The sequence below is a fragment of the Bradyrhizobium sp. CCBAU 25360 genome, from assembly GCF_028128695.1.
Classification (GTDB): Bacteria; Pseudomonadota; Alphaproteobacteria; order Rhizobiales; family Xanthobacteraceae; genus Bradyrhizobium; species Bradyrhizobium ottawaense.
This window is the reverse complement of sequence record NZ_LBJA01000026.1, coordinates 1-48,151: the sequence shown is the minus strand read 5'-3', so window position 1 is coordinate 48,151 and position 48,151 is coordinate 1. Positions and strand designations below refer to the sequence as shown.

Annotated in this window: 54 protein-coding genes and 1 tRNA gene; 23 read left to right on the top strand and 32 right to left on the bottom strand. The window is 65.4% G+C overall.

The features are described from left to right. Positions 1 to 1,223: 1,223 nt before the first annotated feature. The 8 genes from XH81_RS05535 to mnmA all read right to left on the bottom strand — a co-directional run bounded on the left by XH81_RS05535 (position 1,224) and on the right by mnmA (position 5,219). Positions 1,224 to 1,502 (bottom strand): DUF2934 domain-containing protein, encoded by a 279-nt coding sequence (locus XH81_RS05535; RefSeq protein ID WP_038970857.1) that lies wholly within the window; start codon positions 1,500 to 1,502, stop codon positions 1,224 to 1,226. Positions 1,503 to 1,821: 319 nt separating this feature from the next. Continuing rightward, positions 1,822 to 2,007: a hypothetical protein gene (locus XH81_RS05530; protein ID WP_038948493.1), complete on the bottom strand. Its 186-nt coding sequence runs from the start codon at positions 2,005 to 2,007 to the stop codon at positions 1,822 to 1,824. Beyond that, a complete protein-coding gene (locus tag XH81_RS05525) occupies positions 2,004 to 2,165 on the bottom strand; it encodes a DUF2934 domain-containing protein (protein ID WP_018318410.1) in 162 nt (53 codons plus the stop codon). Before XH81_RS05525 ends, XH81_RS05530 begins: the two co-directional genes overlap by 4 nt. A gap of 129 nt (positions 2,166 to 2,294) precedes the next feature. Then, a complete protein-coding gene (locus XH81_RS05520) occupies positions 2,295 to 2,627 on the bottom strand; it encodes a hypothetical protein (protein WP_028140203.1) in 333 nt (110 codons plus the stop codon). Positions 2,628 to 2,644: 17 nt separating this feature from the next. Beyond that, positions 2,645 to 2,721 (bottom strand) — tRNA-Met (locus XH81_RS05515). Positions 2,722 to 2,977: 256 nt separating this feature from the next. Further along, complete coding sequence (locus tag XH81_RS05510; protein WP_028140204.1) at positions 2,978 to 3,334, bottom strand: hypothetical protein; 357 nt, start codon at positions 3,332 to 3,334, stop codon at positions 2,978 to 2,980. A 44-nt stretch (positions 3,335 to 3,378) separates the two neighbouring features. Next, positions 3,379 to 4,017, bottom strand: a complete 639-nt coding sequence (locus XH81_RS05505; protein WP_028140205.1) for a class I SAM-dependent methyltransferase — start codon at positions 4,015 to 4,017, stop codon at positions 3,379 to 3,381. Positions 4,018 to 4,037: 20 nt separating this feature from the next. Further along, positions 4,038 to 5,219, bottom strand: coding sequence for a tRNA 2-thiouridine(34) synthase MnmA (gene mnmA / locus XH81_RS05500; RefSeq protein ID WP_028140206.1), 1,182 nt, complete (start codon positions 5,217 to 5,219; stop codon positions 4,038 to 4,040). Between the two features lie 343 nt (positions 5,220 to 5,562). On the opposite strand from mnmA, the gene XH81_RS05495 reads away from it, so the two are divergent. The 10 genes from XH81_RS05495 to XH81_RS05450 all read left to right on the top strand — a co-directional run bounded on the left by XH81_RS05495 (position 5,563) and on the right by XH81_RS05450 (position 16,869). Further along, on the top strand, positions 5,563 to 7,200 hold the full coding sequence (locus XH81_RS05495; RefSeq protein ID WP_028140207.1) for a flagellar hook-length control protein FliK: 1,638 nt from the start codon (positions 5,563 to 5,565) through the stop codon (positions 7,198 to 7,200). Between the two features lie 12 nt (positions 7,201 to 7,212). Beyond that, the gene (locus XH81_RS05490) at positions 7,213 to 7,920 is read left to right on the top strand and encodes a flagellar hook assembly protein FlgD (RefSeq protein WP_028140208.1); all 708 of its coding nucleotides are present in this window, start codon (positions 7,213 to 7,215) and stop codon (positions 7,918 to 7,920) included. A gap of 393 nt (positions 7,921 to 8,313) precedes the next feature. Further along, positions 8,314 to 8,589 (top strand): CtrA inhibitor SciP, encoded by a 276-nt coding sequence (gene sciP / locus XH81_RS05485; RefSeq protein ID WP_002714638.1) that lies wholly within the window; start codon positions 8,314 to 8,316, stop codon positions 8,587 to 8,589. Positions 8,590 to 8,781: 192 nt separating this feature from the next. Then, the gene (fliF, locus tag XH81_RS05480; protein ID WP_095426625.1) at positions 8,782 to 10,392 is read left to right on the top strand and encodes a flagellar basal-body MS-ring/collar protein FliF; all 1,611 of its coding nucleotides are present in this window, start codon (positions 8,782 to 8,784) and stop codon (positions 10,390 to 10,392) included. Between the two features lie 47 nt (positions 10,393 to 10,439). Beyond that, a complete protein-coding gene (gene fliG / locus XH81_RS05475; RefSeq protein WP_028140210.1) occupies positions 10,440 to 11,531 on the top strand; it encodes a flagellar motor switch protein FliG in 1,092 nt (363 codons plus the stop codon). After that, the gene (locus XH81_RS05470; protein WP_018318402.1) at positions 11,531 to 12,154 is read left to right on the top strand and encodes a FliH/SctL family protein; all 624 of its coding nucleotides are present in this window, start codon (positions 11,531 to 11,533) and stop codon (positions 12,152 to 12,154) included. Before fliG ends, XH81_RS05470 begins: the two co-directional genes overlap by 1 nt. Before the next feature lie 3 nt (positions 12,155 to 12,157). Continuing rightward, positions 12,158 to 12,508 carry a flagellar motor switch protein FliN gene (gene fliN / locus XH81_RS05465; RefSeq protein ID WP_018318401.1) on the top strand — a complete coding sequence of 117 codons (351 nt, stop codon included), beginning with the start codon at positions 12,158 to 12,160 and terminating at the stop codon, positions 12,506 to 12,508. Between the two features lie 33 nt (positions 12,509 to 12,541). Continuing rightward, on the top strand, positions 12,542 to 13,927 hold the full coding sequence (gene flbD / locus XH81_RS05460; protein WP_271596074.1) for a sigma-54-dependent transcriptional regulator FlbD: 1,386 nt from the start codon (positions 12,542 to 12,544) through the stop codon (positions 13,925 to 13,927). Between the two features lie 258 nt (positions 13,928 to 14,185). Continuing rightward, positions 14,186 to 15,436: a vanadium-dependent haloperoxidase gene (locus XH81_RS05455; protein WP_271596073.1), complete on the top strand. Its 1,251-nt coding sequence runs from the start codon at positions 14,186 to 14,188 to the stop codon at positions 15,434 to 15,436. 284 nt (positions 15,437 to 15,720) lie between these two features. Next, positions 15,721 to 16,869 (top strand): M20 family metallopeptidase, encoded by a 1,149-nt coding sequence (locus tag XH81_RS05450; protein ID WP_271596072.1) that lies wholly within the window; start codon positions 15,721 to 15,723, stop codon positions 16,867 to 16,869. A 119-nt stretch (positions 16,870 to 16,988) separates the two neighbouring features. On the opposite strand, the gene XH81_RS05445 is transcribed toward XH81_RS05450, so the two are convergent. From XH81_RS05445 to XH81_RS05390, 12 genes are all read right to left on the bottom strand, one after another. Then, a complete protein-coding gene (locus tag XH81_RS05445; protein WP_018318398.1) occupies positions 16,989 to 17,147 on the bottom strand; it encodes a hypothetical protein in 159 nt (52 codons plus the stop codon). Positions 17,148 to 17,241: 94 nt separating this feature from the next. After that, on the bottom strand, positions 17,242 to 17,823 hold the full coding sequence (locus tag XH81_RS05440; protein ID WP_038970844.1) for a flavin reductase family protein: 582 nt from the start codon (positions 17,821 to 17,823) through the stop codon (positions 17,242 to 17,244). Positions 17,824 to 17,855: 32 nt separating this feature from the next. Further along, positions 17,856 to 18,683, bottom strand: a complete 828-nt coding sequence (locus XH81_RS05435; protein ID WP_028140215.1) for an ATP-binding cassette domain-containing protein — start codon at positions 18,681 to 18,683, stop codon at positions 17,856 to 17,858. Between the two features lie 20 nt (positions 18,684 to 18,703). Further along, a complete protein-coding gene (gene ssuC / locus XH81_RS05430) occupies positions 18,704 to 19,510 on the bottom strand; it encodes an aliphatic sulfonate ABC transporter permease SsuC (RefSeq protein ID WP_038970845.1) in 807 nt (268 codons plus the stop codon). Beyond that, positions 19,507 to 20,673, bottom strand: a complete 1,167-nt coding sequence (ssuD, locus tag XH81_RS05425) for an FMNH2-dependent alkanesulfonate monooxygenase (protein ID WP_038948482.1) — start codon at positions 20,671 to 20,673, stop codon at positions 19,507 to 19,509. Before ssuD ends, ssuC begins: the two co-directional genes overlap by 4 nt. An 8-nt stretch (positions 20,674 to 20,681) precedes the next feature. Beyond that, the gene (locus XH81_RS05420; RefSeq protein WP_271596071.1) at positions 20,682 to 21,635 is read right to left on the bottom strand and encodes a sulfonate ABC transporter substrate-binding protein; all 954 of its coding nucleotides are present in this window, start codon (positions 21,633 to 21,635) and stop codon (positions 20,682 to 20,684) included. Between the two features lie 38 nt (positions 21,636 to 21,673). Next, entirely contained in the window at positions 21,674 to 22,624 is a 951-nt protein-coding gene (locus XH81_RS05415) for a sulfonate ABC transporter substrate-binding protein (RefSeq protein ID WP_028140219.1), read from the bottom strand. Between the two features lie 207 nt (positions 22,625 to 22,831). Beyond that, positions 22,832 to 23,995, bottom strand: a complete 1,164-nt coding sequence (locus XH81_RS05410) for a cytochrome P450 (RefSeq protein WP_028140220.1) — start codon at positions 23,993 to 23,995, stop codon at positions 22,832 to 22,834. Positions 23,996 to 24,083: 88 nt separating this feature from the next. Next, positions 24,084 to 24,971 (bottom strand): L,D-transpeptidase, encoded by an 888-nt coding sequence (locus XH81_RS05405; protein WP_028140221.1) that lies wholly within the window; start codon positions 24,969 to 24,971, stop codon positions 24,084 to 24,086. Positions 24,972 to 25,120: 149 nt separating this feature from the next. Beyond that, on the bottom strand, positions 25,121 to 25,909 hold the full coding sequence (locus XH81_RS05400; protein WP_271596070.1) for a helix-turn-helix transcriptional regulator: 789 nt from the start codon (positions 25,907 to 25,909) through the stop codon (positions 25,121 to 25,123). Between the two features lie 118 nt (positions 25,910 to 26,027). Further along, the gene (locus XH81_RS05395; protein WP_271596069.1) at positions 26,028 to 26,381 is read right to left on the bottom strand and encodes a DUF2200 domain-containing protein; all 354 of its coding nucleotides are present in this window, start codon (positions 26,379 to 26,381) and stop codon (positions 26,028 to 26,030) included. A gap of 9 nt (positions 26,382 to 26,390) precedes the next feature. Next, positions 26,391 to 27,596, bottom strand: coding sequence for an LLM class flavin-dependent oxidoreductase (locus XH81_RS05390; RefSeq protein WP_028140224.1), 1,206 nt, complete (start codon positions 27,594 to 27,596; stop codon positions 26,391 to 26,393). 238 nt (positions 27,597 to 27,834) lie between these two features. On the opposite strand from XH81_RS05390, the gene napE reads away from it, so the two are divergent. The 5 genes from napE to XH81_RS05365 are packed head-to-tail and all read left to right on the top strand — an operon-like array spanning position 27,835 to position 31,991. After that, positions 27,835 to 28,023: a periplasmic nitrate reductase, NapE protein gene (gene napE, locus XH81_RS05385; RefSeq protein ID WP_028140225.1), complete on the top strand. Its 189-nt coding sequence runs from the start codon at positions 27,835 to 27,837 to the stop codon at positions 28,021 to 28,023. A gap of 19 nt (positions 28,024 to 28,042) precedes the next feature. Continuing rightward, entirely contained in the window at positions 28,043 to 28,357 is a 315-nt protein-coding gene (locus tag XH81_RS05380) for a chaperone NapD (RefSeq protein ID WP_028140226.1), read from the top strand. 17 nt (positions 28,358 to 28,374) lie between these two features. Continuing rightward, on the top strand, positions 28,375 to 30,879 hold the full coding sequence (gene napA, locus XH81_RS05375; protein WP_028140227.1) for a nitrate reductase catalytic subunit NapA: 2,505 nt from the start codon (positions 28,375 to 28,377) through the stop codon (positions 30,877 to 30,879). 3 nt (positions 30,880 to 30,882) lie between these two features. After that, positions 30,883 to 31,353, top strand: coding sequence for a nitrate reductase cytochrome c-type subunit (locus XH81_RS05370; protein WP_028140228.1), 471 nt, complete (start codon positions 30,883 to 30,885; stop codon positions 31,351 to 31,353). Continuing rightward, complete coding sequence (locus tag XH81_RS05365) at positions 31,350 to 31,991, top strand: NapC/NirT family cytochrome c (protein ID WP_028140229.1); 642 nt, start codon at positions 31,350 to 31,352, stop codon at positions 31,989 to 31,991. The genes XH81_RS05370 and XH81_RS05365 overlap by 4 nt, the downstream gene beginning before the upstream one ends. Positions 31,992 to 32,064: 73 nt before the next feature. On the opposite strand, the gene XH81_RS05360 is transcribed toward XH81_RS05365, so the two are convergent. The 8 genes from XH81_RS05360 to XH81_RS05325 are packed head-to-tail and all read right to left on the bottom strand — an operon-like array spanning position 32,065 to position 38,845. After that, positions 32,065 to 32,676: a DUF2478 domain-containing protein gene (locus tag XH81_RS05360; protein WP_157158408.1), complete on the bottom strand. Its 612-nt coding sequence runs from the start codon at positions 32,674 to 32,676 to the stop codon at positions 32,065 to 32,067. A 5-nt stretch (positions 32,677 to 32,681) separates the two neighbouring features. Then, complete coding sequence (locus tag XH81_RS05355; protein WP_063615300.1) at positions 32,682 to 33,398, bottom strand: NapC/NirT family cytochrome c; 717 nt, start codon at positions 33,396 to 33,398, stop codon at positions 32,682 to 32,684. 7 nt (positions 33,399 to 33,405) lie between these two features. After that, positions 33,406 to 33,873 (bottom strand): nitrate reductase cytochrome c-type subunit, encoded by a 468-nt coding sequence (locus tag XH81_RS05350; protein WP_038948471.1) that lies wholly within the window; start codon positions 33,871 to 33,873, stop codon positions 33,406 to 33,408. Next, positions 33,870 to 34,814: a quinol dehydrogenase ferredoxin subunit NapH gene (napH, locus tag XH81_RS05345; protein ID WP_049801836.1), complete on the bottom strand. Its 945-nt coding sequence runs from the start codon at positions 34,812 to 34,814 to the stop codon at positions 33,870 to 33,872. Before napH ends, XH81_RS05350 begins: the two co-directional genes overlap by 4 nt. Further along, complete coding sequence (gene napG / locus XH81_RS05340) at positions 34,811 to 35,575, bottom strand: ferredoxin-type protein NapG (protein WP_049801837.1); 765 nt, start codon at positions 35,573 to 35,575, stop codon at positions 34,811 to 34,813. The genes napH and napG overlap by 4 nt, the downstream gene beginning before the upstream one ends. An 18-nt stretch (positions 35,576 to 35,593) precedes the next feature. Next, entirely contained in the window at positions 35,594 to 38,143 is a 2,550-nt protein-coding gene (gene napA / locus XH81_RS05335) for a nitrate reductase catalytic subunit NapA (protein WP_038948467.1), read from the bottom strand. Positions 38,144 to 38,169: 26 nt separating this feature from the next. After that, complete coding sequence (locus tag XH81_RS05330; protein WP_049801838.1) at positions 38,170 to 38,505, bottom strand: chaperone NapD; 336 nt, start codon at positions 38,503 to 38,505, stop codon at positions 38,170 to 38,172. Further along, the gene (locus XH81_RS05325; protein ID WP_049801839.1) at positions 38,498 to 38,845 is read right to left on the bottom strand and encodes a 4Fe-4S dicluster domain-containing protein; all 348 of its coding nucleotides are present in this window, start codon (positions 38,843 to 38,845) and stop codon (positions 38,498 to 38,500) included. The genes XH81_RS05330 and XH81_RS05325 overlap by 8 nt, the downstream gene beginning before the upstream one ends. Before the next feature lie 413 nt (positions 38,846 to 39,258). On the opposite strand from XH81_RS05325, the gene XH81_RS05320 reads away from it, so the two are divergent. Then, positions 39,259 to 40,374 (top strand): ATP-dependent DNA helicase, encoded by a 1,116-nt coding sequence (locus XH81_RS05320; protein ID WP_028140233.1) that lies wholly within the window; start codon positions 39,259 to 39,261, stop codon positions 40,372 to 40,374. A 208-nt stretch (positions 40,375 to 40,582) separates the two neighbouring features. Here XH81_RS05320 and XH81_RS05315 read toward each other — a convergent pair whose 3' ends face one another. After that, complete coding sequence (locus tag XH81_RS05315) at positions 40,583 to 42,265, bottom strand: tetratricopeptide repeat protein (RefSeq protein ID WP_028140234.1); 1,683 nt, start codon at positions 42,263 to 42,265, stop codon at positions 40,583 to 40,585. 257 nt (positions 42,266 to 42,522) lie between these two features. On the opposite strand from XH81_RS05315, the gene msrA reads away from it, so the two are divergent. The 4 genes from msrA (at position 42,523) to XH81_RS05295 (ending at position 44,468) form a co-directional block, all read left to right on the top strand. Beyond that, on the top strand, positions 42,523 to 43,239 hold the full coding sequence (gene msrA / locus XH81_RS05310; RefSeq protein ID WP_028140235.1) for a peptide-methionine (S)-S-oxide reductase MsrA: 717 nt from the start codon (positions 42,523 to 42,525) through the stop codon (positions 43,237 to 43,239). 31 nt (positions 43,240 to 43,270) lie between these two features. Continuing rightward, positions 43,271 to 43,690, top strand: a complete 420-nt coding sequence (gene msrB, locus XH81_RS05305; protein WP_028140236.1) for a peptide-methionine (R)-S-oxide reductase MsrB — start codon at positions 43,271 to 43,273, stop codon at positions 43,688 to 43,690. A 106-nt stretch (positions 43,691 to 43,796) separates the two neighbouring features. Continuing rightward, positions 43,797 to 43,961, top strand: a complete 165-nt coding sequence (locus XH81_RS05300; protein ID WP_080670079.1) for a DUF3309 family protein — start codon at positions 43,797 to 43,799, stop codon at positions 43,959 to 43,961. Between the two features lie 213 nt (positions 43,962 to 44,174). Further along, positions 44,175 to 44,468, top strand: a complete 294-nt coding sequence (locus XH81_RS05295; RefSeq protein ID WP_018318374.1) for a hypothetical protein — start codon at positions 44,175 to 44,177, stop codon at positions 44,466 to 44,468. Positions 44,469 to 44,602: 134 nt separating this feature from the next. Here the strand turns inward: XH81_RS05295 and XH81_RS05290 are convergent, their stop codons facing one another. Next, on the bottom strand, positions 44,603 to 45,157 hold the full coding sequence (locus tag XH81_RS05290; protein ID WP_271596068.1) for a DUF4112 domain-containing protein: 555 nt from the start codon (positions 45,155 to 45,157) through the stop codon (positions 44,603 to 44,605). 61 nt (positions 45,158 to 45,218) lie between these two features. Next, positions 45,219 to 45,644, bottom strand: a complete 426-nt coding sequence (locus XH81_RS05285; protein WP_028140238.1) for a DUF5413 family protein — start codon at positions 45,642 to 45,644, stop codon at positions 45,219 to 45,221. Between the two features lie 142 nt (positions 45,645 to 45,786). Between XH81_RS05285 and XH81_RS05280 the strand changes: the two genes are divergently transcribed. From XH81_RS05280 to XH81_RS05270, 3 genes are all read left to right on the top strand, one after another. Further along, entirely contained in the window at positions 45,787 to 46,029 is a 243-nt protein-coding gene (locus XH81_RS05280; RefSeq protein WP_028140239.1) for a hypothetical protein, read from the top strand. Between the two features lie 37 nt (positions 46,030 to 46,066). Beyond that, the gene (locus XH81_RS05275; protein ID WP_026202008.1) at positions 46,067 to 46,297 is read left to right on the top strand and encodes a hypothetical protein; all 231 of its coding nucleotides are present in this window, start codon (positions 46,067 to 46,069) and stop codon (positions 46,295 to 46,297) included. Positions 46,298 to 46,556: 259 nt separating this feature from the next. After that, complete coding sequence (locus XH81_RS05270) at positions 46,557 to 46,850, top strand: hypothetical protein (RefSeq protein ID WP_162832256.1); 294 nt, start codon at positions 46,557 to 46,559, stop codon at positions 46,848 to 46,850. Positions 46,851 to 46,914: 64 nt separating this feature from the next. Here XH81_RS05270 and XH81_RS05265 read toward each other — a convergent pair. Then, positions 46,915 to 48,151, bottom strand: a 1,237-nt coding sequence (locus XH81_RS05265) for a hypothetical protein (protein WP_271596067.1), incomplete at its 5' end; no start/stop codon positions are given.

Genomic DNA, 48,151 nt, shown 5'->3' with positions numbered 1-48,151 from the left:
GCGCATAGCGCCGTGCCCACGATCTCTCTCCATAAGCAACAAGGCGTGGGCACGCTTCCGCTTTGCCCACCCTACGAGATCGAGTGTGTGGCACGCAGCTCGAAACACAGACACGCCTTCCCGATCTCGCGGCTCAATCCGCCCGAGCTTTGCTTCGTCGCTCCACCCTCATAAAGCCAAGAGGGCGCAGGGAAGGCCGGGTGCCAGCGTGCACCCGCGGTCTGCTGCGCGAATAATGCGCAAAGGAGACCGCACAGCAGCATACAGGTGTCGCCGATCACTCGGCCTTCCCTGCGCGATGGTCGGACGGCTTATGCCGTGATCTCCCGGGAGCCGACCTTTCCTTCTGGCCTCCCTCGCCCCGCGAATTGACGATGCCGTCCGCCCGGTTGGGCTCGCGCGCATCTCCGCAGATGCTTGACCGTAGCAACGACGGCCAGGACCACACGGTTTTGCCGTACGCACGGCCCGCCATTTCGCCGCAGGGTTCGACGACGTTGTGCACGTTGCCGTCGACCTGCAGACGAGACGAACCTGACAGCGCCGCTCGTCGCACGCGGTTACGGACTCACAGGGACTACCCGCCCTGCCCGCACCTCTCGTGCCGACGCTGCCGCGTCCACCGCAGACCCGGCTCGCGACAGTGACGACACATAGTCGCCCCTCTTGGGTGAGCCGGGATGGGCGACACATACGCCGAAACCGAATTTCGGTAAAGTGGAATATTTTTGTGGGGAGGGGTTGACGGAGGGCGACACAGGGTGGGTTATGGGCAGACAAGTCAATCGTCGCGATTGCTAAACAAGCCCTCAGTCTCCATGGAACACAAGTCTAGCTCCCGCGGCCCCGAGACCAAAACCCATCAAGATGTTCCCAACGCCGAGGCATGATGGGTTTCGCAAGAGCTCAACCCATCCTACTACCGAGCTCTCATGCGGCACGGGACCTTCCCCTCCCCATCCTCTTTTCCACTGTGTGCTTCAGATCACAGCAGAATCAGCGGCCCTCCCCTACAATGACCCAGCATGGCCGCAAACAAGGTAACGGCGGTACGCGTGAGGCTGCGGAGGCGATCGACAGCTAGGGACTTTTGAGGCCGTCTGGGTGAAGAGCCCGGCGGCTTTTCTTTGTTGCTCCGCAGCACAAGAACGTTGATGCCCGGGACAAGCCCGGGCATGACGATGTCCGAACGTGATCTCCCTCAATCGAAGTGGAGCTTCCGCCTACGAACCACCCGCCCCCTTCCGCTCCTCGCGCTCTTCCTCCACCTGCCGCTCCGCTTCGAGCCAGAACTCCAGCTCGCGATCGCTCGGCCGTCCCGCCTGCTCCCAGAGCTCGTAGGCGCGTGCGCGCACCTGGCCGCGCCGCATCATGCGGCGGAGCTTTCGCTTCAGCTCTTCGGCAAAACTTCGGAAACGCTGGCCGGTGGTTTCGTCCTTGACGAGCGCGGCCGCTCGCGTGGCGAGTTCGATCTGGTGCTCTATCTTTTTCTGCTCGTCCACCGCCGACACTGCCGTGGGAAATGTTGCCAGAGCCCGTGCTGTTCGGAGATTGAATTCCTTTCGGGGATGGTCTGTTCCCTCGGCAAAAGCGCGCGGGATGGAAGAGCGTAGGATGGGGTGAGCGAAGCGAAACCCATCGGGGTCTGGACGACGTCGACGCATGACGGGATTCGCAAGGGCTCACCCATCCTACGCACCATCACATCGAGTCGACGCCGCTAAAGCGCGATGCGATTAGGATGAATCGCCATCGCGCTTCAGGTTGTTGTTTAAGCATGATCTTTTCGGAAAACCGCTGCGCACTTTTCCGGGTCATGCTTTAGTGCCACGTCGTGTCGGCTTCGACGATCACCACTCTGATTTCCGGATCCTCAGTCGTGTTGCAGGTGCAGGGCATGCCCTCACCGCAGCGGCAGCCGCCGAGTTTCTCGCTCCACGCCCGGAGCGGATGGTTTTCGCAGACCCATCCCAGACCCTGGCAGAATGGGCAGGTCTTGTCGGTCACAGCGTATCCGGCGTCCGCAGCGTGTTCGACTTTTCCTCGTTGCGCAGCTCCTGCTCGGCCGCGTTCCAAAATTCTTCTTCGCGGCCTTCGGGCTTGCCGGCCTGCTCCCACAGGCGGTGCGCGCGTTCTCTGATCTCTTGCTCGGTCGGGTCGGACAATGCTCGTCTCCTCTGGTGAAGCACGGCCCACCCTGGGGGGTATGGGGGGCTTGGAGGCGGGCCGTGCAGGCCAGCGATCGGCGGCGAGGCTGACCCGCGGATTCAAGCTTCCATCGTGCGCGGGAGTTCCTAATCGCGCGCGCCGGGCGATAGCACGCTCATCAAATTACTTGAGACAGGAAGAAGCAGGGTATCCAGCCAGAACAGCAGGGCGCCGATGCCTAGCATCGCGGCGAATGCAAGCATGAGACGCATGAGCTGACCATTGGCCGCGTGGAATTCCCACGAGAGCTCGCTCGCCAACGGACGCCTGAGCGTCAGCAGGCCGCGCCACTCGGGCGATGCTCCGGCTCTCAAGAAGGCCAGGCGTATCGCCATCGCCAAGATTACGACCGCACATCCCCAGGTCGCAAAGGCCAGGACACGCAGCAGGTCGTGCAACGCCTCTTGGAGGATGGACATGCGAAGCTCGGGGATATTGGTAGCGGGAGAGGGACTCGAACCCCCGACCCCAGGATTATGATTCCCGTGCTCTAACCAGCTGAGCTACCCCGCCACAGGGCTCGCGAACGGCGGCTACGGCCGATCTCGCGAACGCGCGGCATATAAAGAAGGGGGCGGCGGGAAGTCAATCCGCCTTCGCTAAAAGCTTCGGCGCGACAGGGCGTTTGGGGGTGGAAAAGCGACCGGTTTTGGCGGCGGATCGCCTGTTTTGGATATCAGATTTGCGGAGACTCCCCCTCACCCGGAAGCCGCGCTTTTGCGGATTCCGGCCTCTCCCGCAAGCGGGAGAGGCGAAGGAAGAATCGGGCCTATTTCGGCCGCACGTTCGGGTCGCCGCCGGGGCTGCCGGGGGGCGGGATCACCGGGGTGTTGCCGCCGGTGTCGGGGGCCGGGGCGTGCATCTCGGGGTCGACGCCCGCGGGCGGGCAGAGCACGCCGTCGGACTTTGCCAGCTTGTCGCCGAGCGGTTCCCGGGACTGGCCGGTGGTGGTGCCATCGGCCTGGCGGTTAGGGCGGTCCTGCGGGGTGCAATTGGCCGCATGTTGCGGGGATGGCGGCGCGGTCGCTTGCGGCGGCGTCGCCGGGGCGGGCGGAGCCTGCGCGATCGCGCTGCCGGAGGCGACGATCAGGAGGCTGGCCAGGATGATGTTTGATGTCGTGCGCATGGGAGCAAAACGCGCCGATCACGGCGCGTGTTCCCTCGGCACGATCACGATTTGTGGTAGCGGATCAGCGAAAAGTGCCCCATCGGCGGCATCGGCCTCCGTTCGGCCAAGGTGATGCCGCCGTGCCTCGCGGCCCAGCCCTCGAGGCGGGCCCACGGGAATTCCGGGCGCCAGCCGAGGCGGCGGGCGACGGGCGCGAAGGCGAGCTCGAACAGTTTGCGCGGGCCGGTCTCGGCGCCGATGTGGTTGACGAGGATCAGCTCGCCGCCGGGCTTGAGCACGCGCACGAACTCATCGAGCGTGCCTTCGGGATCGGGCACGGCGGTGATGACATATTGCGCCACCACCGCGTCGAAGAAGTTTTCGGGGAAGGCGAGGTTTTTCGCATCCATCACCGAGAGCACTTCGACATTGGAGAGGCGAAGCGCACGCACCCGCGCCTGCGCCTTGCGCAGCATCGGCTCGGAGATGTCGACGCCGCAGATTTTCGTGGTGCGCGAATAGTCCGACAGCGACAGGCCGGTACCGACGCCGACGTCGAGGATGCGGCCGCCGATGCGGTCGGCCTCCGCGATGGTCGACTGCCGTCCGGCGTCGAACACCTTGCCGAACACGAGATCATAGACCGGCGCCCAGCGGCCATAGGCCTTCTCGACCCCGGCCCGCGAGATGTCTGCTGCCATGCCCCCTGCCCTGAATTCTCTTAACCGCGCACCGCTTCGACAAGCGGCCTCGCCGTGCCTGTCGCGACTTTCGCGGCGGCGCTTTGAATGAAGCCGCCGCCGAGCACGCGCGCCTGCCCACTGGGCGCGTCGTAGAACACGCAGGCCTGGCCGGGCGAGACGCCCTCCTCGCCGCCGACGAGCTCGACCTCGTAATGACCATCGCTGCCGCGCAGCCATGCGGGCTGCGGCGCGCGGGTCGAGCGCACGCGCACGAACAATTCGAGGCCGGCGCCGATGGCGCGGTCGATGTCGCCGCCGCCGATCCAGTTGACGTCGCGCAAGGCGATGCGGTGCATCTTCAGCGCATCGCGCGGGCCGACGACGACGCGGCGGGTGGCAGCCTCAAGCCGCACCACGAACAGCGGCGCGTGGGCGGCGATGCCGAGGCCGCGGCGCTGACCGACGGTGAAATTGGCGATGCCGTTGTGCCGGCCGAGCACGCGTCCGTCGAGATCCACGATGTCGCCGGGGTCCATCGCATTCGGACGCAGGCGCGTGATGATGTCGGTATAGCGGCCCGTCGGCACGAAGCAGATGTCCTGGCTGTCGTGCTTGTCGGCGACGGACAGGCCAAAGCGGCGCGCGAGCTCGCGCGTCTCGGGCTTGGTCATGTCGCCGAGCGGGAAGCGCAGGAAGTCGAGCTGTTCTTGCGTCGTCGCAAACAGGAAATAGCTCTGGTCGCGGTCGGCGTCGGCCGCGCAGACCAGCGCGCGCGAGCCGTCTTCGCGGCGGCGCGAGGCGACGTAATGGCCGGTGGCGAGCGCCTGTGCGCCGAGCTCGCGCGCGGTCTTCAGGAGGTCGCGGAATTTGACGCTGCGGTTGCACTCGATGCACGGCACCGGCGTCTCGCCGAGCGCGTAGCTGTCGGCGAAATTGTCGATGACGGATTCGCGGAAGCGATCCTCGTAGTCGAGCACGTAATGGGGAATGCCGAGTTTTGCCGCGACGTCGCGGGCGTCGTGGATATCCTGGCCGGCGCAGCAGGCACCCTTGCGATGGGTCGCCGCGCCATGGTCGTAAAGCTGCAGCGTGATGCCGACGACGTCGTAGCCTTCCGCCTTCAGAAGCGCAGCCGTCGTCGAGGAATCGACGCCGCCCGACATGGCGACAACGACCCTGGTGTCCTCAGGACGGCCTTCGAGATCCAGACTGTTGAGCATGGGCCTTAAGGGTTGTGACGGCGTGCGGCGATCCGCGATTTCATGCTTCTCGCGGGACGTCGTCGAACCCCGGGAACTTTAGTTCCCGCAAGGCACGACTGCCCGGTCGAAAGCGGCTGAGAGTAACCTCTTTAATATAGGCGGCATTCCGGTGAAGCAATCACGGGGGCGGCCAGCTTAGGGCAATTCTTGCCGGGGAGGCAGAAATGGCGGGGTCGCAGCGGGCCCTGCGGCGACGGGATAGAATCCATAAACGATTGATTTTGCTATATAAATATACCTGAAAGGGCACTGGCCCGCTCCTTGCTCCCCTGATGCCGAAGATGTTTCCAAGGGGTCGCCTGTGGTCAGTCGTACGTCAGATGTCGTGGCCAGCGTGCAAGTTTCGAGCGCGCAGCAAAAGCCTGCGCGGTCGCAGAGCGCCAGGGAGCCGTCCGCGAACGACTCCTTCGGGTCGCTGGTCGACAGCAACACCCAGGCGATCAACACCAATGCGGCCTCGCAGGCCCAGGATAGCGCGCCGCGGCGGAGCGATTCGTCCTCCGCGGACAAGGGGCCGCGCGACACCTCGTCCACGGATGAATCCTCGCAGAGCAGGGCGCGCGACGACACCGACACCTCCGCGCCCGCCAGGAACGACAAGGCGAACGACAAGTCGAACGACACGACCACGGATGCGGCCAAGGACGCCGGCACGGCCAAGGACAAGGTCAAGGACAAGTCCGAGGCGTCGGACGCCAAATCGGCTGACACATCCGAGAAAACCAAGGACGACCAGACCGAGGGCACCGACACGCTCACCGCCGCGGTCGATGCCGCAGCAACCGCGCCGGCCGACGCGGCGCAGGCCGTGCCCGATCCGAACGCGATCGTGGTTGCCGCGCCGGTCGTCCCGGCCGATCCCAACGCGGCTGCAAACCAGGCCGCCACCGCCTCGCCGCTGACGATCGCCGCCGCCGGCATCGCCGCCAGCGCTTCGACCGCGGCGCAGATCGCGGGCACCAAGACCGACACCGCCACGCCCGCCGACAAGAGCGCCAAGACCGCCGGCGCCAAGGTCGACGCCGACACCACCGCGACGCTGGCCGATGCCGCGACCGGGGCAACCGACGCGGCCGCGACCGACGCCAAGGCGAGCGGCGGGTTGATCCCCGTCAACCAGGGCACGCCGAAGACCTCGTTCCAGGCCGCCGTCGCCACCGCACAAGGACAGTCGGACGTCTCCGATATCGGCCAGGACGCCGGCAAGGCGAACGCCGCCCCGACACAAGCGCCGGGCGCCGCGACCGCCGACGCCGCAGCGCATCCGCAAAGCGCCAAGCCGCAGGTAGATGGCGCAGCGACCGAGGCGAAGCCCGGCGCAGCGGACCGTACGCCCGACGCGATCCCGGCCGCACCGGCCGCCCACACCCATGCCAATGCGCAGGCCGCTTTCAACACCGCCGACACCAGCGCGCAGGCCGCCTCCGCGATGCAGGCGCCGCTGACCAACACGACCTCGACCGCGTCCGCTTCGACCGCGACGCTGACCGCGACCGCGGCCAGTGCGACGGCGGTGCCGATCAACGGCGTGCCGGTGGAGATCGCGGCCGCCATCCGCTCCGGCAAGTCCCGCTTCGACATCAGCCTCGACCCGGCCGAGCTCGGCCGCATCGACGTCCGCATCAATGTCGACCGCAACGGCAACGTCACCTCGCATCTCACGGTGGAGAAGCCGGAGACGCTGCAGATGCTGCGCCAGGACGCGCCGCAATTGCAGCGCGCGCTCGATGATGCCGGCCTCAAGTCCGGCAGCAACGGGCTGTCCTTCAGCCTGCGCGACCAGAATTCGTCGGGCCAGAACTCCGGCCAGAACAACGACAATGGCGGCAATGCCCGCCGGCTGATCATCAGCGAGGACGACACCGCTGCTGCCGCACCCGTCGGGCGCGGCTATGGCCGCATGTACGGGCCGAGCAGCGGCGTCGACATCAGAGTGTAAGGAGTATCAGACATGACCACCACGACTGGCGCTACCGCTCCTGCTGTCGTCTCCGGCACGACCGACCTCCCGAAATCCTCCTCGTCGAACTCGCTGAGCTCGACCACGGGATCGACGCTCGCCGGCAACTTCCAGACCTTCCTGACGCTGCTGACCACGCAGCTGCAGAACCAGAACCCGCTCGATCCGCTCGACACCAACCAGTTTACGCAGCAGCTGGTGCAGTTCGCCGGCGTCGAGCAGCAGCTCAAGACCAACGATGCGCTGTCGCAGCTCGTCACCCTGCAGCAGACCACGCAGGCGACCCAGGCGCTGGGCTTCGTCGGCAAGACCGCCCTGGTCGACGGCTCGACCGCGACCATGACCAAGTCATCAGCCACCTGGCATCTCAACGTGCCGACCGACTCCACCGTCGACATCACCGTCGCCAATGCCAGCGGCCAGACCGTGTTCACCGGCAAATACACCGCCGCCGCCGGCACCGACATTCCCTTCACCTGGAACGGCATGGGCAATGACGGCACGCAATGGCCCGACGGCAAGTATACGATCACGGCGACGGGCAAGGACGTGGCGAACAACAATGTCGGCATCGCCGCCCAGGTGCAGGGCGTCGTGTCGTCGGTCGACCTGACCCAATCGCCGCCCCTGCTCACCATCGACGGCGCAAGCTACACACTGAGCCAGGTGAAGAGCATCATCGCCACCAGCAGCAATTAAAGGTGCGCGCCGCTGCTATATACTCGCTGTCATCCCCGCGAAGGCGGGGATCCATAGCCCCAGGGAGAAGTTTGGCGAAGACCAGGGGTTAGGACGTCATTCTTGGTACTGCTGCCCGCGTCTCATCGATAGATCACGCGGTATGGGTCCCTGCTTTCGCAGGGACGACAGTTGGAGCCTCCGCGACACCGCGCTCCGGCTCCATTCGTTAGTAAAGTATTTACGAAGTCCCCCTCGACCGGCCCGGATTCCACCGTTTCGCCGGCCGACACGGCGCCGTTCCAGCCATTTTCAACGAGAATTGTATTGAAGCCTTAGGCTTAGCGGATTTTTAAGCCGCCGGGCGTAGGGTTACGGGCGTGAGTTCAGTGGTTGAGAGTTTGTGAGTACGCCATGACAGAACCCCATCGCCCGAGGGTAAAATACGTCATCGGGCCGGACGGCAGTCCGTTGACGATCGCGGATCTGCCTGCACCCGGCACCAAACGCTGGGTCATCCGCCGCAAGGCCGAAGTCGTCGCCGCCGTCCGTGGTGGACTTCTCTCGCTGGAGGAGGCCTGTAGCCGTTATACCCTGACGGTCGACGAATTCCTCTCCTGGCAGTTTTCCATCGACCAGCATGGTCTGGCGGGTCTTCGCACCACCCGCATCCAGCAATATCGCCAGTAGGCGATCCGGAAATCTGCGGCTTTTGACGAAAATCGGCCTCGCCCTGCGAGGCCGATTTTTTTCATATCGGTCCTTTGCGCGACTTTTGTCCGACCTCTTAACCTTCGTTAACCATATCGAAACCATCACCTAGGCAATAATTGCCCAGTCGGCCTTTCCTGTGAAAGCGGCCGAATCTGTTGGGGCGGTTGCTTGCAAGGTCTTGCGGACTTTTTGAAGAGTATCGGCGCCGCCCGGTTCGGGGCGATGATCGCGGTCACCGCCGCGCTCATCGGCTTTTTCGCGTTCGTCATCATGCGCGTCACCACGCCGCAGATGACGACGCTGTTCACCGACCTCAGCGTCGAGGATTCCTCCGGCATTATCAAGGACCTGGAACGCCAGGGCATCCAGTTCGAGATCCGCAACGAGGGCAGCATCATCATGGTGCCCAAGGACAAGGTCACGCGCCTGCGGATGAAGCTCGCCGAGGGCGGCCTGCCCAAGGGGGGCGGCGTCGGCTACGAGGTGTTCGACAAGTCGGACGCGCTCGGCACCACCTCCTTCGTCCAGAACATCAATCACCTCCGCGCGCTGGAAGGTGAGCTCGCCCGCACCATCCGTGCCATCGACCGCATCCAGGCCGCCCGCGTCCATCTGGTGCTGCCCGAGCGCCCGCTGTTTGCGCGCGAGGCGCCGGAGCCGTCGGCCTCGATCGTGGTCCGCGTCCGCGGCTCGCTGGAGGCCCAGCAGATCCGCGCCATCCGCCACCTCGTCGCCTCCGCCGTCAACGGATTGAAGCCGCAGCGGGTCTCGATCGTCGACGAGGCCGGCCAGCTGCTCGCCGACGGCGCCGCGACCGATCCGGAGCAGGCGGTCGGCGACGAGCGCCGCATCTCCTTCGAGAAGCGGATGCGCAAGCAGGTCGAGGACATCGTCTCCTCCGTGGTCGGCTCGGGCCGCGCCCGCGTCCAGCTCTCCGCCGATTTCGACTTCAACAAGATCACCCAGACCTCGGACAAGTTCGACCCCGAGGGCCGCGTGCTGCGCTCGAGCCAGACCCGCGAAGAGCAGAGCATGACCGCCGACAACAACGGCCAGGTCACCGTCAACAACGAGCTGCCCGGCAACCAGCAGAACAACGGCGTCGCGGCCAAGGACCAGAGCAAGAAGTCCGAAGAGACCAACAATTACGAGATCTCCCGCACCACCAAGACCGAAGTGACCGAAGCCGGCCGGGTCAACCGCATCTCGGTCGCGGTGCTGGTCGACGGCATCTACTCCAAGAACGACAAGGGCGAGCTGGCCTATCAGGACCGCACCAAGGAGCAGCTCGACCGCATCGCCACGCTGGTGCGCTCGGCGATCGGCTTCGACCAGAAGCGCGGCGACCAGGTCGAGGTCGTCAATCTGCGCTTTGCGGATGCGCCCTCCACTGCCCCGATCGGCGAGCCCGGCGGCTTCCTCGGCATGCTCCAGTTCACCAAGGACGACGTCATGTACTTCGTCGAGCTCGGCGTGATGATGCTGCTCGGCCTGATCGTGCTGTTCCTGGTGATCCGCCCGCTGGTCAAGCGCATCCTGGCCTCCGACGAAGTCGCCGCCGCCATCTCCGGCGTTCTCGCCGGCCCGGCGGCTTCGGAAGAGAGCGCGCCAGCCGGCCAGGCGCTGCTGCCGAGCGGCGCCGCCAGCGCGATCGACGTTGCCACCATCCAGGGCCAGGTCCACGCCCAGTCCGTTCATCGCGTCGGCGAGCTCGCCGAGCGTAACCCCAACGAAACCGTCGCCATCATCCGCCAGTGGCTGACCGAACCTGCCAAGTAATCCGCACCAAGTGATCCCTCGCCAAGTGAATCAAGAAGTGATCTGACATGGCCGCCAGTCTGCAAAACGCCAACTCGAACGACATCACCAGCGTCATTTCCACGCTCGGCCAGCGTGCCGGCAGCCGCGCGGGCAACGCGGTCGAAGCGGTGTCTGGGCCGAAGCGCGCGGCGATCCTGATGCTGGCGCTCGGCGAGCAATATGGCGGCAAGATCTGGGGACTGCTCGACGACGACGAGGTGCGCCAGCTCTCGCTGGAGATGTCGACGCTCGGCACCGTCGAGGTCGACACCGTCGAGGACATGCTGCTCGAATTCGTCTCGCGCATGTCGGCATCGGGCGCGCTGATGGGCAATTTCGACGCCACCGAACGGCTGCTGCAGCAATATCTGGCACCCGAGCGCGTCAACGGCATCATGGACGAAATCCGCGGCCCCGCGGGACGCAACATGTGGGAGAAGCTCTCCAACGTGCAGGAAGAGGTGCTCGCCAACTATCTCAAGAACGAATATCCGCAGACCATCGCGGTGGTGCTCTCGAAGCTGAAACCGGAACACGCCGCGCGCGTTCTCGGCATCTTCCCCGAGGAGCTTGCGCTCGACGTCGTCAACCGCATGCTGAAGATGGAGGCGGTGCAGAAGGAGGTGATCGAGAGCGTGGAGAAGACCCTGCGCACAGAATTCATGTCCAACCTGTCGCAGACCCGCCGCCGCGACGCCCACGAGGTGATGGCGGAAATCTTCAACAATTTCGACCGCCAGACCGAAACCCGCTTCATCACCTCGCTGGAAGAGGACAACCGCGAATCGGCCGAGCGCATCAAGGCGCTGATGTTCACCTTCGACGACCTCGTGAAGCTGGATTCCGGCTCGGCCCAGACGTTGATGCGCAACGTCGACAAGGACAAGCTCGGCGTCGCGCTCAAGAGCGCCAACGAGGACGTCCGCAACTTCTTCTTCGGCAACATGTCCTCGCGCGCTGCCAAGATGCTCCAGGACGACATGGCGGCGATGGGCCCGGTGCGGCTGCGCGACGTCGACGAGGCCCAGGCGCTGCTGGTCAACCTCGCCAAGGATCTCGCCGCCAAGGGCGAGATCATGCTGACCAAGAACCGCGCCGACGACGAACTGGTGTATTGATGGCCGCTCCGGCAAAATTCCTGTTCGATACCGACTTCGCGGCGCCCGAGCGGACGACACGCGAGAAGGCCGCGACCGCTGCGGAGATCGCCCAGAAGGTCGCGGAAGCCGAGGCGCGCGCCTATCAGGACGGCTTTGCCGCCGGCCAGCAGGAGGCCAAGGCCGAGAGCGACCGCCGCGTCGCGCTTGCCATGGAAGAGATCAATATCGGCATCCGCGGCATCGCATCCGGCATCGGCAACATCGAATCCAAGATGGAAACCGAGGCGGTCGACGTCGCGGTGGCGGTTGCGCGCAAGCTGTGCGCAGACCTGGTCGCCGCCGAGCCGCTCGGCGAGATCGTCGCACTGGTCAAGGACTGCTTCTCGCATCTGGTCGCGACACCGCATCTGGTGGTCCGCATCAACGACGCGCTCTACGACAGCGCCCGCGAGAAGATCGAGCGGCTCGCCAAGCAGAGCGGCTTCGAAGGACGGCTGGTGATCCTGGCCGAGCCGGAGATTGCGACCGGCGACTGCCGGATCGAATGGGCCGATGGCGGCGTCGTGCTGGAGCGCGGCGCCATCGCTGCCAAGATCGACGAAATGGTTGGACGCTATGTCGCGTCCCGCAGGGGGAGCTAAGCCATGAGCGACACCGACGGACAGGTCCCGCTGCCCGATCTCAACGGCCCGATGCCGCCCACCGGCACGGACGTCGGCTACAACGAGGACGAATATGCGGCGCGTGCCGCCGCCGATCTCGAGGCGGTGTTCGACGTTCCCGTGCAGGTCTCGGCCGTGCTCGGCCGCTCGAAGATGGACGTCAGTGAGCTCCTGAAGCTCGGACCCGGCACCGTGCTCGAGCTCGACCGCCGCGTCGGCGAGGCCATCGACATCTACGTCAACAACAAGCTGGTCGCCCGCGGCGAAGTCGTCCTGGTCGAGGACAAGCTCGGCGTGACCATGACCGAAATCATCAAGACCGAACGCAGCTGATAGCGCGCGCGACCAGACGGACAGGAGACTGACATGCGGCTTCTCATCGTTGGCACATTGAAGGGCCAGCTCACCACCGCCACCAAGATCGCGATGGACAACGGCGCCACCGTGACCCATGCCGAGGATCACGACCAGGCCATGCGCGTGCTGCGCGGCGGCAAGGGCGCCGACCTCCTGCTGGTCGACGTCGCCCTCGACATCCGGGACCTCGTGATGCGGCTCGAGGCCGAGCACATTCATGCCCCGATCGTCGCCTGCGGCATCACCAACGACGCCCGCGCCGCGGTCGCCGCGATCCACGCCGGCGCCAAGGAATACATCCCGCTGCCGCCGGACCCGGAGCTGATCGCCGCGGTGCTGGCCGCAGTCGCCAACGATTCCCGCGAGCTGGTCTATCGCGACGAGGCGATGGCGAAGGTGATCAAGCTGGCGCAGCAGATCGCAGGATCCGACGCCTCGGTAATGGTCACCGGTGAGTCCGGAACGGGTAAGGAAGTGCTGGCCCGCTACGTCCACACCCGCTCGGCGCGCGCCAAGCGCCCCTTCATCTCCATCAACTGCGCCGCTATTCCCGAGCATCTCCTGGAATCCGAGCTGTTCGGCCACGAGAAGGGCGCCTTCACCGGCGCGATCGCGCGCCGCATCGGCAAGTTCGAGGAGGCGACCGGCGGCACGCTGCTGCTGGACGAAATCTCCGAGATGGACGTCCGCCTGCAATCGAAACTGCTGCGCGCCATCCAGGAGCGCGTGATCGACCGCGTCGGCGGCACCAAGCCGGTGCCGGTCGACATCCGCATCATCGCGACCTCGAACCGCAATCTGGCCGAGGCCGTGCGCGAAGGCACGTTCCGCGAGGACCTGCTGTTCCGCCTCAACGTCGTCAACCTGAAGATCCCGCCGCTGCGTGAGCGCCCCCTCGACATCCTCGAGCTCGCCCAGCACTTCGTGAAGAAGTACGCCGAAGCCAACGGAGCGCCGGTGCGCCCGATCTCGGCGGAAGCGCGCCGCGTGCTCTCGGCCAACCGCTGGCAGGGCAACGTCCGCGAGCTCGAAAACACCATGCACCGCTCCGTGCTGATGGCGCAGGGCGACGAGATCGGAGCCGACGCGATCCTCACCCCGGACGGCGACCGCCTCGACCTCGCGAAAACCGTTCCGGCCGTGGCGCATGCCACGATGGCCGCCGAGCAGGTGACGCGCGCGCTGGTGGGGCGCACCGTCGCCGATGTCGAGCGCGACCTGATCCTGGAGACACTGAAGCACTGCCTCGGCAACCGGACCCATGCCGCCAACATCCTGGGCATCTCGATCCGCACGCTGCGCAACAAGCTCAACGAATATTCCGACGGCGGCATCCCGATCACGCCCGCGGGAACGCCGGGCGAGTATCCGCGCATACCGATGATGGGAGCGTAAGGGCTTCTGACAAAATTGAGATGCGAATGCCCGGGCCAGTCCCGGGCATTTTTCTTTGCGGGGTAGTGCTATGCTGGTGTCGTCCCCGCCTGCTGCGCAATTGCGCGTGGGGCCGGGACAGCGCCGGGAGGAACGGTGCGTGAAGCAGTTCACAAAGGACACGCCGCAACATCGTTAGAGTCCCGATGCCGCTTGGCAGGATGCCGGCGAGGTGCCGCATCCGCGTTTCGCGAACCTCCTTAACCGAAAGGGCACGCCATGAAATACGCTTCGTGGACGATCTCCCGCTTTTCGCTGATTGCAGCGCTGATCTCGGCCACCGTGCCGCTTGCGCGCGCGGACGTAATCATGGACTGGAACGCCAAAGCCGATGCGATCGCCGCCGAGAAACAGATTCTTCCGGCGCCGCACAGCCGCGCCTTGTCCATGATGCACGTTGCAATGTTCGAGGCCGTCAATGCGATCGACCGCCGCTACGCGCCTTACAAGGTCACGCTGTCCGCGGAGCGTTCGACCTCGCGGGAAGCCGCGGGGGCAGTTGCGGCTCACGACGTGCTGCTGTCGATCTATCCGGACCTCAAGCCGGACCTGGATGCGACACTGACGAACGCGCTGACGCCGATTGCCGAGGGCGAGTCCAAGAGCGCCGGCATCGCGCTCGGGAAAGAAGCTGCGGCGCAGATCATCCAGCTTCGCGCGAACGATGGCAGCGCCGCCGTGGAAACGTACCGGCCCCCGACCACACCGGGCGCCTATATTCCAACCGTCGTCCCGCTCTTCTCGACCACCGGTGCGACAACGCCGTGGGTCATGGCGTCCGGATCGCAGTTTCGCCCCGGACCACCGCCGGCACTCGATTCAGAGGTTTGGACCAGGGACGTCAACGAAATCCGCGAGGTCGGCGGCAGAGGCAGCCCGACCCGGACACCCGAGCAGACGACGATCGGCCGCTTCTGGTTCTCTGTCGGCGCCCGCACCTACAATCCCATCGTGAGGCAGGCCGCCTTGGCCAAGGGAGTGGATCTCGTCGACTGCGCCCGCCTGTTCGCCCTGACGTCGATTGCCGGGAACGATGCCATCGTTGCCGTGTTCGACGCCAAGTACCATTACAATTTCTGGCGCCCGATCACGGCCATACGCAATGCCGATCTGACCTCGAATGCCGCAACGCCTCGCGATCCCTCCTGGCTGCCGCTTGGGGACACGCCGATGCATCCTGAATATCCCTGCGCTCACTGCATCATCTCGGCCGCAATTTCGACCGTGCTCCAGACCGTCGTTGGAGATTTTGGCGAGTTCTCACTGACCAGCCCGACGGCGCCAGGGGTCACGCGCAAATGGTCGCGGCTCCAGGACTATAGCGACGAAGTCTCCAATGCGCGCATCTGGGCCGGCTTCCACTACCGGTTCTCGACCGAAGTCGGCAAGGACATGGGTCGGAAGATCGGCGCGCTGGTCGTCGCGACGCAGCTTCGCGGTGTGGAGGCAATGGCGGAACCGAAGCGTTAGAATGCCCGGGGCGGGTCCCGGGCGTTCTTCTTTGCGAGCGGGGCTCGCACCGCCGCCCCACCCTCCGCCGTCGTCCTGGCGAAAGCCAGGACCCATTACGCCAGGGGGGAGTTTGGCGAAGATTCGTCGTTCGGTACCTCTATCGCCTTCAGTCGATAGATTCCGCGGTATGGGTCCCCGCGTTCGCGGGGACGACAGCGATGGACATGGCCGCACCGCGTTCTCCGACTAGGTCGCACGCATGCGAAGCCCTATAACCCCGCGTGAGAACCACGAGGGTAAACATGTCTCAATCTCAAATCACGGACTGGCTGGCATCGCAGCGGCAGGCGATGATCGATCTGCTTCGCGATGTCGTGAACATCGATTCCGGCTCCTACGACAAGGAGGGCGTCGATGCGGTCGGTGCGCGGTTCGAGCGGCATTTTGCCGAGCATGGCATTCCGTTCCGGCGCGAGAGCCACGACGCCTTCGGCGACGCGATCCATGCCGAGGTGGCCAAGCCCGGCAGCAACGAGAAGCCGGTGCTGTTGATGGGACACCGCGACACCGTGTTCGGCAAGGGTGAAGCGGAGCGGCGCCCGTTCACGATCAGGGACGGCCGCGCCTATGGGCCTGGCGTCGCCGACATGAAGTCCGGCGTCGTCATGAACATCTTCGTCGCGACCGCCTTCCACAAATTCGGCGGCAACCCGCATCCGATCAAGCTGCTGATCACCTCGGACGAGGAGATCGGCTCGCCCTCCTCGCGGCCCGTGATCGAGCGTGAAGGCCGCTCCGCCCGCGCCGTGTTCAATTCCGAGCCGGGCCGCCCCACCGGCAACATCGTGACGGGGCGCAAGGGCGGCATCTTCATGCATCTTGCCATCACCGGCAAAGCCGCGCATTCCGGCGCCAATTTCGCCGCGGGTGTCAGCGCGATCGGCGAGCTCGCGCACAAGATCGTGCAGATCCACGCGCTCTCGGATCTCGACAAGGGCATCACGCTCAATGTCGGCCTGGTCTCGGGCGGACAGTCCGTCAACACCACGGCGCCTTACGCCGAGGGCCAGATCGACCTGCGCTATGTCGATCCCGCGGATCGTGCGCGGGTGATGGACACGATCGAGACCATCGTCGCAACGTCTTACGTGCCGGGCACGCGTGCGACGCTGACCATCAAGGGCGAGTTCGTGCCCGTGGTGCAGAGCGCGGATTCGAAGGCGCTGTTCGAGAACTACCAGGCGGCTGCAAGAGAGGCCGGCCTCACCACGCTCCAGGGCGAGTTCTCCGGCGGCTGCGCCGATTCCGGCTTCACCGCCGCCGTGGGCACGCCGACCATCTGCGGCCTCGGGCCGGTCGGCGGCCTCGCGCACACGCCGGAGGAGTATCTCGATATCGACAGCATCGTGCCGCGCGCGCAAGCGCTGGCGCTGGCGATTTTGAGGGGATGAATGCAGGTGCCGTAGGGTGGGCAAAGCGAAGCGTGCCCACGATTTGACGGCAATTGGGAACGAGATGGTGGGCACGGCGCAAGTGCGCCTTTGCCCACCCTACGAAACCTCCCGAGTGTCTACGAATAACTCGGCGCGTCCGGCTTGCGGAAGATGTGGATGGGATCGCCGGGGATGATCACGGGCTGGCCCGAGAACATCGCGTAGGCGTAGAGCGCGAGATAGGCGATCGCCAGCGCGCCGATGGCATAGAACGCCCAGGTCGCGACGCGCTTCATCGATCCGCTCCATTGCCGTCCCGGCGGGAGGCTCAGGCGCTTCTAGAGCGATGACGGGGAAAAGGCCAGCCTTCCGCGCCGGCCACCCGCGCGATCAAAGGCCGCGCCGGCCGCGCGCGGGAACGCTCACGTCCGCAAGCCTCGCGGCGTCCTCGTCCTGGTCGACCGCCACGTACTGGCCATGCCAATAGGCCAGCGCCGCGTTGCGGGTGGAATTCCTGACGTTCCTGACACGGCCGATGACGATGCCGTGCGAATGTCGCTCCACGATCTCCTCGACCTCGCAATCGAAGGCCGACAGCGCGCCGACGAGCAGCGGAACGCCCGAGACCGCCGTCACCCATTTGGCGCCCGTGAAACGGTCAGCGCCCTTCAGCCCGTCCTTGCCGGCAAAGCGTTCGGCGACGTCGAGCTGGTCGGCGTTGAGGATGTTCACGCCGAAAGCGCCGTGGCGCCGGATCAAGGGGAAGGACGAGGCGTCGCGATTGATGCTGACCAGCAGCGTCGGCGGCTCGACCGACAGCGAGGTCACCGAGGTCACCGTCATGCCGGTGATGTCCTTGCCCCGCCCGGCCGTGATGACGCTGACGCCGCCGGTGAGATGGCGCATGGCGCCGCGGAAATCGGCGGACGAGATGGGGATTTCAGTCATGAGATCGCGAGGCACTACATTCATGGCATGGTCCCCGAGACGGGGTTCCCTTGTATCTAGGTACGATCGTCCGCCGACAACAGGTGGCTCAGGATCGAGCCCTCCAGACCCGCAAGCTCGGCCGAGCCGCGCTGGCGCGGCCGGCCTGCGTGAACCACGACATCATGGGCGATGCGGCCCTCTTCGATCACCAGCACCCGGTCCGCCAGCGCCACGGCCTCGGCGACGTCATGGGTCACCAAAATCGCAGTAAAGCCCTGGTCGCGCCAGACACGCTCCAAAAGGCGCTGCATCGAAATCCGGGTCAGCGCATCCAGCGCACCAAGCGGCTCGTCGAAGGCCAGCACGCGCGGACGGGAAACCAGCGCACGGCCGAGCGCGACGCGCTGCTTCTGGCCGCCCGACAGCACCGACGGCCACTGGTCGCGCTTGTCGGCGAGCCCGACCTCCCTCAAGGCCTTCTCGGCGCGTGCATGCGCATCGGCGGAGGCGCGATCGCGGCCGAGGCCGACCTCGACATTGGCGAGCACGCGGGCCCAGGGCAACAGCCGCGGCTCCTGGAACATGACGCGAATGTCCTCGGGCTGAATGTCCTGGCCGAAGCTGATGCTGCCGGCGTCGATCTTGTCGAGGCCCGCGATGAGGCGCAGCAGAGTGCTCTTGCCGCAACCACTTTTTCCCACGATGGCGACGAACTGGCCGGCGGGAATGTGCAAATCGATGCCGCGCAGCACCTCGTTGCTACCGAAGGATTTGCGCAAGCCCCGGATGCTGAGCGGCAGGCCGGTGCTTTGCGCCTCGCGCACGACGCGCGCGTGAGGCGCAAAATTGGCGCGGCTGGCGAGCTCGGTTTCCGGAAGGGAGCTACGAACGGCTGTCTGCATGTGATTCCCAGTATCTCTGCTCAATTTTTCTGGAAGGCGGGGTGCCAGGAGAGCGTCAAACGCTCCAGCACGCGGGAGGCGCTGTCGGCGAGCTTGCCGAGCAGGGCGTAGATCAGGATCGAGAGCACGACGACGTCGATCAGCATGAACTCGCGCGCCTGCATCGCCATGTAGCCGAGGCCCGATGACGCCGCGATGGTCTCGGCGACGATCAGGGTCAGCCACATGATGCCGAGCGCGAAGCGGATACCGACGAAGATCGACGGCAGCGCGCCCGGGAAGATCACGCGGCGGAACAATTCGCCGTCGGTCATGCCGTAGATGCGGCCCATTTCGACCAGCTGCGGATCGACGGTGCGGATGCCGTGCAGCGTGTTGAGGTAGATCGGGAAGAACACGCCCAGCGCCACCAGGAACAGTTTTGCGCTCTCGTCGATGCCGAACCACAGGATGACCAGCGGGATCAGCGCGAGATGCGGCACGTTGCGAACCATCTGCAACGTGGTGTCGGTGAGTTTTGCCGAAAGCTGCGACAGGCCGTTGGCGAGACCGAACGCGAAGCCGATGCTGCCGCCGATCAGGAAACCGATCGAGGCGCGCCAGAACGAGACCCAGATGTTGCGGACGAGCTCGCCGGAGAGCAGCAGCTTCCAGCCGGCGAGCAGGACGTCGCTCGGGGCCGGCAGCACCCGCGTCGGCACGAAGCCGGTCACGCTGGCGACCTGCCAGATCGCGATGATGGCGAGCGGCACGATCCACTGGATCAGGCCGTCGATCCGCGGCAAACGAAAGCTGCGCGGGAGTGAAACGCTGTCGATCACGCTCATGACTGCGACACCCGATGTTGCGGACGGAAGTCGCTGCCGACCGTCTCGCCGAACGGACCGCCATTGAAATGCAGCTTCGTCACGTTGGAGGGCTGCTCCAGCGAGAGCAGCGGGAACACCAGCTCGGCGAAGCGATAGGCTTCCTCCAGATGCGGATAGCCCGACATGATGAAGGTATCGATGCCGATCTCCTGATACTCCTTGATCCGGGCCGCGACGGTCTCGGCGTCGCCGACCAGCGCCGTGCCGGCGCCGCCACGCACGAGGCCGACGCCGGCCCACAGGTTCGGGGCGATCTCGAGCTTGTCGCGCTTGCCGCCGTGAAGCTGCGCCATGCGCTGCTGGCCGACGGAGTCCATGCGGGCAAAGTTCTTCTGCGCCAGCGCGATGGTGTCGTCGCTGACATGCCTGATCAGCTCGTTCGCGGCACCCCAGGCCTCCTCGTTGGTTTCGCGAACGATCACATGAAGGCGGATGCCGAAGGACAGCTTGCGGCCGCGCGCAGCTGCGACCTCCCTCACCTTGGCGATCTTCTCGGCCACCAGGGCCGGCGGCTCGCCCCAGGTGAGATATTTATCGACGGTATCGACGGCGACGTCGATGCCGGCGTCCGAGGAGCCGCCGAAATAGAGCGGCGGGCGCGGCGACTGCACCGGCGGAAACAGCAGCTTGCCGCCCTCGACATGGATGTGCTTGCCCTCGACATTGACCGTCTTGCCGGCGAGCAGGTCGCTATAGACGCCCAGGAACTCGCGGGTGACCTCGTAGCGCTCGTCATGGCCGAGGAAGATGCCGTCGCCCTTGTTCTCGACGGGATCGCCGCCGGTGACGACGTTGACGAGCAGCCGGCCGCCCGTGACGCGATCGAGCGTCGCGGTCATGCGCGCCGCAACGCTCGGCGATTGCAGGCCGGGCCTGACAGCCACGAGGTAACGCAGCCGTTCGGTGAACGGTGCGACTGCGGAGGCGACGATCCAGGAATCCTCGCAGGACCGCCCGGTCGGCAGCAGCACGCCGAAATAGCCGAGCTGATCGGCGGCCTGCGCGATCTGGCGCAGATAGTTGAAATTGACCTCACGGCCGCCGACGCCGGTGCCGAGATAGCGGCCGTCGCCGTGGGTCGGCAGGAACCAGAGAATGTTGGTGTTGGGTTGCTTGCTCATGACCTTGCTCACGATCCTGACTTCCGAGCCACATCGGAGATCTTGATGGATTTGGGGATCAGGCCCAGCGCGAAGAACGCATCGGCCACCTGCTGCTGATCGGCGATGACGGCATTGGTGATGGGCTTGATGCCGTAGGACTGCCGCTTCAAGGCCACCTCGACGACCGGAACGGACAGACCGATCGCGGGCGCGAGTTGCTCGGCCACCGCGTGGATGTCGCCCTTGGCCCAGTTGTCGACCGCGCTGAGCTCGGCGAGCACGGCGTCGACGATCCCAGGATTGGCACCGAGGAATTTCTTCGAGGCAAAGTAGAACTGATAGTTGGCGACGATGCCGGTGCCGTCAGCGAGCGTGCGCGCGCCGGTGGCCGCCTCCGCCGCCGCCTGGAACGGATCCCAGATCACCCAGGCATCGACCGCGCCGCGCTCGAAGGCGGCGCGCGCGTCGGCGGGTGCGAGGAACACCGGCTCAACTTCCGAATACTTCACGCCGGCTTTCTCCAGCGCCTTGACCAGGAGGTAGTGGACGTTAGAGCCCTTGTTGAGCGCGACCTTCTTGCCTTTGAGGTCGGCGACCGACTTCAGCGGACTGTCCTTCGGCACCAGGATCGCCTCGCCCTTCGGCGCCGGCGGTTCATAGGCGACGTACTGGATCGGCGCGCCGGCGGCCTGCGCGAAGATCGGCGGGGCTTCGCCGGTGTTTCCGAAATCGATCGCGCCGACATTAAGGGCTTCGAGCAGCGGCGGGCCGGAGGGGAATTCGGTCCACACCACCTTGTAGCCGTCGGCGGCGAGCTTCGGCTCGAGCGTGGCCTTGCTCTTGAGCAGCACCAGCTTGCCGTATTTCTGGTAGCCGATGCGGACCACCTTGTCCTGACCGTAGGACGTGCCGACCGCGGCAGCGACGATGCCGATCGACAGCACCACGGCCGCGATCAGACGCCGAATGATACGCCTCATGTTCAAACCCCTGTGTGTGGGAAGGCTGGTCGGCACGATCAGGCTGCCGGGTTGCGCCAGACGATGTCGCGGATCGCGATCGGCTTCGGGATCAGTCCGAGCTTGTAGAAGCGATCGGCGACGCCCTGCTGGGTCGCGACGATGTCATCGGTGACGGGCCCGACGACGAAGGACGACCGGTTCGCCGCGATGGTCTGGATCTCCAGCGGAATGCCGGTCACCGCGGCGAGAGACTTCGCGACCTCGTCGCGATGCTGCTCGGCCCATCTGGCGGTCGCGGTGGTGACGTCAACGATCTGCTGCAGGATCGCGCCGTGGTTCTTCGCGAAATCGCGGTTGGCGATGTAGAAGGAATTGGTCTTGGTGACCTCGCGCGCGTTGATCAGGATGCGGCCGCTCTGTTTGGTCTCACCGATCGCGAAGTACGGATCCCAGATCGCCCAGGCCTCGATGCTGCCATTGGCAAAGGCGGGGCCGGCGTCCGGCGGCGTCAGATAGACCGGTGTGATGTCGGCATAGGTGAGGCCCGCCTTCTCCAGCGTCTGCACCACGATGTTGTGCGCGCTGGAGCCCTTGGTGAAGCCGACACGCTTGCCTTTCAGCTCACCGATCGCGCGGATCGGCGAATCTTTCGGCACCAGAATGCCCTGGCCGTTGGTGATGGGCTGGCCCGCGGCATAGACGATCGCGGCGCCCGCGGCCTGCGCGAACACCGGCGGGGAATCACCGACCGCGCCGTAATCGACGCTGCCGACATTCATCGCCTCCATCATCGGCGGGCCCGAGGAGAACTCGACCCACTTCACCTCGATGCCCAGGGGCGTGAAATGTTTTTCCAGCGCGGCCTGCTGGCGCGTGATGACCAGCACGCCGTTCTTCTGGTAGCCGACACGAATTTCCTTCACCGCGCCTTGCGCGATCGCAGGCGAGGCGAGCGCAGCGGCGGCTGCGGTTCCGATGGAGAGCTTGAGAAAGTCACGACGCTGCATTCCACACTCCCGGCCGCGTGCGGCCGTCATCATTCACGTTTCAGGAATGATGGTGCGGGTTATCGGAGGTGTCGAGACGTGCGGAAAAATAGTGATGCGAGCACTGCGCGTGCGGCAGCGCGCATGATTAATCTTTCAAGCGGCCGCGATGATGCAGAGGGATTTTTTCTGCACGCGAATGTGAGAGCCGCACGGATCTGGTCCCGGCTAATGCCATGTCACCGGCAGATTCTGCAGTCCGCGAAACGCCCAGCCGCCGATCCGCACCGGCTCGTCATCGGCGATCTCGAGAAGCCTGGCGCGTGCGAACACGGTCGGCAGCGCGACGTCGGCGATCATGGCGCGAGAGGCCCATGCGCCGGCGCAAAAATGCGGGCCGGCGCCGAACGCGACGCTCTTGGTCGTATCACGCCGCACGTCGAACTGATCCGCGCGCTCAAAATGCCTCTCGTCGCGATTGGCGGAGCCGAACATCAGGAACACACGCTCGTCGAGCTCGAACGAAACGTCGCGGATGCTCCACGGCTTGGCGATACGCCGTGGCGACATGCCGATCGGCGAGATCCAGCGGGCATATTCCTCGAACGCCTCGAGCCAGGTCACCTCGCCCTTGCGCACCAGATCGAGCTGCTCGGGATGGGTCAGGAGCGCCCAGACCGTGCCGGCGATGGCCTTGCGCGGCTCATTCTGGCCGCCTGAGATCGCGAGTTTGACATTTGCCCGCACGCTGTCCATCGGCATGCCGGAGGCCACGAGCACGCCGAGGATGCTCTGGTCCGGGTTCTTCGTGATCACCGGCAGGATGTCGTCGATCGCAGCGTCGATGCCCGACGTCGCGGCATGGCAGCGCGCCTCGACGGCGGGATCGCCGGCATAGTTGGCGATGCCCTCGATCATGCCTTGCGACCACGCGTCCATGTCGCCAAAGCCGATATTGGTGAGGCCGGTGATCGACTTCAGGCATTCGCCGGAGAACGGCAGCGCGAAGTCGCGCATGAAGTCGATCCGCCCCGGCGCGATCGCGTCGAAGATGCGGTCGGCATGGGCCTGGAATAGCGCGGACCAATGCGCCTTCACCGTCTTCGGCGACACCGTCGGAAACATCGCGCGGCGCTCGACCTGGTGCGCCTCGCCGTCCTTGCGCATCATGTTGTGGCCCATCAGCCGGTTCATCAGGCCGGCGGGCTGGTGCGAGGAGAACACGTCGATCTGCTTCTCGGAGATCGAGATGTCGTCGCGGCTGGTCAGCAGGGTCGAGCCGAGCTGCGGCACGAACGCGATCGGCGCTTCTTTCCGCATTGTCGCGAGCATCGGATAGGGATCGGCCCAGAACGCGACAGGGTCGATGTCGATGCGCGGCGCGGTGCTCAAAGCGGCCTCCCCGGATTGTCGTATCCTTCAGGCCAGACTAGCGAACTCCGCGGCCGGCGTCTGTCCCTAGCGATAGGGACGGACCGAGCTACCGGGCCTCGGCGATCTTCGGTCCAGATGGGAGCATCTGCGCGTTGGCTGCCGAGGGCCGGTTCGACGGCGGTGCCGGGTCCGGCGAACGCGATGCGGCGTCGGCCGGCGCTCCCTGGGACGGTCGGCGAGCCGCGGCTGCCGGAAGCACGATCACTTTCGCGCCGACCTTCACCCGTTCATAGAGGTCCGTGACGTCGTCATTGGTGAGCCGGATGCAGCCGGACGAAACGCGCTTGCCGATCGTAGCGGGGTTGTTGGTGCCGTGAATGCGATATTCGGTCTCCCCGAGATACATTGCGCGGGCGCCGAGCGGATTGCCGGGACCACCTGCCATGAAGCGCGGCAGATAAGGCTGGCGCGAGACCATCTCCACGGGCGGATGCCAATCCGGCCATTCGGCTTTACGGGCCACGGTCTGCTCACCGGACCACGTGAAACCTTCGCGGCCGACACCGATGCCGTAGCGCATCGCCTGCCTGTCGTTCAGGACGAAATAGAGGAATGTGTTTCCGGTATCGATGATGACCGTGCCCGGCGCCTGGCGGCTGGCATAGTCGACCACCTGCCGCACCAATGCTCCAGGAGCATCAGCGTCGGCTTTGGGCGGTTCGGCCAGAGGCGCCGGAACCGGTGCCGGAATCGGAGCTGCAGCCGGGGCCGGAACCGCCGCTGCGGCATGAACTGGAGGCGCCACGTAGACAGGAGACGACGATGCCCGGGCTTCCTGTGCGGGCGGCTTCCGTACCGGCTGCACGCCCGCCTGGCCGGACAGCAAACCGTACCCCAACGCGGCGACGGCCACGGCGCAAATTGCAACCCTCGCGGCCATCGGGATTGCGAGCGTCTCCGCCTTCCCACGTTTGGCCTTGGCCCGCTTAGCCATATCTTTCTCCAGGGGTCACTGTGCCTGAAGAGGTACCCAGCAAAATTTAAGAAACTTCGAAGCGATGCCGCGCAGACGGGAACCGTTGGCGATGGTTAACGCGGAATTCTTGTTCGGCGACATCAAGAATGGGGGATACCGCTTGATACTCAGTTCAGGCCGTGCGGCCCCGCGAGTAGACCCAGCACGATCGAAAACAATTCGTTCTGCGAGGAGATGCCGAGCCGCTGATAGGCGCGCTTGCGGTAGGTCAGGGTCGAATGCAGGCTGATGCCGAGTTCTTGCGAGATTGCCTCGGAGCTGAAACCGAGCAGGATGCGACGGCAGACCTCCTGCTCACGCGGTGTCAGCGTGGAGAGCGGCGCGCGCGTGGCGAACAATGTGGCGAGGTTCTGGTCAGGCGTCGCGGTCGCGGCCTGCTGGAAATGACGTGCGACGCTGGCGCCGATCGCTGGCGCGATCGCCTGCAGCCGTTCGCGCTGCGCGGCGCTGAAGCGGCCCTGGGCCGTGATGCGGTAGAAATTGACGTAGAAGCAGGTGTCGCCAGTCCAGATCGCGGTCGCGCATTTGTCGACGATGCCGGAATCCTGGAAGAATATCTTGCGGTAGCGCGCACCATACATGCGCGGCGCGAACGACGGCAGCATGATCGGCGCAGGGCCCTCGCCTTCGAACAGCGCATCGCGGTTGGGATCTGATTCATGGAAGTGCCCGGCATAGGCCGCGCCGAGATCGCCGCCGATCGGGATGTTGCCTGCATCGAGCAGGCAGGTCGCGGCACCGGAACGGCTCAGCGCGAACACCATGCAATGGCCGACATCGGCGTGGCGGCGCAGCGTGTCGATCAGGACTTTTGGGAAATCGGAGCGGCCTATGGCGAGCACCGCGGGCGCGATATCGCCTGCCGCTGCAGTTGTGGACGTCCCGCAAGGGCGCATCGTCTTCTCCCTGTCGCTTTTGACGTGGTCTACCAGCAATGGCGGCGCGCCGGAAGGCCGCTCTGCGTGGCAGATTGCGCGAACATCGCTGAGCCGAATGGACGGTAGCCGCTCGAAATCACTTTCTTCGCAGAATCTGGTCCATTGTCTTTCCCCGGGCCAGTTCGTCGATCAGCTTATCCAAGTAACGGATTTCCCGCATCGTTGGCTCCTTGATGTCCTCCACTCGAACGCCACACACCGCGCCTTTGATGAGGGTGCGCGAGGGGTTGATTGCAGGGGCCTCTGCAAAGAAGGTCTCAAAATCCGTCTGTCCTTCCAGTTGGACTTGCAGCTCCTTCGGACCATAGCCCGTCAACCAAGAGATGATCTGATCGACCTCGGCCTTCGAGCGCCCTTTCTTCTCCGCCTTCGCAACATAGAGCGGGTAAACGCTGGCGAAGCTGGTCGTGTAGATCCGGTGCTTTGTCAACAGAGCCCCCTACCCCGCCGCCGCCTTCGCCGGGGCGACACTGATCGCCAGCTTGCCGTAGCGGTCCGTAAAGGCCTCGGTGTCGATCTCCTCCAGCTTGATCTCGCCACTCATCACGCCCTGCTTCCAGGCTGCCTGCGCCGGGTCGTTCTGGAACTCCGGCATCACCTCGCGGCCGAACAGCTCCAGCGATTCGCAGATGTGCTCGTGGCTGTTCTTGCCGGCCTGGTTGAGCAGGATGACCTGGTCGATATGCGAGGACTGGAAGCGCTTCAGCTTCCTGCGGATCGTCTCCGGCGAGCCGATCAGGCCGCCGCGCAGCGCCGCCTCCTGCGCTTCAGGATTGTCGCGCTTCCACTTGTTGTACTCGTCCCACATGTTGACGGTGTAGGGCGCAGGCCGCTGGCGGTTCTGCGAGGCACCGTAGAAGCGCAGCGCGAACTGGAAGAAGGTGGCGCCGTCGGCGCGGGCGCGCGCCTCCTCGTCGGTCTTGGCGCACATGAAGAACGAGACCAGCGCCATGTTCGGGTTGATCTGGTAGTCCGCCAGTTTATGCAGCCGCTTGGTCATCGCGTTGTAATAGGCGTGCACCCAGGCATGCGCGGCGTCGGCGCTGACGAACTGGAAGCCGAGCGCGCCAAAGCCGTGACGGCCGGCACGCTCGATGGTCGGCAGTTGCGAGCAGGCCATCCATAGCGGCGGATGCGGCTTCTGCACCGGCTTGGGCACGACGTTGCGCAGGGGGATATCGAAATACTTGCCGTGATGCTCGCTGCCCGCGTCCTTGAACATCGGGAAGATCGCGGCGACGGCTTCCTCGAACACTTCCTTCTTGGTCTCCATATCGCGGCCGAACGGCGTGAGTTCGGTGATCGAGGCGCTCTCGCCCATGCCGAACTCGCAGCGGCCGTTGCTGAGCAGATCCAGCACCGCAACGCGCTCGGCAACGCGCGCCGGATGATTGGTGGTGAGCTGCAGGATGCCGTGCCCGAGGCGGATGTTCCTGGTGCGCTGGCTTGCTGCGGCGAGGAAGGATTCCGGTGACGGCGAGTGCGAATATTCCTCGAGGAAGTGATGCTCGACCACCCAGGCGTGGTCGTAGCCGAGCTTGTCGGCAAGCTCCATCTGCGTCAGCGCGTTCTGGTACAGGGCGAGCTCGTCGCCAGCCACCCAGGGCCGCGGCAGTTGCAGCTCGTAGAAGATGCCGAACTTCATGGCGTCGTTCTCCCGCGATTATTGTTGTTAATGGCATCTTAATGAGCGGGGTCGCGCTGTCCATGGCTGCTCGCCATCACGGGCTCGAATCAGCCATGCGAAATGCGACGACTTAGTTGATGCAAGGCGCATTGATCCATGTCAGAATCGGCGGTCTCCGGCGATATAGTTTGACAAGTTCACGGAGCGACGGCCGTAAGCCGTCAAGATCTTAGGCACTGCAAGAGAGAGACCGGATATGCCGGCCCCCGGCGACGACACGACTGGGCGCTTGCGCCAACGGCGCATGGAGATCTTCGCGTTCCTGTTCCTGACGGCGGTCGTGATGCCCGTCCTCGCGGTCGGGACCGTCGGCAGCTACGGGCTGGCCGTGTGGATCTACCAGATGTTCGCGGGCCCGCCCGGCCCGCCTCCGACCCCGCATTGATATCCAGAAAGGCAGGCATATGGCCCAAGCCAAACTCAACCGTCGCGCGCTGATCACGGGACAGGTGCTCGGCGCCGACCGCATCGTGCCCCCGCCCGGGGGCGAGATTGCCAGTATCGTGGTGCAGGCGCGCCCCGAGCATCTCGCCGACGTCGAAGCCGACATCACCGCCCTCGCGGGCTGCGAGATTTACGGCCGCGACGTGCGTGGCAAGCTCGTGGTCGTGGCCGAGGCGCTGGACGCCGGCAGCCTCGGCACCATGCTCAACACCATCCAATCCCTGCGACACGTTTATTCCGCGGCGCTCGTCTTCCACGCCATCGAAACCGCCTAAAGACCGGGAGAGCCATCATGACATCGCCAAAGCTCGACCGCCGCCAGATGCTGAAGCTGGAGGCTGCCGCGATCGCGGCCGCCGCTGCCGGCATGCCGGTCCCGGCGCTCGCCGCCAATCTCGCCGCCGAGCGGGAGGCGAGCGAATTGAAATGGGACAAGGCCGCCTGCCGCTTCTGCGGCACCGGCTGCTCCGTGATGGTCGCCACCAAGGACAACCGCGTGGTCGCGACCCACGGCGACATCAAGGCCGAGGTCAATCGCGGCCTGAACTGCGTCAAAGGCTATTTCCTCTCCAAGATCATGTACGGCCACGACCGCCTGACGCAGCCGATGCTGCGCAAGGCGAACGGCAAATACGACAAGAACGGCGAGTTCACACCCGTGTCCTGGACCGAAGCCTTCGACATCATGGAGGTGAAGTGGAAGGAGGCGATGAAGAAGCGCGGACCGAACGGCGTCGCCATGTTCGGCTCGGGCCAGTGGACGATCTGGGAAGGCTATGCCGCCTCGAAACTGTTCAAGGCCGGCTTCCGCACCAACAACATCGATCCCAACGCGCGGCACTGCATGGCTTCGGCCGTCGCCGGCATGATGCGCACCTTCGGCATCGACGAGCCGGCCGGCTGCTACGACGACATCGAGGCGACCGACGCCTTCGTGCTGTGGGGCTCCAACATGGCGGAGATGCACCCCATCCTGTGGACGCGCCTCGCCGACCGCCGGCTCTCGGCGCCGCATGTCCGCGTCGCCGTGCTCTCGACCTTCGAGCACCGCTCGTTCGACCTCGCCGACATCGGCATGGTGTTCAAGCCGCAAACCGACCTCTACATTCTCAACGCCATCGCCCATCACATCATCAAGACCGGCCGGGTCCACAAGGACTTCGTCGCCGCACACACCATCTTCAGGCGCGGCCAGACCGACATCGGCTACGGCCTGCGGCCCGAGCATCCGCTGCAGAAGAAGGCGACGGGTGCGGCGAAGGCCAATGACTCCACCGACATGAGCTACGACGAATTCGTCAAGTTCGTCTCGGACTACACGCTGGAGAAAGCCGCGGAGATGTCCGGCGTGCCGCTGAACCGCCTCGAGGCGCTGGCCGAGCTCTATGCCGACCCGAAGACCAAGGTGGTCTCGTTCTGGACCATGGGCTTCAACCAGCACACCCGCGGCGTCTGGTGCAACAACCTCGTCTACAACATCCATCTGTTGACCGGAAAGATCTCCTCGCCCGGCAACAGCCCGTTCTCGCTGACCGGGCAGCCCTCCGCCTGCGGCACCGCGCGCGAGGTCGGCACCTTCTCGCACCGCCTCCCCGCCGACATGGTGGTGACCAACAAGCAGCACCGCGACCACGCCGAGCATCTCTGGCTGCTGCCCGAGGGCACCATTCCCGACAAGCCCGGCGCACATGCCGTGTTGCAGAGCCGGATGCTGAAGGACGGCCTCATCAACGCCTATTGGGTGCAGGTCAACAACAATCTCCAGGCCGGCCCCAACACCAACGAGGAGACCTATCCGGGCTTCCGCAATCCCGACAATTTCATCGTGGTCTCGGACGCCTATCCGTCGGTGACGGCCCTGGCCGCCGACCTGATCCTGCCGACCGCGATGTGGGTGGAGAAGGAGGGCGCTTACGGCAACGCCGAGCGGCGCACGCAGTTCTGGCACCAGCTCGTCAACGCGCCCGGCGAGGCGAAGTCCGATCTCTGGCAGCTCATGGAGTTTTCCAAGCGCTTCAAGATCGAGGAGGTCTGGCCCGAGGAGCTGATCGCCAAGAAACCCGAGGTTCGCGGCAAGACCCTGTTCGACGTGCTCTACAAGAACGGCCAGGTCGACAAATTCCCGACCTCCGAGATCGAGGAGGGCTACGCCAACGAGGAATCCAAAGCATTCGGCTTCTACGTGCAGAAGGGACTCTTCGAAGAATACGCCTCGTTCGGCCGCGGCCACGGCCACGACCTCGCGCCGTTCGAGACCTATCACCGCGAGCGCGGCCTGCGCTGGCCTGTCGTCAACGGCCAGGAAACCAAATGGCGTTTCCGCGAGGGCAGCGACCCCTACGTCAAGCAGGGCACCGACGTGCAGTTCTACGGCTATCCGGACGGCAAGGCGCGCATCTTCGCCCTGCCCTACGAGCCGCCGGCGGAATCGCCCGACGGCGAATATCCGTTCTGGCTCTCGACCGGCCGCGTGCTGGAGCACTGGCATTCCGGCACCATGACGCGCCGGGTGCCCGAGCTCTACAAGGCCTTCCCCGAGGCCGTGTGCTTCATGCACCCGGACGATGCGCAGGAGGCCAAGCTCCGTCGCGGCGACGAAGTGAAGGTGGTCTCGCGGCGCGGCTTCATCCGCGCCCGTGTCGAGACACGCGGCCGCGACCGGCCGCCGCGTGGGCTGGTCTTCGTGCCGTGGTTCGACGAATCCAAGCTGATCAACAAGGTGACGCTGGACGCCACCGATCCGATCTCGCTGCAAACCGACTACAAGAAATGCGCCGTGCGCATCGAGCGGGTGTGAGCCATGATGAAGCGACTTGGCATTGCCGTGCTGGCGCTCGCGATTGCCGCGGGGGCGAGCGCGCTGACCGCGCAGACGCTCAATTCAGGCCTGCGCGGCCCGACCCCGCTTAACGACGAAGGGCCGGCGCCGACGATGCTGCCGAACCGCAACACCTCCGAGAAGGAGACGCGCAACTACCCGGAGCAGCCGCCGGTGATCCCGCATACGATCGACGGCTACCAGATCGACCTCAACGGCAACAAGTGCCTGTCCTGCCATGCCCGCGCGCGCACGGCGGAGTCGCAGGCGCCGATGGTCTCGATCACCCACTTCATGGACCGCGACGGCCAGTTCCTGGCCTCGATCTCGCCGCGTCGCTTCTTCTGCACGGAGTGTCACGTGCCGCAGAACACCGCCAATCCGCCCGTGAGCAACGACTTCGTCGACATCGACACGCTGCTCTCGCGCGCAAGCCCCGGTGGCCGCCGATGAGCGCGACCACGGAGGAGTCCAAGCCCAGGCGCGGCTTCATCGCGCGAACCTGGAGCTTTGTGCTCGAGCTCTGGGGCGTGCTGAGGCGCCCGAGCTCTGTGTTCGCGCTCGGCACGCTCGTGCTCGCGGGCTTCGTGGCGGGCGTCATCTTCTGGGGCGGCTTCAACACCGCGCTGGAACTGACCAACACCGAAAAGTTCTGCACCGGCTGTCACGAAATGAAGGACAACGTCTATGCGGAGCTGAAGTCCACCATCCACTTCTCCAACCGCTCCGGTGTCCGCGCCACCTGTCCCGACTGCCACGTGCCGCACAACTGGACCGACAAGATCGCGCGCAAGATGCAGGCGTCCAAGGAAGTCTGGGGCAAGATCTTCGGCACGATCGACACCCGCGAGAAATTCATGGATCACCGGCTCGAGCTGGCCGCGCATGAATGGGCGCGCTTCAAGGCCAACGATTCACTGGAATGCCGCAACTGCCACAGCGCGGATTCCATGGACATCACGAAGCAGTCGCCGCGGGCCTCGGTTGCGCATCAGCGCTACCTGTTCAGCGGCGAGAAGACCTGCATCGATTGCCACAAGGGCATCGCGCACAAGCTGCCCGACATGCGCGGCGTTCCCGGCTGGCAATAGCGCTTCTGCCCCCGCTTGAACCAGCGGGAGCAATGGCGCCCGCCGGTCCGGTGGGACGAGCCGGGATGCGGCCTCAGGCCACGTGCAGCTGCTCGCTGCCGGCCTTCGCGCGACCAGTCTTGGGCTGACCGAGCAGAGCCGCAAGAGCCGCGATCGCCTCCTGGCTCGGCTCCGGCGTTGCCGCGACCGTCCTGAAATACTCGCCGCAGAAATCGGTCCAGGCTTGCTGATTGCCGCTGGGAACGCCGATCACGAGGCTCTTGCCGGACTCGATGCAATGGGCAATCAGGTCGCGCAGCCCTCCGCCATCCGCCTCGGCCTTGCCGAACTTGTTGAGAAACACGATCTCGGCGTCGGCGAGCTGAGCCTCGACCAGTTGCGCCGCTTCGAGCAGGCGCGGCGTGGACAGACGGCAGGAGGTCGCTCCCGCGCCGAGATCCTCGGAGATCGACATCGCCCGGCCGGTGGCGAGCTCGTGCAGAACCATGTCGCAGCGAGTGCGACCCGGCTGGGGCACGTCGTCCTGGATCAGGCCGGCCAGGCTCTTGCCCGAGCCGCGAAGCTCGGTGACGAGACCGGCGAACCACCGGTTCACGGCCGGGCCCGAATCATAGACCAGGGCAACGCTGACGGCGGCGGAAGGCCGGGGCGCGCTATCGGCCGTATCGCGGGATTGCTGAAGCATGTCCATCACCTCGCCGCCTTCGCCTTGGCGACGTCGGCATCCTGCAGGAAGTCGATCATGCGCTGCACGGGGCCGACCTCGTCGATATGCTCGAGCATATCGCGATATCCCTCCTGCGCCTTGGGCGGCAGCTTGTGCGCGATGCCCTGGTGGCAATCGATGCAAGTCTTGCCCTGCGCGAACGCGGTCTGGTGCAGCTTGGAGGCGCGCGGCTCCTGCACCGCATACTCCATGTGGTCGAACTTGTGGCAGTTGCGGCACTCACGCGAATCCGTCGTCTTCATGCCGCGCCACACGCTCTTGGCAAGGTCGATGCGGTGGGCGTTGAACTTCTCGGGCGTGCCGATGGTGCCGAGGATCTTGTGCAGCACCTCGTTCGAGGCCTGGATCTTGCGGACGACCTTGTGGCTCCATTCCTTCGGCACGTGGCAATCCGGACAGCTGGCGCGCACGCCGGTGCGGTTCGAATAGTGAACCGTGTTGCGGTATTCGAGATAGACGTTTTCCTTCATCTCGTGACAGGAGATGCAGAACTGCTCGTTGTTCGTCATCTCCATCGCCCAGTTGAAGCCGCCCCAGAACAGGACGCCGCCGGCGAATGCGACGATGGCGATCAGTCCCCAGGCGTAGCGCGCGGTCGGCGAGAAGAACCATCGCCACAGCCGTTTCAGGCGACCCGGCTGCGCTGCTGCGACGGCGGCAGAAGTGCTGGTGTCCTGCATGTCAGCCTCACTTCGCCTGCGTCGCGTTCTGGAAGATGTTGCCGACCAGCGGCTTCGCGTCGGCCTGCGGCACGTGGCATTGCTGGCAGAAGTAACGCGTGCCGGCGACCTTATCGAGCCGCACGCCCTGGCGGTCGACGTAATGCGTCTCCGAGATCTTCGGCGCGTTGACGCGCGTATTGCCGGGCCAGTCGTGGCAGCCCATGCACGCGTTGTTCTCCGTCGTGATCTGGTAGCCGTCGATCTTGTGGGGGATCAGCGGCGGCTGCTGGCGATAGGCGCGCTCGAAGCCGCTCGCCGGCACCGACTGCTTGGTCACGTCGGGCGGCGCCGACATCTCGGTCAGCGGGGCCTCGCGCAGCGCCTTGGGCTGCTTGGCCTCCTGCGCAAGCGGGCCCGACGCCGCGAACGGAATTGCAACTGCGACGGCGACGGCCGCCGCCGCGATCAACGGAATCAGTCGAACAAACGTCATGGGAGGTCCCTTTCAAGGACGGCCGGCTGGGAAGAGACGACGCGCGCCGCTGGCGATGGCGCGGTCATGGAGGGGTCCGGACGCGCCGCATTGCGGCCGCGCAGACCGAGATGAAAGACCTGCTTGGAGCAGACGTCGATGCAGGCTCCGCAGAGCGTGCAATCGCCCGCGATAATGACCGGCGTGGCGCCGCTGCGCTCGCCCCTGAGCGCGGGGCCGATGACATGCGGCTCCGGACAGACGGCGAAGCAATCCATGCAGTCGTTGCAGGCGGCACGGTTGTCGGCGGTGACGCGCATCAGCGCGACCTTGCCGATCTGGCCGTAGAACGCCCCGACCGGACAGAGATGACCGCACCAGCCGTGCCTGGCGACGAGGAGATCGAACACGAAGATCGCCGCGGTGCCGCCGGCGCCGAACCAGAGACCGAACACCAGCGCGCGATGCAGCGCCGTCACCGGGTTGATCAGCTCCCAGGCGATCGACCCTGATAGTGCGGAGGCCGCGAGCACCGCGCCGACGAAATAGAGCCTGAGCTCCGGGCGGATCTTGGCCGTGAAGGTGATGCCGAGCCGCCGCCGCAGCCAGGCAGCAAGATCGGTCGCCGGATTGACCGGGCAGACCCAGGAGCAATAGGTCCGGCCGCCGAACAGCAGATAGGCGGCGAGCACGATCGCGGCGCCGATCACCGAGAGGGCCTCCGGCCAGTGGCGCGCCGCGAGCGATTGCAGCAAGACGAAGGGATCGGTCAGCGGCAGCGTGCCGAGCGTCATCGACGAGGCCAGCGTGCCCTTGGCGATCCAGACGCCCAGAAGCGGCCCCGACAGGAACAGCGCGAGGAAGAACAGCTGGCTCGCCCGCCGCAGCACCAGAAACCGCGAGGCGGCCCAAAGTCCCTTGACCGCGCGCGCTTCGACATAAGGCCTGGCATTCGCCGTCATGGCGTGCCTCCCTCGGGTCTGCGCACCGGCAGCTTGAGCGGCGCGTCGACCAGGGCTCCGCCGGCCCTGGACTTCTCTTCCCAGCCGCGCTTGTAGTGCTCGTCCTGCTTCAGCGCGGCGACCTCGATCGGCAGCACCTTGATGGCGGCATCGGTCAGCACGCAGGACTTCTCGCACTTGCCGCAGCCGGTGCAGGACTCGGCGTGAACGACCGGCTCGAAGATCGCGTGCTTGGTCGTGCGCGCGTTGTGCGAGACCTCGAGCGTGATCGCCTTGTCGATGGCCGGACAGACCCGATAGCAGACGTCGCAGCGCAAGCCCTGCAGATTGAGGCAGGTCTCGCGGCTGGTGATCACCGCGACGCCCATCTTGGCCTTCGCGATGTCGGTCAGCGCATGCTCGAGCGCGCCGGTCGGGCAGGCCTTGACGCAGGGAATGGTGTCGCACATCTCGCAAGGCACGTTGCGGGCGACGTAGAACGGCGTTCCCATCGCGGGCCCGTCGGCCCAGTCCGCGAGCTTCAGGGTGTCGTAAGGACAGTCGCGAACGCACAGGCCGCAACGGACGCAGGCCGCCAGAAAATCCTTCTCGGGAAGCGCACCCGGCGGCCGCAGCGTCTGCGCGGGCTTGGCCCGCGAGGACACGCCGAATGCCGTCAGCATCGTTGCGGCGACGGCTGCGCCGCCGCCGAAACGCGTCATATCCTGCAGCGCCTTGCGGCGGCGCGGATCGCGCGGGATGCCTGAGCTGGAATCCGACATGGCTCGTCCATCGAGGGTTCAGGCCGACGTCACGCGGCAGGCGCACTTCTTGAAGTCGGTCTCCTTCGAGATCGGACAGGTCGCATCGAGCGTGAGCTGGTTGGCGAGCTGGCTTTCGTCGAAGAACGGGAAGTAGACGAGGCCCCGCGGCGGCTTGTTGCGGCCCTTGGTCTCGACCCGCGTGACCACCTCGCCGCGCCGCGTCTGGATCTTCACCGGCTGTCCGCGCAACAGCTTGCGCTCGGCCGCGTCGTCCGGATGCATGAACAGCGTCGCGGCCGGCACGGCACGGTGCAGCTCGGGGACGCGGCGCGTCATCGAGCCGGAATGCCAGTGCTCCAGCACGCGGCCGGTGCACAGCCACAGATCGAACTCCTTGTCGGGCGTTTCGGCCGCCGGCTCGAACGGACAGAAGATGATGCGCGCCTTCTTGTCCGGCTTGCCGTAGAACGACACGCCCTCGCCCGGCTTGACGTAGGGATCGTAGCCCTCGCGGAAGCGCCAGAGCGTCTCCTTGTTGCTGACGACCGGCCAGCGCAGGCCGCGCGCCTGGTGATACTGCTCGAAATCCGCCAGATCGTGGCCGTGACCGCGGCCGAACTTGGCGTATTCCTCGAACAGGCCCTTCTGCACGTAGAAGCCGAATGCGGCACTCTCCGAATTGTCAAAACCCTTCTGGCACTCGGTGATCGGGAACTTGTTCACCTCGCTGTTGGCGTAGAGCACGTCGAACAGCGTCTTGCCGCGCACCTCCGGCTTCTTGGCGATCAGCTCCTCCGGCCACACGTCCTCGATCTTGAAGTACTTGGAGAACTCCATCACCTGCCAGAGATCGGAGCGCGCCTCGCCCGGCGCCTTCACCTGCTGGCGCCAGAACTGGGTGCGCCGCTCGGCATTGCCATAGGCGCCCTCCTTCTCCATCCACATCGCCGTCGGCAGGATGAGGTCCGCAGCCAGCGTGGTCACGGTCGGATAGGGATCGGAGACGACGACGAAGGCAGCCGGATTGCGATAACCGGGATAGCCCTCCTCATTCATGTTCGGGGCCGTCTGCATGTTGTTGTTGCACTGGACCCAATAGGCGTTGAGCTTGCCGTCCTTCAGCATCCGGTTCTGCAGCACGGCATGGTAGCCGATGTTGCCCGGGATGGTGCCCTCGGGCAGCTGCCACACCTTCTCGGCCGTCTCGCGGTGCTTCGGGTTGGTGACGACCAGATCGGCCGGCAGGCGATGGGCAAAGGTGCCGACCTCGCGCGCGGTGCCGCAGGCCGAGGGCTGGCCGGTCAGCGAGAACGGGCCGTTGCCGGGCTCCGAGATCTTACCCATCAAGAGGTGCACGTTGTAGATCATGTTGTTGACCCACGTGCCGCGTGCATGCTGGTTGAAGCCCATCGTCCAGTAGGAGACGACCTTCTTCTTGGGATCGGCATAGAGCTTTGCGAGCCGCTCGAGATTCTCCTTCGGCACGCCCGACATCTTGTGAGCATAGTCGAGCGTATAGGGCTCGAGCAGCCTCTTGTACTCGTCGAATCCGATCTTGTCCTTGAACCCGGCCGGATCGAGCGCGCCGTCCTTGCCGGCCTTGTGCGAGGCGTTGAGCGCCTTGATCTCGAGGGCGTGCGTCGGCCGCAATCCGTAGCCGATGTCGGTCACGGTCGATGCGAACTCGACGTGCTTCTCGACGAAGTCCTTGTTCGTCGCACCGGAGTTGACGATGTAGTTCTGGATGTAGTTGAGGATCGCCATGTCGCTCTGCGGGGTGAACACCAGCGGATTGTCGGCGAGCTCGAACGAGCGGTGCTCGAAGGTGGAGAGCACGTGGACTTCGCAGCCCTCATGGGTCAGACGGCGGTCGGTCAGGCGCGACCACAGGATCGGATGCATCTCCGCCATGTTCGAGCCCCACAGCACGAACGCATCGGCATGCTCGATGTCGTCGTAACAGCCCATCGGCTCGTCGATGCCGAAGGTGCGCATGAAGCCGGTGACGGCCGAGGCCATGCAGTGGCGCGCATTCGGATCGAGGTTGTTGGAGCGGAAGCCGGCCTTGTAGAGCTTGGCGGCGGCGTAGCCTTCCCAGATGGTCCACTGGCCCGAGCCGAACATGCCGACGGTCGAGGGACCACCGGCCTTCAACGCGGTCTTCCATTTCTCGGCCATGAGCTTGAAGGCGTCGTCCCACGAGATCGGCGCGAACTCGCCGTTCTTGTCGAACTTGCCGTTCTTCATGCGCAGCATCGGCTGGGTCAGCCGGTCCTCGCCGTACATGATCTTGGACAGGAAGTAGCCCTTGATGCAGTTGAGGCCGCGATTGACCGGCGCATCGGGATCTCCTTGCGTCGCCACGACCTTGCCGTTCTTGGTGCCGACGATCACGCCGCAGCCGGTGCCGCAGAAGCGGCATACGCCCTTGTCCCAGCGGATGCCGTCGGTCTTCCCCGGCTGCGCGATCGCCGCATCCGGCAGCGTCACACCGATGGTCGAGGCGGCAGCAACCGCTGCGGCTGCCTTCAACGCATCGCGGCGGGTCGCCGTGGCTTCATTTCCGTTCGTCAACTTCGTAACCATCGTCGGTCTCTCCGGCTCAACGAATCTCAAATTGCGGAAGGGCGCGCGTGCGCGCCGGAATTCTGGCAGAGGCCGCCGCAGCAGGCGGCCGGCTCGGTCTCGATCGCGCTCTCGTCGTCGGGCGCATCGAAGGCGTGAAAGATCAGCGAGGCACTGACGACGCCGGGCAGGCGATGCATCGCGGCGATCTGGTCGATCGCCAGCGAGGCCGGCGTATCGACGACGGTCAGCGCGAGCCGGTTCTCGCCGGATGCGGCCTCGAGCTCGACGCCGGGCAACGCCAGGATCCGGTCCGTCAGACCGTCCGCGGCATCCGGTGCGAGATAGACGGCAACGCCGCAGATGTTGGTGGCCTCAGCCATTGTGCACGACCAGGTTTGCAAGTTCGGATACCAGCGCGATCCGGTCCCGCGGCGCGAGCGCGATGGCTTCGACCGGGCAGACCGGGATGCAGTCGCCGCAGCCGGTGCAGGCCGCGGCATCGATGACGGCGCCGAGCTTCTCGCGCGCGAGAATGCGGATGGCGGAATGCTCACAGGCTTCGACGCAGCGACGGCAGACCACGCCGTGTCTTTCGACGCAGGCGCTCGCGCTGGAGACGGTCGCCACCTGTTCGGGGCACGACTCGTTCACGCGCGGCGCAAGCGCGTCGCGGCCGGATGCGAAAGGCAGAACGGCAGAGAATAGTGAGCGTCGCGACATTGGTCTCGGCATATCCGAATCCTCACGGGCAGACCCGTGTTGAGGAATTTTCCAGGAGAATGCGCCCCATCGGGCACATCTCGGTCGACGCCGTTGTCACCGCTGCGGACCATAGGTTCGCGCTGTCCATGTTGCATTGCGCTAGATCAACCGGCGTCGCGAACGCGCGCAAGCAACGATTAACCTGCGGGTCGTTTGCCGCACGAAATTGCGCAAACCGGGCAAGGCGTTTACTTCGCCTTCACCTGCGACGTGACGAGGCGGATTTACGGCCGCGAGGCGGGCCAGCGGAAGCTGACGACGGCCCGCTGACGCCTCGATCTTCGCTGCTGCATCCGGCTTGAAAGCGGGGGTCGAATGATTAACTTGGGGCGTAGCGAATCGCCGCCTTTTCGCCCTTCCTCAAGACAGATATGGCCAGTTTCACACCGCATCAGGATGCCGCTCTCAAGGCCGTCGGCGACTGGCTGAAGGCCAAGCCGGGCCGCAATGGCACGCCGCCGATCTTCCGTCTGTTCGGCTTTGCCGGCACCGGCAAGACCACGCTGGCGCGGCACATCGCCGACGGCGTCGACGGCGAGGTGAAGTTCGCCGCCTTCACCGGCAAGGCCGCCCTCGTCATGCGCAACAAGGGGTGCGACGATGCCTCCACCATCCACTCCCTGATCTACCGCGCCCGCGAATCCGGCGAGGAGCAGCCGAGCTTCGAATTGTGGGACGACGCGCCGGCCTCGAAGGCGAAGCTGATCGTGATCGACGAATGCTCGATGGTCGACGCCGAATTGGGCCGCGACCTGATGTCGTTCGACTGCCCGCTGCTGGTGCTGGGTGATCCCGCGCAGCTGCCGCCGATCCAGGGCGGCGGCTTCTTCACCAACACCGAACCGGACGCGATGCTGACCGAGGTGCACCGCCAGGCGCAGGACGATCCGATCGTGCGGATGTCGATGGACGTGCGCGAGGGACGCGAGCTCGACATCGGCCGCTACGGCGAGAGCGAGGTGGTGTCGCGCAAGGAGCTCGATCCTGACAGGGTCATGGGCGCCGACCAGGTGCTGGTCGGCCGCAACAACACCAGGCGCGCCTACAACATGCGGGTGCGCCAGCGCCAGAACATCGAGGACGTCTTCCCGGTCGCCGGCGACAAGCTGGTATGCCTGCGCAACAACCGCAAGAAGGGCCTGTTCAACGGCGGGCTATGGCGCGTGAAGTCGCGCAACACCTCGCGCGCGAAATCGCGCATCCTCAGCATGCGGCTGTCGCCGGACGAGGATTTCGGCCACAAGGTGACCAAGGTCTCGGTGCGCGCCGATTGCTTCGAGGGCGGCGTCGAGCAGATCGCCTGGGAGCAGCGCAAGCCCTATGACGAGTTCGACTACGGCTACGTGCTCACCGTGCACAAGTCGCAGGGCTCGCAATGGGACGACGTCGTGCTGTTCGACGAGAGCTTTGCGTTCCAGGACTCAAGGGCGCGGTGGCTGTACACAGGCATCACGCGAGCGGCGAAAAGGTTGAGTATCGTGGTTTAGGCGCCGAGGCCCGAGCCTCGACCTCCGCTGTCGTCCCGGACAAGCGTAGCGAAGCGGAGCGCCGATCCGGGACCCATACCCACAGGAAGATGATTGACGAAGACTCGGAGTGGGAGTTTTGCCTCACGCTCCTCCCTGGGGTTATGGGTCCCCGCGTTCGCGGGGACGACAGCGGTTATGAGGTGGCGTTGCCGCGCCTCACGCTCAGTTACTTCCCCGCGACAAAATAAAAATCTTCCCGTCCCGGCGGCGAGCCGTAGGTGAACGGCTGCTGCTCGTGCCTGGTGGCGGCCCAGACGTCGTCGCGGATGATGTCGAACAGTTTTCGGATCTCGATGCGCGGCTGCTTGATCTCGCGGGCCAGCGCGGTGGCGAACGGGCTGTTGGCACTGCCGTCGCCGTCCATCGCGGTCTCGCCGTGCTTGGCGGCGTAGACCACCATGAAGCCGGCGCCGGGCTCGATGTTGGAAAAGCCCTTGTCGACCAGCTTCAGCGACAGCGTGCGCTGCATGCTCGGCGCGAACGGATTGTCGCGGCAGGCATCCAGGACCACGAGACGCATTTTTCGCGCGGCACCGACCGCGGCGATCACCTGCTCGAGGGCGACCGCCTGGGTCTCGGCGTCCTTGTCGGCGGCGAGCTTGGCGTCGACGGGAACGAGATAGTTCACCCCGCCGATCTCGAAGCCGTGGCCGGCGTAATAGACCACGGCCCAGTCGGCCTTCTCCGCTTCCTCCGCGAAGGCCTTCAACGCGTCGAAGAACTTGTCGCGGGTGAGGTCATTGACGGAAATCACGCTCTGGAAGCCGACGTCGCGCAGCACGCTCGCGATCAGTTTGGAATCGCGCGGCGGATTGGGCAAGGCGTGGACGTTCTTGTAGGCGCCGTTGCCGATCACCAGCGCCACGCGGCGCCCGGTTGCCCCGGCCGGCGCCTGCGGCGTCAGCGCGGCGAGCCGCTCCTGCGCGACGGCACGGGCGCGGGCGACGTCGGGCTCGTCGAACTTCGTCAACGAATAGGCGGCCGCGCGGAAATCGGCGCGCGCCTGCGCGAGATCCTTCTTCCGCTCATAGATCTGGCCGCGACCGGAATGCGCGCGGATGTTGTTCGGATTGATCTGGATCGCCGTGTTGTAGTCCTTCAGCGCGGCGTCGAGGTCGCCCTTCATCATGCTGACGTCGGCGCGGTTGTTGATCGCGAACACGTTTTTCGGCTGCCGCTCGATCAGGCCGTTGCAGTCGGCAAGGGCCTGCGCGTACCTGCCCATCATGCCGTACGTGATGCAGCGGTTGCTGGCGATCTGCGGCGCGGCCGGGTCGATCTTCTCGGCCTCCGCGAAATCCGCGATCGCGCCGTCGAAATCCTTCATCAGCGTCCGCGCTCGGGCGCGATTGGTCCAGCCGAGCAGGAATTTGGGCGTGTATTTGATCGACAGGCTGAAATCGTCGATCGCGCTTTGCAACGCGCCGCGGCGCGCATAGATGACGCCCCGATTGTTGTAGGGGACACCGTAGGTGGGGCGCTTCTGGAGGGCGAGGTTGTAGTCCGCCATGGCGAGATCGTCCTGGCCCTTGCGCTCATAGGCGAGGCCGCGCAGGTTGAGGGCAATGACATAATCCGGATCGAGATCGACCGCGATGGACAGGGTCTCGATCGCGTGGTCGTAATCGCGCTTGCTGATCAGCGTGTTGCCGCGCACGGAGAGCGCGATGGCCTTGTCCTTGCCGCTGAGCTTGTCGGCCTTCAGCAGATTGTCGCAGGCGCTCGCGCGGGCCTGGGCCTCCGCCTGGCGGTCACGGCAGAGGGTGAGATCGTCGGCCTGCGGGTCGGCCGCCGCGCTGAACAGGCCGGCCGTCAGGATGACGAGGGTCAGGGAAACGACGCGCAGCATGGGTCAGGCCTGCTCCAGCCAGATTCTTCTTGAGTCGATCATCGATCGCACCGGTTCATCTAGCGCGGAGTTCCCGGTCTCGCCAAGCCGCCGGCGCCCGGCTATCCCGCGCGGCTCATTTCACAGACTCGTGTCCGTCCCGTCGTAACAATCGGCGGCCGCGTCCGTACCTCGGATGGTGCGAAAACGCAGCCGGGCAACTGTTCGTCCGGCCCCGACCGCCCTAGACTGTCAGACCTTCCGAAAGAGGATCCGCCATGCGCCGACCTGCCCTCGCCTCCCTGCTCGCCGCAACCACCGCCCTCTCGCTTGCCTTTGCGCTGGCCTTTGCCGCGCCGTCCCGGGCCGCGGAGGATGCGGTCGTGATCCCCGCCCCAGCCATGGATGCGGCACCCGCGAGCGGGATCCAGACCGCCGTGATCGCCGGCGGCTGCTTCTGGGGCGTGCAGGGCGTCTTCCAGCACACCGCGGGCGTCGTCAACGCGGTCTCCGGCTATGCCGGCGGCACCAAGGCGACCGCCGACTACCAGACGGTCTCGAGCGGCCGGACCGGCCATGCCGAGGCGGTCGAGATCAAGTACGACCCGAAGAAGATCTCCTACGGCAAGATCCTCCAGATCTACTTCTCGGTGGCGCACGACCCGACCCAGCTCAACCGCCAGGGCCCCGACGTCGGCACGCAATATCGCTCGGCCGTCTTCACCACCTCCGACGAGCAGAAGAAGGTGGCGGAGGCCTATATCGCCCAGCTCAACGGCGCCAAGGTCTTCAGCAAGCCGATCGTGACCAAGGTCGGCGCGCTGGAGGCGTTCTACCCGGCGGAGGCCTACCACCAGGACTATCTGACGCTGCACCCGAACCAGCCTTACATCGCCTATAACGACCTGCCCAAGGTCGAGAACCTGAAAAAGCTGTTCGCGGATAACTACATTGAAAAGCCGACGCTGGTGAGCGCCAGCAAGGCCACCAACTGATCGCGAGATCACCGAAACAAACGGGAGACCCATGCCCGACACCAAAATGAAAACCACTGATAACAAGGTCATCAAGAGCGAAGAGCAGTGGCGGCGCGAATTGTCGCCGATGCAGTACGCGGTGCTGCGCGAGAAGGCGACCGAGCGTCCCTTCTCCGGCGAGTATGAGCACGACCACCGCGCCGGCACCTACACGTGCGCCGGCTGCGGCAATGTGCTGTTCGAGTCCGACGCCAAGTTCGATTCCGGCTGCGGCTGGCCGAGTTTCACCCAGCCCGCCGTCGAGAGCCATATCGACGAGGAGCGGGACGTGAGCCACGGCATGGTCCGCACCGAGGTGCTCTGCTCCAAATGCAGCGGCCATCTCGGCCACGTCTTCCCCGACGGCCCCGGGCCGACCGGCCTGCGCTACTGCATCAACTCGGCCGCGCTGAAGCTGGAGCCGAAATAAGGTTGCGCGCGGCCCGGTTCCTTCGTGGAACCCGGCCGCGCGATGTGCTTTTCTTGTCTGGCGGTGCGGCCGATCATCGCATTTGGCGGCCGCCAGGGAGGATGCCATGTCACTCGGGACCGTCCTGATCATCCTGGTGATCATCTATCTGCTCGGCGGCCTGTCCGGCCGCATCGGCGGTTACGGCTATGGGATGGGCCATTCCGGCATGGGCATCGGCGGCGTCGTGCTGGCGGTGCTGGTCGTCCTGCTGCTTCTTGGCAAATTGTAATCCATATAAGCCATTGTAATAATTTGATTAATTTCATCCGCGGAGCTGCCATGCGCGGATTCATCATCTCCCATCGCGGGGGTCGCATTTTTGTCAAATCGGCCTATATTAGAGGGCGAAATGGCATGTGCGGCGGGCTCGCTCGATGGCGGCCCCTGCCCTCCCAAACCCCACGCGCTTAAAGCCCCAGAGAAGATCACGAGGTCTTTGACCATGCGTCCACTGCGTCCGTTCAACTTCAACACCTCCGCCGAACTCTTCCCCGCCGCGATCCGCAAGAAGAAGCGCGCAGGCTTCACCTATCGCCGGTTCGGCACCGCGGCCGAAGCCGTGCAGTTCGCGATGGAGCAATTGCCGACGGATTCACTGAACGGCGCCTATCTCCAGGTCGAGGAAGCGCGTTTCGACCAAAACGGCATCCGCTCGCTCTATGAGAGCGAAGCCTTCCCGTTGCCCCGCCGTCCCAAGCCGGCGCCGGCCGAGACCGACGCCGCCGACGCGGCCTAAGTTTTCGCAAGCCTCCGATGTGCGCAGAAGCGCGATGGCCGAAAGGCTGTCGCGTTTTTTGCGTTTGGGGGTTCTCCCCGCAGCGGCGCATCATCGACCAGATGGACTCGCGGCAAGCGCTCCCAGCCGCCGCGCTAAATCCGCGGCTGCTTGTCGAGCCAGCGGCGGAGCAGACGCACGTTGCGCATGTTGGCGCGGAACATCACGTCGAAAGCGTCGCCCGCGAACGGGACCATGCCGACCACGCCGTCGAGCGCGACATTGCCGAGCATGCGGGTGGTGATGTACCAGGGCGCGCCCAACGCGCGGGCCTCCCGCACCAGCCACAGCGAGATCGCCGTGGTGATGATGTCGCCGACGACGGGGATCAGACCTATCAGCCCGTCGATGCCGTAGCGGATGTTGGTGCCGGGCAGGATGAAGGCGACGTCGAGCAGCTTTGCGATCGCCTCGATCCGCGCGATCCGCTGCTCGCGCGTCAGATTGCCGAACGGACTCCCGGCGAATGGATTGTCCTTGCCAAGCTCGAAACCGAATTCGCGAAACCCCTGCTGCAGCGTCTCGGAGCGGATTTCCCGGCCGTCCTGGTCGATGATCGGCCCGCGTGTCTCGGTGCCGGAACAGGTCGCGCGCGAGCTCCCCGAACGGGATCTGCGTGGAGCTAGGATGTCGTCGTCGGACATGGTCATGGCCCTCAGGGAACGCGCGGACGAGGCGGAGGTTGCTGCGCCGCGTCCGAACGTCGCGCGCTCACGTCGGCGCCGCCACCGGGTGCGGCTCCTTGATGTATTTATGCACGAGCCAGGACGAAATCACCGCCGGCACGAACCCGACGAGGCCATACAGGATGAACTGCACCGCACCCGAATCCGGCCCGCGCGAGCTGTAGGTGAGCGAGGCCAGCACGAAGGCGAACAGGCCGACCAGGAGCATCCGCAAGCCCGGGCCGATCCGCCTGACATGGGTCAGGATGTCATCGACTGCGCCGATCATCAGCGAAGGCAGGAAGCCGAACAGATAGCTGTACTGCAGGGTCTTGAAGAACACCGCGAACAGCTTGCCGACCTCGCCGAGACTGGTCTGGGCCCAATAGCCGGACTGATAGGTCGTCGTCAGCAGCAGCAGGAACCCGCCGACGAACGGGCCAACCAGCGCAAACACCAGATAGCGTTTCATCAAACACCTCACGTTTCGCCGGTGTTATAGCAGCGCCGCGGGAACCTTGAATAGCGGGGCGAGCTCTGCCTTTGGAGGAACAAGTGGCAAGGCGACGAGTTCAGACAGGACCTGAATTATCCCTGTCAGATTGGAGCCGCCGATGGCCCGCAGATTTCTCCTGGCGACGATCACGCTGGCAGCCCTGAGTGGCCTGTCGAACGCACCCGCTCTTGCGCAAGGCCACATGGGCTCGCCCCAGGAACAGCAGGCCTGCTCGCGCGACGCCTCGCGCTTCTGCCGCAAGGACCTCGGCAATGACGGCGCCGTGCAGGGCTGCCTGCAAGCCAACCGGGCCAAGCTGTCGCGCTCTTGCAGCAAGGTGTTTCAGAGCCACGGCATGTGAGGACCGCGACCATCCCCAGCGAACGGAGAGTGAAGCCATGTTGCGCGACGAACAGCTCTCGATCCTGCGGGACATCAGCCAGTCCGTTGCCTTCGCCGACGACCGCCACGGCAAGATCGGCGAGCTCATCGCCGACGGCTACGTGATGAAGGACGGCGATTTGTTCGAGCTGACTGCCAAAGGCGTCACCGCCGTCGAGGAACACGCCGCCGCGCTCGGCGCGAGCGATGTGGAACAAGCGAGCGCCTCCTTCGATCGGATGATCTGATCGCGCGCGCACGCTTTGTGCGTGACGTCCACGCAACAGCTGCAAATTCCTTTGCACCTGCCATTGCAGCCGCGTGACAATGGCGCATACTTCGCTCGGGCGGCGCAGCACTTTTCGATTCGAACATCAAGAAATCGAGCGACCACATGCGGGACCAAAGTTCCCGGCGTGAAGGCTGTGACATGCGGCAGATCAAGCCGTGTGCGGCGCCCCAAAAACCAAGTGGCTCAAGCTCACGGAACTCGGGGACGCATTCTGCATGACACGCTATCAGACGATCGCTTCGCTGCTTAAGACCACCGCTTCGCTGTTGGCCGTAGCAACCACGGCCATCGCACTCCAGACCTCACCCGGCCTCGCCTTCTCGTCCGAAGCGCAGCAGATGTGCACGGGCGATGCGATGCGGCTGTGCTCAAGTGAGATCCCCGACATTCCCAGGGTCAGGGCCTGCATGGTGCGGAACAAGGCCCAGGTCAGCCCCGGCTGCCGCGCCGTGATGGACCGCGAAGCCGCGGCATCAGCATCCCGCAAGCGGGAAGCGGCGGCGCAATAGTAATCCATGAAGAATGTCATTCCGGGGCGGTGCGCAGCACCGAGCCCGGAATGACAGCAATGCCTCAGTCGCCCCACTGTGCGAAGGCGTCGTTGAAGGCGCGTTCGCCGGGGGCGCCCTTCTCGATGGCGATGATGGCGCGGCGCTGATTGGCATAGACCAGCGGCACGTCGAACCACGAGCGCTCCTTCAGGAGCTGGACGTTGCGGGAGCGGTCGGCGTCGACATTGGACAGGCCGACCAGGAAGAAGCCGTCGGTGACCTTGACCGCGAGGCCGGCGAGCGGCGTGCCGCGCGCCTGCTCGTTCGACTTCATCAGAATGCCCGGCACGTTGGAGACGCTGCCGCCGGGAAAATCCGGCGGCAGGATGAAGGTCAGCTCCGCCGTGTGGCTCGCCGGCAGCGAGGAATCGGTGTTGCGGCGGAACGACATCGTCATCTTGAACTTGCGGTCGGGGATCTCGATGTCGGCACGCACGGCGACGTCGGCCTTCTGGTTGCCCGACGCCTTGATCGGCTCGAGCCGCCACACCACCGAGCCGACATATTGCTTGCCCTTCGGATCGGACGGATCCTCGTCATAGAGCACGACCTTCTGCGCCACCGGCGCGACCGGCTGGTCGCTGGCCGAGGGCTGGCCGACGCGATCCGGAATCTTGGGCTTGCTCTGCGGCTGGGACGGATCCTTCGGCGCCTCCACCACCTGGGTCGGCGAGGACTTGAGCAGGTTGGTCGCGATCTGGACCAGCTGCTTGCCCCAGAGGATGCCGGCGCCGACCAGGATCAGCACGATGCCGACGGCGATCGCACTCTTGAACGGGAAGGCGGAGCGCGTGCGGGCACGCTTCTTGGCGTCGCGCTCGGGCGCGATGCGCGGACGCGGCGACGGCGGCGCGTAGCGCTCGGCCTCCTCGACCGACTCGTCGTAGGAATAGGGCGCGTCCTGCTCGCCGGCGCGGTTTTCCAGGCTCGGCTCGAGCCGGTCGAATTCCGGCGAGGGCGAGGGCACGTTGGCGTAGGTGCGGCGCGCGGCGCGGCTGGCCTGGGCGGCAGCGCCGCCGAGATCGTTGGCGTCGGCCGTGATGTCGCGGAAGCCGCGCACACCCGGTGCCGGCGGCAGCGGCGGCGGAGGTCCGACATCGGGCGGACGGCGCGCACCGGCGCGATCGCGCCCGGCCGCCGGCTCCGGCATCGGTGGCGGGGCGGACGGTCCCGGTTGGCGCGGGGCGTCGAAACGGGGCGCGCGCGGCGGACGCGGGGCCTCGCTCTGGTCATCGACGTTGAAGGAGGGACGGTCGGCG

Coding starts and splice junctions, on each gene's coding strand:
- XH81_RS05520 (WP_028140203.1), bottom strand. CDS start 2,627: ATGTCCATCCTCCAAGAGGCGTTGCACGACCTGCTGCGTGTCCTGGCC.
- XH81_RS05510 (WP_028140204.1), bottom strand. CDS start 3,334: ATGCGCACGACATCAAACATCATCCTGGCCAGCCTCCTGATCGTCGCC.
- XH81_RS05505 (WP_028140205.1), bottom strand. CDS start 4,017: ATGGCAGCAGACATCTCGCGGGCCGGGGTCGAGAAGGCCTATGGCCGC.
- mnmA (WP_028140206.1), bottom strand. CDS start 5,219: ATGCTCAACAGTCTGGATCTCGAAGGCCGTCCTGAGGACACCAGGGTC.
- XH81_RS05490 (WP_028140208.1), top strand. CDS start 7,213: ATGACCACCACGACTGGCGCTACCGCTCCTGCTGTCGTCTCCGGCACG.
- sciP (WP_002714638.1), top strand. CDS start 8,314: ATGACAGAACCCCATCGCCCGAGGGTAAAATACGTCATCGGGCCGGAC.
- fliG (WP_028140210.1), top strand. CDS start 10,440: ATGGCCGCCAGTCTGCAAAACGCCAACTCGAACGACATCACCAGCGTC.
- XH81_RS05470 (WP_018318402.1), top strand. CDS start 11,531: ATGGCCGCTCCGGCAAAATTCCTGTTCGATACCGACTTCGCGGCGCCC.
- fliN (WP_018318401.1), top strand. CDS start 12,158: ATGAGCGACACCGACGGACAGGTCCCGCTGCCCGATCTCAACGGCCCG.
- flbD (WP_271596074.1), top strand. CDS start 12,542: ATGCGGCTTCTCATCGTTGGCACATTGAAGGGCCAGCTCACCACCGCC.
- XH81_RS05455 (WP_271596073.1), top strand. CDS start 14,186: ATGAAATACGCTTCGTGGACGATCTCCCGCTTTTCGCTGATTGCAGCG.
- XH81_RS05450 (WP_271596072.1), top strand. CDS start 15,721: ATGTCTCAATCTCAAATCACGGACTGGCTGGCATCGCAGCGGCAGGCG.
- XH81_RS05445 (WP_018318398.1), bottom strand. CDS start 17,147: ATGAAGCGCGTCGCGACCTGGGCGTTCTATGCCATCGGCGCGCTGGCG.
- XH81_RS05440 (WP_038970844.1), bottom strand. CDS start 17,823: ATGAATGTAGTGCCTCGCGATCTCATGACTGAAATCCCCATCTCGTCC.
- XH81_RS05435 (WP_028140215.1), bottom strand. CDS start 18,683: ATGCAGACAGCCGTTCGTAGCTCCCTTCCGGAAACCGAGCTCGCCAGC.
- ssuC (WP_038970845.1), bottom strand. CDS start 19,510: ATGAGCGTGATCGACAGCGTTTCACTCCCGCGCAGCTTTCGTTTGCCG.
- ssuD (WP_038948482.1), bottom strand. CDS start 20,673: ATGAGCAAGCAACCCAACACCAACATTCTCTGGTTCCTGCCGACCCAC.
- XH81_RS05420 (WP_271596071.1), bottom strand. CDS start 21,635: ATGAGGCGTATCATTCGGCGTCTGATCGCGGCCGTGGTGCTGTCGATC.
- XH81_RS05415 (WP_028140219.1), bottom strand. CDS start 22,624: ATGCAGCGTCGTGACTTTCTCAAGCTCTCCATCGGAACCGCAGCCGCC.
- XH81_RS05405 (WP_028140221.1), bottom strand. CDS start 24,971: ATGGCTAAGCGGGCCAAGGCCAAACGTGGGAAGGCGGAGACGCTCGCA.
- XH81_RS05400 (WP_271596070.1), bottom strand. CDS start 25,909: ATGCGCCCTTGCGGGACGTCCACAACTGCAGCGGCAGGCGATATCGCG.
- XH81_RS05390 (WP_028140224.1), bottom strand. CDS start 27,596: ATGAAGTTCGGCATCTTCTACGAGCTGCAACTGCCGCGGCCCTGGGTG.
- napE (WP_028140225.1), top strand. CDS start 27,835: ATGCCGGCCCCCGGCGACGACACGACTGGGCGCTTGCGCCAACGGCGC.
- XH81_RS05380 (WP_028140226.1), top strand. CDS start 28,043: ATGGCCCAAGCCAAACTCAACCGTCGCGCGCTGATCACGGGACAGGTG.
- napA (WP_028140227.1), top strand. CDS start 28,375: ATGACATCGCCAAAGCTCGACCGCCGCCAGATGCTGAAGCTGGAGGCT.
- XH81_RS05370 (WP_028140228.1), top strand. CDS start 30,883: ATGATGAAGCGACTTGGCATTGCCGTGCTGGCGCTCGCGATTGCCGCG.
- XH81_RS05365 (WP_028140229.1), top strand. CDS start 31,350: ATGAGCGCGACCACGGAGGAGTCCAAGCCCAGGCGCGGCTTCATCGCG.
- XH81_RS05360 (WP_157158408.1), bottom strand. CDS start 32,676: ATGCTTCAGCAATCCCGCGATACGGCCGATAGCGCGCCCCGGCCTTCC.
- XH81_RS05355 (WP_063615300.1), bottom strand. CDS start 33,398: ATGCAGGACACCAGCACTTCTGCCGCCGTCGCAGCAGCGCAGCCGGGT.
- XH81_RS05350 (WP_038948471.1), bottom strand. CDS start 33,873: ATGACGTTTGTTCGACTGATTCCGTTGATCGCGGCGGCGGCCGTCGCC.
- napH (WP_049801836.1), bottom strand. CDS start 34,814: ATGACGGCGAATGCCAGGCCTTATGTCGAAGCGCGCGCGGTCAAGGGA.
- napG (WP_049801837.1), bottom strand. CDS start 35,575: ATGTCGGATTCCAGCTCAGGCATCCCGCGCGATCCGCGCCGCCGCAAG.
- napA (WP_038948467.1), bottom strand. CDS start 38,143: ATGGTTACGAAGTTGACGAACGGAAATGAAGCCACGGCGACCCGCCGC.
- XH81_RS05330 (WP_049801838.1), bottom strand. CDS start 38,505: ATGGCTGAGGCCACCAACATCTGCGGCGTTGCCGTCTATCTCGCACCG.
- XH81_RS05325 (WP_049801839.1), bottom strand. CDS start 38,845: ATGTCGCGACGCTCACTATTCTCTGCCGTTCTGCCTTTCGCATCCGGC.
- XH81_RS05320 (WP_028140233.1), top strand. CDS start 39,259: ATGGCCAGTTTCACACCGCATCAGGATGCCGCTCTCAAGGCCGTCGGC.
- XH81_RS05315 (WP_028140234.1), bottom strand. CDS start 42,265: ATGCTGCGCGTCGTTTCCCTGACCCTCGTCATCCTGACGGCCGGCCTG.
- msrA (WP_028140235.1), top strand. CDS start 42,523: ATGCGCCGACCTGCCCTCGCCTCCCTGCTCGCCGCAACCACCGCCCTC.
- msrB (WP_028140236.1), top strand. CDS start 43,271: ATGCCCGACACCAAAATGAAAACCACTGATAACAAGGTCATCAAGAGC.
- XH81_RS05300 (WP_080670079.1), top strand. CDS start 43,797: ATGTCACTCGGGACCGTCCTGATCATCCTGGTGATCATCTATCTGCTC.
- XH81_RS05295 (WP_018318374.1), top strand. CDS start 44,175: ATGCGTCCACTGCGTCCGTTCAACTTCAACACCTCCGCCGAACTCTTC.
- XH81_RS05290 (WP_271596068.1), bottom strand. CDS start 45,157: ATGACCATGTCCGACGACGACATCCTAGCTCCACGCAGATCCCGTTCG.
- XH81_RS05285 (WP_028140238.1), bottom strand. CDS start 45,644: ATGAAACGCTATCTGGTGTTTGCGCTGGTTGGCCCGTTCGTCGGCGGG.
- XH81_RS05280 (WP_028140239.1), top strand. CDS start 45,787: ATGGCCCGCAGATTTCTCCTGGCGACGATCACGCTGGCAGCCCTGAGT.
- XH81_RS05275 (WP_026202008.1), top strand. CDS start 46,067: ATGTTGCGCGACGAACAGCTCTCGATCCTGCGGGACATCAGCCAGTCC.
- XH81_RS05270 (WP_162832256.1), top strand. CDS start 46,557: ATGACACGCTATCAGACGATCGCTTCGCTGCTTAAGACCACCGCTTCG.